Origin of the sequence: Paenibacillus sp. WLX2291 (genome assembly GCF_046603665.1) — a bacterium.
Classification (GTDB): domain Bacteria; phylum Bacillota; class Bacilli; order Paenibacillales; family Paenibacillaceae; genus Saccharibacillus.
Window position 1 is genome coordinate 2,063,255 of record NZ_CP176755.1, and the last position, 57,671, is coordinate 2,120,925.

The 57,671-nt window shown below is 47.1% G+C and carries 48 protein-coding genes (1 of these 48 cut by a window edge); 47 read left to right on the top strand and 1 reads right to left on the bottom strand.

Translation table 11 applies throughout. The features are described 5' to 3' along the window. Window positions 1–25 precede the first annotated feature (25 nt). The 39 genes from ACDE64_RS08965 (at window position 26) to ACDE64_RS09155 (ending at window position 47,416) form a co-directional block, all read left to right on the top strand. The gene (locus tag ACDE64_RS08965; RefSeq protein ID WP_411349738.1) at window positions 26–2,119 is read left to right on the top strand and encodes a chemotaxis protein CheW; all 2,094 of its coding nucleotides are present in this window, start codon (window positions 26–28) and stop codon (window positions 2,117–2,119) included. Between the two features lie 30 nt (window positions 2,120–2,149). Continuing rightward, window positions 2,150–2,608 carry a chemotaxis protein CheW gene (locus ACDE64_RS08970; RefSeq protein WP_411346128.1) on the top strand — a complete coding sequence of 153 codons (459 nt, stop codon included), beginning with the start codon at window positions 2,150–2,152 and terminating at the stop codon, window positions 2,606–2,608. Then, window positions 2,608–3,234: a chemotaxis protein CheC gene (locus ACDE64_RS08975; RefSeq protein ID WP_411346129.1), complete on the top strand. Its 627-nt coding sequence runs from the start codon at window positions 2,608–2,610 to the stop codon at window positions 3,232–3,234. The genes ACDE64_RS08970 and ACDE64_RS08975 overlap by 1 nt, the downstream gene beginning before the upstream one ends. Next, window positions 3,227–3,724, top strand: coding sequence for a chemotaxis protein CheD (locus tag ACDE64_RS08980; protein ID WP_411346130.1), 498 nt, complete (start codon window positions 3,227–3,229; stop codon window positions 3,722–3,724). The genes ACDE64_RS08975 and ACDE64_RS08980 overlap by 8 nt, the downstream gene beginning before the upstream one ends. A gap of 3 nt (window positions 3,725–3,727) precedes the next feature. Beyond that, complete coding sequence (locus ACDE64_RS08985) at window positions 3,728–4,183, top strand: hypothetical protein (protein ID WP_411349739.1); 456 nt, start codon at window positions 3,728–3,730, stop codon at window positions 4,181–4,183. Window positions 4,184–4,198: 15 nt separating this feature from the next. Continuing rightward, the gene (locus ACDE64_RS08990; RefSeq protein ID WP_411346132.1) at window positions 4,199–4,987 is read left to right on the top strand and encodes a FliA/WhiG family RNA polymerase sigma factor; all 789 of its coding nucleotides are present in this window, start codon (window positions 4,199–4,201) and stop codon (window positions 4,985–4,987) included. Window positions 4,988–5,013: 26 nt separating this feature from the next. Further along, a complete protein-coding gene (locus tag ACDE64_RS08995) occupies window positions 5,014–6,420 on the top strand; it encodes a DUF342 domain-containing protein (RefSeq protein ID WP_411346133.1) in 1,407 nt (468 codons plus the stop codon). A gap of 24 nt (window positions 6,421–6,444) precedes the next feature. Further along, window positions 6,445–6,753 (top strand): hypothetical protein, encoded by a 309-nt coding sequence (locus ACDE64_RS09000; protein WP_411349740.1) that lies wholly within the window; start codon window positions 6,445–6,447, stop codon window positions 6,751–6,753. 54 nt (window positions 6,754–6,807) lie between these two features. Then, complete coding sequence (locus ACDE64_RS09005; protein ID WP_411349741.1) at window positions 6,808–7,422, top strand: hypothetical protein; 615 nt, start codon at window positions 6,808–6,810, stop codon at window positions 7,420–7,422. Further along, window positions 7,419–8,159: a hypothetical protein gene (locus ACDE64_RS09010; RefSeq protein ID WP_411349742.1), complete on the top strand. Its 741-nt coding sequence runs from the start codon at window positions 7,419–7,421 to the stop codon at window positions 8,157–8,159. The genes ACDE64_RS09005 and ACDE64_RS09010 overlap by 4 nt, the downstream gene beginning before the upstream one ends. 230 nt (window positions 8,160–8,389) lie before the next feature. Continuing rightward, complete coding sequence (gene rpsB, locus ACDE64_RS09015) at window positions 8,390–9,088, top strand: 30S ribosomal protein S2 (RefSeq protein ID WP_411346137.1); 699 nt, start codon at window positions 8,390–8,392, stop codon at window positions 9,086–9,088. 250 nt (window positions 9,089–9,338) lie between these two features. Then, window positions 9,339–9,989 carry a translation elongation factor Ts gene (gene tsf, locus ACDE64_RS09020; protein ID WP_367056499.1) on the top strand — a complete coding sequence of 217 codons (651 nt, stop codon included), beginning with the start codon at window positions 9,339–9,341 and terminating at the stop codon, window positions 9,987–9,989. A 185-nt stretch (window positions 9,990–10,174) separates the two neighbouring features. After that, entirely contained in the window at window positions 10,175–10,903 is a 729-nt protein-coding gene (pyrH, locus tag ACDE64_RS09025) for a UMP kinase (protein ID WP_411346138.1), read from the top strand. Next, window positions 10,903–11,457, top strand: a complete 555-nt coding sequence (gene frr, locus ACDE64_RS09030; protein WP_411346139.1) for a ribosome recycling factor — start codon at window positions 10,903–10,905, stop codon at window positions 11,455–11,457. Before pyrH ends, frr begins: the two co-directional genes overlap by 1 nt. A 63-nt stretch (window positions 11,458–11,520) precedes the next feature. Beyond that, the gene (locus tag ACDE64_RS09035) at window positions 11,521–12,285 is read left to right on the top strand and encodes an isoprenyl transferase (RefSeq protein WP_411346140.1); all 765 of its coding nucleotides are present in this window, start codon (window positions 11,521–11,523) and stop codon (window positions 12,283–12,285) included. A gap of 47 nt (window positions 12,286–12,332) precedes the next feature. After that, entirely contained in the window at window positions 12,333–13,133 is an 801-nt protein-coding gene (locus ACDE64_RS09040; RefSeq protein ID WP_411349743.1) for a phosphatidate cytidylyltransferase, read from the top strand. Window positions 13,134–13,172: 39 nt separating this feature from the next. Then, a complete protein-coding gene (locus ACDE64_RS09045; RefSeq protein ID WP_411346142.1) occupies window positions 13,173–14,318 on the top strand; it encodes a 1-deoxy-D-xylulose-5-phosphate reductoisomerase in 1,146 nt (381 codons plus the stop codon). A 184-nt stretch (window positions 14,319–14,502) separates the two neighbouring features. Beyond that, window positions 14,503–15,780: an RIP metalloprotease RseP gene (gene rseP, locus ACDE64_RS09050; RefSeq protein ID WP_411346143.1), complete on the top strand. Its 1,278-nt coding sequence runs from the start codon at window positions 14,503–14,505 to the stop codon at window positions 15,778–15,780. 366 nt (window positions 15,781–16,146) lie between these two features. Next, window positions 16,147–17,604, top strand: coding sequence for a proline--tRNA ligase (gene proS, locus ACDE64_RS09055; protein ID WP_411349744.1), 1,458 nt, complete (start codon window positions 16,147–16,149; stop codon window positions 17,602–17,604). A 267-nt stretch (window positions 17,605–17,871) separates the two neighbouring features. Further along, a complete protein-coding gene (locus tag ACDE64_RS09060) occupies window positions 17,872–22,191 on the top strand; it encodes a PolC-type DNA polymerase III (protein WP_411349745.1) in 4,320 nt (1,439 codons plus the stop codon). A 374-nt stretch (window positions 22,192–22,565) separates the two neighbouring features. Further along, complete coding sequence (gene rimP, locus ACDE64_RS09065; protein WP_411346146.1) at window positions 22,566–23,027, top strand: ribosome maturation factor RimP; 462 nt, start codon at window positions 22,566–22,568, stop codon at window positions 23,025–23,027. Window positions 23,028–23,061: 34 nt separating this feature from the next. Continuing rightward, window positions 23,062–24,159, top strand: coding sequence for a transcription termination factor NusA (gene nusA, locus ACDE64_RS09070; protein WP_411349746.1), 1,098 nt, complete (start codon window positions 23,062–23,064; stop codon window positions 24,157–24,159). Window positions 24,160–24,282: 123 nt separating this feature from the next. After that, window positions 24,283–24,591, top strand: coding sequence for an RNase P modulator RnpM (gene rnpM / locus ACDE64_RS09075; RefSeq protein WP_411346148.1), 309 nt, complete (start codon window positions 24,283–24,285; stop codon window positions 24,589–24,591). Then, window positions 24,584–24,925 (top strand): YlxQ family RNA-binding protein, encoded by a 342-nt coding sequence (locus ACDE64_RS09080; protein WP_411346149.1) that lies wholly within the window; start codon window positions 24,584–24,586, stop codon window positions 24,923–24,925. Before rnpM ends, ACDE64_RS09080 begins: the two co-directional genes overlap by 8 nt. Continuing rightward, the gene (gene infB, locus ACDE64_RS09085; protein ID WP_411346150.1) at window positions 24,900–27,407 is read left to right on the top strand and encodes a translation initiation factor IF-2; all 2,508 of its coding nucleotides are present in this window, start codon (window positions 24,900–24,902) and stop codon (window positions 27,405–27,407) included. Before ACDE64_RS09080 ends, infB begins: the two co-directional genes overlap by 26 nt. A gap of 14 nt (window positions 27,408–27,421) precedes the next feature. Next, a complete protein-coding gene (gene rbfA / locus ACDE64_RS09090; RefSeq protein ID WP_411349747.1) occupies window positions 27,422–27,784 on the top strand; it encodes a 30S ribosome-binding factor RbfA in 363 nt (120 codons plus the stop codon). A gap of 18 nt (window positions 27,785–27,802) precedes the next feature. Then, window positions 27,803–28,780: a DHH family phosphoesterase gene (locus ACDE64_RS09095; protein ID WP_411349748.1), complete on the top strand. Its 978-nt coding sequence runs from the start codon at window positions 27,803–27,805 to the stop codon at window positions 28,778–28,780. Further along, window positions 28,777–29,772, top strand: coding sequence for a tRNA pseudouridine(55) synthase TruB (truB, locus tag ACDE64_RS09100; protein ID WP_411349749.1), 996 nt, complete (start codon window positions 28,777–28,779; stop codon window positions 29,770–29,772). The genes ACDE64_RS09095 and truB overlap by 4 nt, the downstream gene beginning before the upstream one ends. A 67-nt stretch (window positions 29,773–29,839) precedes the next feature. Then, window positions 29,840–30,778: a bifunctional riboflavin kinase/FAD synthetase gene (locus ACDE64_RS09105; protein WP_411349750.1), complete on the top strand. Its 939-nt coding sequence runs from the start codon at window positions 29,840–29,842 to the stop codon at window positions 30,776–30,778. Between the two features lie 150 nt (window positions 30,779–30,928). Beyond that, window positions 30,929–31,198 carry a 30S ribosomal protein S15 gene (gene rpsO / locus ACDE64_RS09110; protein WP_367056550.1) on the top strand — a complete coding sequence of 90 codons (270 nt, stop codon included), beginning with the start codon at window positions 30,929–30,931 and terminating at the stop codon, window positions 31,196–31,198. 174 nt (window positions 31,199–31,372) lie between these two features. Further along, window positions 31,373–33,481 carry a polyribonucleotide nucleotidyltransferase gene (gene pnp, locus ACDE64_RS09115; RefSeq protein ID WP_411346155.1) on the top strand — a complete coding sequence of 703 codons (2,109 nt, stop codon included), beginning with the start codon at window positions 31,373–31,375 and terminating at the stop codon, window positions 33,479–33,481. Between the two features lie 419 nt (window positions 33,482–33,900). Further along, entirely contained in the window at window positions 33,901–35,154 is a 1,254-nt protein-coding gene (locus ACDE64_RS09120; RefSeq protein ID WP_411349751.1) for a M16 family metallopeptidase, read from the top strand. Continuing rightward, window positions 35,144–35,602: a dUTP diphosphatase gene (gene dut / locus ACDE64_RS09125; RefSeq protein WP_411346157.1), complete on the top strand. Its 459-nt coding sequence runs from the start codon at window positions 35,144–35,146 to the stop codon at window positions 35,600–35,602. The genes ACDE64_RS09120 and dut overlap by 11 nt, the downstream gene beginning before the upstream one ends. Before the next feature lie 256 nt (window positions 35,603–35,858). After that, entirely contained in the window at window positions 35,859–36,908 is a 1,050-nt protein-coding gene (locus ACDE64_RS09130; RefSeq protein ID WP_411346158.1) for an aspartate-semialdehyde dehydrogenase, read from the top strand. A gap of 14 nt (window positions 36,909–36,922) precedes the next feature. Further along, complete coding sequence (gene dapG, locus ACDE64_RS09135; RefSeq protein WP_411349752.1) at window positions 36,923–38,164, top strand: aspartate kinase; 1,242 nt, start codon at window positions 36,923–36,925, stop codon at window positions 38,162–38,164. Window positions 38,165–38,212: 48 nt separating this feature from the next. Then, complete coding sequence (gene dapA / locus ACDE64_RS09140) at window positions 38,213–39,088, top strand: 4-hydroxy-tetrahydrodipicolinate synthase (protein ID WP_411346160.1); 876 nt, start codon at window positions 38,213–38,215, stop codon at window positions 39,086–39,088. 366 nt (window positions 39,089–39,454) lie between these two features. Further along, window positions 39,455–41,851, top strand: a complete 2,397-nt coding sequence (locus ACDE64_RS09145) for a phosphoketolase (protein ID WP_411349753.1) — start codon at window positions 39,455–39,457, stop codon at window positions 41,849–41,851. A 742-nt stretch (window positions 41,852–42,593) separates the two neighbouring features. After that, window positions 42,594–44,276 carry a ribonuclease J gene (locus ACDE64_RS09150; RefSeq protein WP_411346162.1) on the top strand — a complete coding sequence of 561 codons (1,683 nt, stop codon included), beginning with the start codon at window positions 42,594–42,596 and terminating at the stop codon, window positions 44,274–44,276. A gap of 176 nt (window positions 44,277–44,452) precedes the next feature. Continuing rightward, the gene (locus ACDE64_RS09155; protein ID WP_411349755.1) at window positions 44,453–47,416 is read left to right on the top strand and encodes a DNA translocase FtsK 4TM domain-containing protein; all 2,964 of its coding nucleotides are present in this window, start codon (window positions 44,453–44,455) and stop codon (window positions 47,414–47,416) included. A gap of 226 nt (window positions 47,417–47,642) precedes the next feature. On the opposite strand, the gene ACDE64_RS09160 is transcribed toward ACDE64_RS09155, so the two are convergent. After that, window positions 47,643–48,725 (bottom strand): stalk domain-containing protein, encoded by a 1,083-nt coding sequence (locus ACDE64_RS09160; protein WP_411346164.1) that lies wholly within the window; start codon window positions 48,723–48,725, stop codon window positions 47,643–47,645. A 408-nt stretch (window positions 48,726–49,133) separates the two neighbouring features. Between ACDE64_RS09160 and yfmF the strand changes: the two genes are divergently transcribed. The 8 genes from yfmF to ACDE64_RS09200 all read left to right on the top strand — a co-directional run. Further along, window positions 49,134–50,417, top strand: a complete 1,284-nt coding sequence (gene yfmF, locus ACDE64_RS09165; protein WP_411349756.1) for an EF-P 5-aminopentanol modification-associated protein YfmF — start codon at window positions 49,134–49,136, stop codon at window positions 50,415–50,417. A 3-nt stretch (window positions 50,418–50,420) separates the two neighbouring features. Beyond that, window positions 50,421–51,704: an EF-P 5-aminopentanol modification-associated protein YfmH gene (gene yfmH, locus ACDE64_RS09170; protein ID WP_411349757.1), complete on the top strand. Its 1,284-nt coding sequence runs from the start codon at window positions 50,421–50,423 to the stop codon at window positions 51,702–51,704. Further along, on the top strand, window positions 51,701–52,471 hold the full coding sequence (gene ymfI / locus ACDE64_RS09175) for an elongation factor P 5-aminopentanone reductase (RefSeq protein WP_411346167.1): 771 nt from the start codon (window positions 51,701–51,703) through the stop codon (window positions 52,469–52,471). Before yfmH ends, ymfI begins: the two co-directional genes overlap by 4 nt. Window positions 52,472–52,988: 517 nt before the next feature. Beyond that, window positions 52,989–53,681, top strand: a complete 693-nt coding sequence (locus tag ACDE64_RS09180; RefSeq protein WP_411346744.1) for a DUF3388 domain-containing protein — start codon at window positions 52,989–52,991, stop codon at window positions 53,679–53,681. Between the two features lie 57 nt (window positions 53,682–53,738). Continuing rightward, a complete protein-coding gene (locus tag ACDE64_RS09185; RefSeq protein WP_411349758.1) occupies window positions 53,739–54,848 on the top strand; it encodes a helix-turn-helix domain-containing protein in 1,110 nt (369 codons plus the stop codon). Between the two features lie 223 nt (window positions 54,849–55,071). Beyond that, window positions 55,072–55,563: a YajQ family cyclic di-GMP-binding protein gene (locus tag ACDE64_RS09190; RefSeq protein ID WP_411346169.1), complete on the top strand. Its 492-nt coding sequence runs from the start codon at window positions 55,072–55,074 to the stop codon at window positions 55,561–55,563. A gap of 132 nt (window positions 55,564–55,695) precedes the next feature. Then, window positions 55,696–56,286 carry a CDP-diacylglycerol--glycerol-3-phosphate 3-phosphatidyltransferase gene (gene pgsA, locus ACDE64_RS09195; RefSeq protein WP_411346170.1) on the top strand — a complete coding sequence of 197 codons (591 nt, stop codon included), beginning with the start codon at window positions 55,696–55,698 and terminating at the stop codon, window positions 56,284–56,286. 266 nt (window positions 56,287–56,552) lie between these two features. Then, window positions 56,553–57,671: the 5' portion of a competence/damage-inducible protein A gene (locus ACDE64_RS09200; protein WP_411349759.1), read on the top strand. The gene runs 165 nt beyond the window's last position; the window shows 1,119 of its 1,284 coding nt (coding positions 1–1,119); it begins with the start codon at window positions 56,553–56,555; its stop codon lies off the right edge, out of view.

The window sequence follows — 57,671 nt, forward strand, 5'->3', positions numbered from 1 at the left end:
TATTCTATGGAGGAGGTGTCTCACGATGGACATGAATCAATATTTATCCATGTTTATTGATGAGTCGAACGATCATCTGCAGTCGTTAAATGAAAAAATGCTTGAACTGGAAGGAAACCCGACAGACCTAGGAATCGTGCAAGTCATTTTCCGCTCAGCACATACGCTGAAAGGGATGGCGGCTACGATGGGATTTGAAGATCTAGCGGCGCTCACGCACCAGATGGAAAATGTACTCGATCTCGTCCGCAATGAAAAGCTGGCGATGCAAGAATTTATTTTCGATACCTTGTTCAAAGGTCTGGATGCACTGGAATCAATGGTGCAGGACATTACACAGGGCGGCGAAGGGAAAGCTGATGTCACCGCGATTGTTGAAGCGCTACAAGCGATTGTGCGAGGAGATATTCCGGCCGCTACAACAGCCGCAGCTGCGCCCGCAGCAGCAACACCGGCAACCAGTACACCTGTAGCCATCAAAGACAGTGAAGGCATCGAATTGGATGAATTCCAGCAGTCGGTTATCGAGCAATCGATGGCTGCCGGTCATCAGGCATTGTACATGGAAATATCGATTCGTGAAGATTGTCAGCTGAAAGCGGTTCGTGCCTACATGGTATTTGATCTGCTGGAACGTTATGGCGATGTGATCAAATCTGAGCCTTCCACACAGGATATTGAACAAGACAAGTTTGAACGTAGCTTTTCACTATACTATGTGACACAAAAAGATCCTGCGGAACTGGAACCAATGGTTAGCAGCATTTCCGAGATCGAGAGCGTTAAGGTGACGCAACTGGATGTAGATTCGCTGAAACAGCTCGCCGCTTCCAAAGAAGTTCCAGCTGAGCCTCAAGCAGCACCTGCACCGGAAGCAGCAACACCGACCAGCACGCCTGCACCAGCAGCCAAAGCGGCAGCACCAGCCGCTGCTCCCAAAGCAGCAGCCAAAGCACCTGCACCTGCTCCATCTCGTACCATTCGCGTCGATATCGACCGTCTGGATGTACTGATGAACCTGTTCAGCGAATTGCTGATCGACCGTGTTCGTCTGGAGCAACTGGCAAGCGAAGTGAAAGTACCAGCACTGACCGATACGGTGGAACATATGGGTCGTGTTAGCAGCGATCTGCAAAATATCGTATTGAAACTGCGCATGGTGCCTGTGGATACCGTATTCAACCGGTTCCCGCGTATGGTTCGTGACCTTGCTAAATCACTCGATAAAAAGCTGGATCTGATCATCACTGGTGCAGAAACGGAACTTGATCGTACCGTTATCGACGAAATCGGCGATCCGCTCGTTCACTTGTTGCGTAACTCCGTCGACCATGGTGTTGAGTCTGTGGCGGATCGTGTAGCCGCTGGCAAAGACGAAACCGGTACCGTTAAACTGAGTGCGTTCCATAGTGGGAACCACGTCTTTATCGAGATCGAAGATGATGGACACGGGATCAACCGTGACAGAGTCCTGCAAAAAGCGCTCAAAAACGGCGTCGTGTCTCAAGAGCAAGCGAATAGCATGAAGGATGAAGAAGTATACCAATTGCTGTTTGCACCAGGTTTTAGTACGGCAGAAGTGATTTCCGATATTTCCGGTCGCGGTGTTGGTCTGGATGTTGTGAAATCGAAGATCACATCGCTTGGTGGTCATGTGACTGTATCGTCCGAACTGGGCAAAGGCACCAAGTTCTCGGTACAACTGCCACTGACTCTGTCGATCATTTCCGCGATGATGATTCGCGTCGGTTCGGAAAAATATGCGATTCCGCTGACTTCAATTGTGGAAACCGGTATTATCAAAGCGAAACAGGTACGTGATCTGCATGGCAGCCAGCTGATTCCTTATCGCGATACGCATATTCCGTTACTGTCTCTGAGCCGTGTATTCGAGGTTCCAGACTTTGATGAGCGCGAAGAAGAGGAAACGGAGATCGTTGTTATCCGCAAAGGAGACAAATTGGCAGCAATCGCTGTAGAGAACTTTATTGGTCAGAACGAGATCGTACTGAAAACCCTGGGCAGCTACTTGCCTGATACACAGGGCATCTCTGGTGCGACAATTCTCGGTGACGGCCAGGTCGCTTTGATTATTGACCCGAATGCATTTATTAAATAATGCAGTCCATTTATTGAGGAGGATTTACCCATGGATGAATTGAAAGTAATCGTATTTAAACTGGCAAAAGAAGAGTACGGTATCGAAGTCGATAAAGTACAAACGATCGAGCGCATGTTGCCGATTACCCGCGTTCCCAAAACGCTGGATTTTGTAAAAGGGGTTATTAACCTGCGCGGCGTTGTTATTCCGGTTATCGATCTGCGCGGACGCTTCAATCTGCCAGGAGCCGAATATTCGGATCAAACGCGTATTATCATCGTGGAAGTGGACAAAATGCAGGTCGGCTTTATCGTTGATTCTGCTAACGATGTTGTAGATATCAAACGTAGTAGTATCGAAAAACCGCCTGAAGTGGTTGGCGGCGTAAAAGCAAGATATCTGGATGGTGTAGCAAAGCTCGACGAAGAACGGCTGCTGATCATGCTCAATCTCGCGGAAGTGCTTAACAAAACCGAGGTTGTACAACTGGAAGGTATTGAAGACTGATGGATCTCTTCAAAAAGCTTGAAGGATTCAAAATGGATGTGCTCAAAGAAGTTGGGAATATCGGGGCAGGCAATGCAGCCACTGCCCTTTCCCAGCTTCTGGACAAGCCCATCGATATGGCTGTACCGAAAGTGCAGATTTTGCCGTTTGAGCAAATTGCCAACAAAGTCGGCGGCCCAGAACAAATCGTGCTCGCCATCTTCTTCCGTGTGGAAGGGGATGCGCCGGGCAATCTGTTTTTCATTCTTACTCCGGAAGCAGGCAAAGGTTTGCTACACCGACTTGCGGGTCTAGAAGTAAGCGATGATGAGCAATTCAGCGAAATGGAGCAATCCGCACTCGCCGAAATCGGCAACATTCTGGCAGGTTCCTACCTGTCTTCACTAGCTGATTTTACACGCTTGTCGATGAGCCCTACCGTGCCTGGTCTTGCTTACGATATGGCAGGCGCTATTTTGAATTACGGACTTCTCCAGTTCGGGGAAATGGGTGACGATGCACTGCTGATCGATACTACATTCCTGGAAGGTAAAGAAGAAGTGGAAGGACAATTTTTCCTGATTCCTGATCCCGAATCATTTGAAAAGATCTTCATTTCACTAGGAGTTCCGTTGCAAGATGATTGAGGAACAACATGTCGTTAAAGTGGGTATGGCTGATCTGAATGTCGTGAAAACGGCAGGCATTATCCGTACGACGGGATTAGGTTCATGTGTGGGCCTTACCCTCTACGACAAAAACATTCAGCTGGTTGGTATGGCGCATGTCATGCTTCCGTCTTCGGAAATCGCGCGTGAAGGGCAAGTCAATATTGCCAAATACGCCGATACCGCTCTGCCGGAACTGATCAAGCGCATGCTGGGACTTGGAGCATCGAAGACACGCCTGGTTGCCAAAATGGCAGGCGGCGCGCAGATGTTTTCCTTTTCCAGCGGTGGTGATCACATGCGGATTGGTCCCCGTAATGTGGAGGCATGCAAGTTATTTCTGAAAGAGCAGCATATTCCTTTGCTTGCGGAGGACACAGGCGCCAACTACGGGCGTACGATCGAAATGGACTGTACAACCGGTCTTTTGTCGATTAGAAGTGTACAAATGGGTAAGAAGGAAATATGAGGCATGATAGGGAATATTAAAATAAACTTATGGTTCGGAATCATAGGTTTTGCGATTACCTTTTTTGCCTCTTTCGGAAATAATCCATGGACCACAAGTCTCGTTCGAGGCTGTTTCGGATTCGCTCTATGGTTTATGTTGGCATTTTTGCTGCGTTTCATTCTGGGGATTCTCGCGAGTCCCGCAGGCGCAGCTAAAAAGCCACCATCCCCAGCAGGAACTAGCGGAATGCCAGGAACGGCAGAACAGGCTGTACAAGAAGATCAGGATCGTGGAAACCGCCTGGATATTACTTCTCCTGATCAGGACAATGAATTGAACAATTTGCTTACACCGAAGCCGGTAGATTCCGGAGGACAGGAAGGCTTCTCGCCTCTCGATCCGCCCAAACTGGTTTCAACCAAGCAACAAGATCCGGAGGAACTGGCCAAGGCCGTACGCCACCTAACACAAAAGTAAGGAGGGTGAAAGCAATTGAGCGAGCAAAAAGGAAGCCATTTGAACCATATCGAGTTGTGGATACAGTGGAAAGAGCATGGTAATGTGGAAGCAAAAAAACGCTTGATCGAAAATTATCTTGGCACCGTAGAATATGTATCCAGCCGCCTTGCGATCGGTCTCCCGAAAAATGTTTCCAAAGACGATTTGATGAGTAACGGGGTTATGGGTCTAATTGATGCGATTGAGAAATTTGATTATAAGCGTGGTCTGCAATTTGAAACGTATGCCTCGTGGCGGGTACGCGGAGCAATACTGGACGGATTGAGACAAGGAGATTGGGTTCCCCGCTCTGTACGTGAAAAAGCACGCAAAATCGAAGATGCTTATCAGCAATTGGAACAGAAATATTTGCGTTCGGTATCGGATGCAGAGATTAGCGAATTCCTGGATGTAAGTGAGCGTGAGTTCCAAACCATGTTGCAGGACGTTGCCGTGATGACGATCACCTCGCTGGAAGATCCAATCCGTGAAGAGGAATCAGAAACGCGTATGTCCTTGATTGTGGATGAAAAAGCGAAAAATCCTGATCGCAGCGTGAATGATTTTGTGCTCAAGGAACTGCTGATGAAAGGGATTGAGAAACTTACCGAAAAAGAAAGAACGGTTGTGTCACTGCTTTACTATGAAGACCTTTCACTCAGTGAAATTGCGGAAGTCATGTCACTGTCTCCGTCCCGCATCTCGCAATTGCATTCCAAGGCGATTCTTCGTCTTCGGGGAGCACTGGATAAACAAAGAGGTCTGTTAATGCAGGATATGTAACGCCGTTTGTGAAAGGGGAAAAAGGCGTGACCTCTCAATTAACACTCGACGAATATGTTAAAGTAAGTTTTTCGAATGACAAGTCGGCTGCTTATCTGTCATTTACTACGTTTGATGATGAGTTTGCATGCACGGCTGAACAACTGGAGGGATTTTTGCGTACGCAGGGAATCACATATGGCATTAAGATGGAAGAGCTGATCAAGCTGGTATCGCAGCCAGAATTGTATCAAGCTGAAACCATTGAAGTGGCGCACGGTACCGCACCGGTACCGGGCACCGATGGTTACATTCATCATGCCATAGCGACAGATTCTGAGAATAGAGGACCACGGGAAGCCGAAGACGGCAGCGTGGACTATAAGGAAATTTTACGTTTGAACAATGCGCTCAAAGGACAGCTGATTGCCGAAAGGATCGATCCGCAGCCGGGCGAGCCGGGCATTGATGTATCGGGTGAACCAATCCCTTACAAACCCGGCAAGGAAGCGCGTTTCAAAGTCGGCAAAAACATCGTACTGAATCCCGAGCAAACAGCCATCTATGCTGCCATTGACGGTGTAGTATCGCGTACCGATAACGGTAAGATTAATGTGTTTCCTGTTTATGAAGTGAATGGCGATATCGATTATCATACCGGCAATATCGACTTTGTCGGTACGGTCGTCATTCGTGGTAATGTACTTTCTAACTTCCGCGTACGTGCATCGGGTGATATCCGAGTCGTTGGTGGAGTAGAAGGTGCTGAACTAGAAGCAGGTGGTTCAATTGAAATTACTGGCGGTATTATTGGGTATAACAAAGGATTAGTCAAAGCAGCTGTCAATGTTAAGACTGGGTTTATTCAGGAAGGCAACGTACATGCGGGCGAGTCAGTTATCGTTTCGCAAAGTATTATGCATTCACATATTCAAGCCGGAGAAAGTATCCGCTGTGACGGTCCCAAAGGACTCATCGTCGGCGGACAACTGCAAGCCGGAGAAATCGTCGTTGGACGGACCATCGGCAATACCGCTTTTACCGTGACTGAGATTGAGGTTGGCGTTCTGCCAGAACTGCGCAATCAGCTCGTCGTGCTGCGGAAAGAACTCAAAACACATAACGAGAACCTCGACAAAACCGAAAAAGCACTGACGTTGTTGGATCAATTGGCATCGGTCGGACAATTGGGACCAGACAAGATGGCACTTCGTATCAAATTGTCAGCTACCAAAAAGAGTCAACTGCGCGAGCGGGATGATCTCAAAGATAGCGTACTGGATATTGAACGGCGGTTGGAGGAATCGAGCAAAGCCAAAATCGAAGTCATGCATACGATTTATGGCGGTTCCAAGCTGGTCATTGGACGGTATACGAAGTATATTAAAGATACGGCACAGCGGGTAAGCTTCGTATTCCAAGACGGAGACATTACGATGGTGGCGAATCATTAATTTCAGACAAGGTGGGTGTTACCAATGGGTATGAGAGCTGTGGAATTACAAATTGCAGTACCGCGTACAAGTGAAGCTGGCAAAATTCAACAGGAACATCTGATACGTCCATCCATTGAGCAGTCAATGTTGGCTGACCGCTCCCTTGAACAAGCAGAACGCATGAGAACGCGTAGCGATGGAGTGAAGCAATCGGCAGATGCGTCGATTCACGACGGTCATCCAGGTGAACAGCATGCCCAGCAGCAACACCACCAGCATTCGGAAGAAGAGACACAATCGGCTCCAGCCGAGCATCCATACAAAGGCAAACATATCGACCTGTCCTTTTAAAAAGACAGGTTTTGTTTGTGATATTATGACATATTGACTTAGGGTGAGCTAATTATGGGTGATTTCCCTTCATGGGTATATATCGTTTTATTGGGAGCGCTTGCCGTTGTGTACGGTATGGTGCTTCCTCGCAAAAACAAAAGCCAGCCGGAAGAAACAGTCGCAACCGCTACAGTCGAAAAGGTTGAGGACACGCTGGAGCATTATATGACGGAGATTGAAAAGGAAAATGAGGAGATTATCGATCTCGTCTCCAAAATCAAGCAGGAATCGACTGCAAAGCAAATCGCCTTACAAGAGCAGGTAAGCGAAATGCGTCAGCGTTTGATGGAATTAGAGCAACGTGCGGCTACAGCTGCCGTTCAGCCAGTACCAACAGCTGTACCTGTCGTGCCAGCTGCGATTCCTGCTCCACCGCAGGAGATGAGCGGTTTGAACCGTCAGGGCGAAGAATTGATCAAGTCAGCGGCACGTATGATGCAAGAACAGCAGCAAGCACCAACAGAGCCGGAATTGCCTCCACAAGAGCGTATTCAGGATCGTTATCCAGAGCTGTTCAAGCTGCATGACAATGGCAAGTCTGTGGATACGATTGCCAAAACGGTTGGTTTGCAGCGCGGAGAAGTGCTGCTCATCCTGCAACTTGCCAAACAGGAGGAACAATCGTGATCAAAAATCGTTCATTTATGATCGGCATCGGTGTCGGAATTATTGCAGGTGCCGTTTTGTTGCAGCTTGTTAATATTGGTAAAGGGCAGACGATGCTGAATGGCATGCAGCTGACTCCTGAACAAATTCAACAAGCAGCACAAGCGCAAAATATGCAAGTGTACAGTTCAGACGAGCAGGTATACAGTCGGGATCAATGGCAGGAACTGCAAAAGCAAGAGGCAGCCAAAAAAGCCGAAGCGCAAAAGCAGACAGAGACGACGGAACCAACAAGTACAGATCCCGAAGCACCTACTAGCCCGGAACAGCCTGATGCATCGTCTAGTAATTCGACCAGCTCTACCACAGCTCCTGAACAACCGAAGTCGTCGTCAACGAGTTCGACGACGAATCCGAAGCAACCACAGTCCTCATCAACCGCTTCGACAACGAATACAGAGCAGCCGACTTCAACATCCACCAGCTCCAACAATACGCAATCCCAAGCAGCAACAACACAACCTGCAAAGAGTGCTACACCGTCTACGGTACAATTTAATATCAGTAGCGGCGAGATGCTGAGTGATGTCGCATACAATCTGAAGAAGCAAGGCTTGATTGATAGCCAACGTGATTTTGTGAATCGTGCATCTCAAATGAATGCCAATAAGCATTTGCAGATTGGCGATTTTCAGATTAATGCCGGCGAAAGCTATGACAACATCATCAATGTTATTACCGGACAGCCATCCTCCTGATGTGCAATATGCACAACAGCCGAGGATGGCTGTTTTGTAATATATCGTACATAGTCAGTAAGAAAATATTGATGTTGCAACAGACGATATATTTATGATATATTAACTAATGGTGTTAAAACACACGCATTCCGATTTCGCGCAGAGGTGCTTTTCGTATGAGAAGTTTTGCCGGAAGATGAAGGATGCGGAGGCACACACAAAACCAAACCATTAGGAGGAACACAAACATGGCAGTTATTTCCATGAAACAGCTTCTCGAAGCTGGCGTACATTTCGGTCACCAAACTCGTCGTTGGAACCCGAAAATGGATCGTTACATCTTCACTGAAAGAAACGGTATCTACATCATTGACCTGCAAAAAACGGTTAAAAAAGTTGACGAAGCATACAACTTTGTAAAATCGGTTGCAGCTGACGGCGGTACAATTCTGTTCGTTGGTACAAAAAAGCAAGCTCAAGATTCCGTTAAGGAAGAAGCTGAGCGCGCTGGTCAATTCTACATCAACCAACGTTGGTTGGGTGGTACACTGACTAACTTTGAAACGATCCAAAAACGTATCAACCGTCTGAAAGAACTGGAAAAATGGGAAGAAGACGGTACTTTCGAAGTACTTCCTAAAAAAGAAGTAATCTTGCTTCGCAAAGAAAAAGATCGTCTGCAAAAATTCTTGGGCGGTATCAAAAACATGAAAGGTCTGCCTAGCGCCCTGTTCATCATCGATCCTCGTAAAGAGCGTATCGCTGTTGCAGAAGCACGCAAACTGAATATCCCAATCGTAGGTATCGTTGATACAAACTGCGATCCAGACGAAATCGACTACGTTATTCCAGGTAACGACGACGCGATCCGCGCTGTTAAACTGTTGACTGGAAAAATGGCTGATGCGGTTATCGAAGCAAACCAAGGCGAACAAACAACTGCATAATTGCCGCTTGTGCGTCGATATAGCAATACATGCTTTCTAAAAATAAAAGGGTGGTTGGTAGGTGTAAACCTTTCACTGCCCTTTTTTTAAGGTAATCGGGAATTTTATTTCCCGGTGAAATATGGTAAGCTTCTACTGGATATGGTTGAAGCGGCGGCTGTGATGCCGTCAGCGGCGTGCAATTGGTAACAATTGTAGCGTTCCGCACATGTACTTACATTAAACTTTTGACTATATGGAGGTCACACTAATGGCAGTTAACGCAAGCGCAGTAAAAGAGCTTCGTGAGAAAACAGGCGCAGGTATGCTGGATTGCAAAAAAGCGCTGGAAGAAACAAATGGCGATATCTCGAAAGCAATCGACGTACTTCGTGAAAAAGGTCTGTCCGCAGCAGCAAACAAAGCTGGTCGTGCAGCAACAGAAGGTACAGTTGAATCTTACATCCACGCTGGCGGACGTATCGGCGTACTGGTAGAAATCAACTGTGAAACTGACTTTGTTGGTAAAACAGATCAATTTAAAGACTTTGCTCGCGACATCGCTATGCAAATCGCAGCAGCAAGCCCGCTGTATGTTCGTCGTGAAGAAGTACCTGCTGAAGCGATCGAAAAAGAAAAAGAGATCCTGAAAGCACAAGCACTGAACGAAGGCAAACCAGAGAAAATCGTTGAAAAAATGGTTGAAGGCCGCATCAACAAGTACTATGAAGAGTACTGCCTGATGGAGCAATCGTTCGTTAAAGATCCAGACAAAACAATCAGCCAACTGCTGAACGAAAAAATCAGCACAATCGGTGAAAATATCTCCATCCGTCGCTTCGCTCGTTTTGAGCTGGGTGAAGGTCTGGAGAAAAAAGAAGATAACTTTGTTGAAGAAGTTATGGCACAGGTTAAACGCTAATCTTCCAAGCCGGAAGATGGACATACCGGAAAACGATTCGGAAATACAAACAAGGGAGGGGACACAACATGTGTTCCTTCTTTTGTAAAATCGTTTAATTACGGCAACCTAGAAACGGCGTAGCCGGTAGCAATTGCCGGTATCATCGTGATCATAACCAAATTTACAAAGTGGAGGGTATGCATTTGAATAAGCCTGTATTTAAAAGAGTGGTCTTGAAAGTCAGTGGTGAGTCGTTGTCGGGTACGGCTGGATATGGCATTGAAGCGAGTACGATTGCTTCGATCGCAGACCAGATCAAAGAAGTTGTCGCACTGGGTGTAGAAGTTGCAGTCGTATGCGGCGGCGGTAATATCTGGCGCGGTATTGCAGGAAGCCAGGGCGGTATTGATCGTGCAACGGCTGACTATATGGGCATGCTGGCCACAGTGATGAATTCGCTGGCACTGCAAGATGCACTGGAGCAAATCGAAGTGCCTACGCGTGTACAGACTTCCATCGCAATGCAGCAGATTGCTGAGCCATACATCCGCCGGAGAGCGATCCGTCATTTGGAAAAAGGACGCGTAGTGATCTTCGCGGCAGGAACAGGCAATCCATTCTTCTCCACAGATACAACAGCAGCACTTCGTGCAGCTGAGATCGAAGCAGAAGTGATTTTGATGGCTAAAAACAAAGTGGATGGTGTGTACTCGGCGGATCCGTTCAAAGATCCAACGGCACAAAAATTCGAACAGCTTACATACCTCGAGGTGCTGAACCAGAATCTGGGCGTTATGGATTCAACTGCATCTTCGCTGTGTATGGATAACAATATTCCATTGATTGTATTTGCAATTACCGAACAGGGCAATATTAAACGCGTTGTACTGGGCGAAAAAATCGGAACTACTGTTAAAGGGAGTGTAGACTAATGCCTCAAGGAATTAAGAAAAGCGCCGAAGAACGCATGCAAAAAGCGATCCAGGCACTAGGTCGCGATTTGTCGACACTACGTGCAGGACGTGCAACACCTTCCATTTTGGATCGTGTACAGGTGGAATACTATGGAGCACTGACACCGGTAAACCAGCTGGCAAACATTACAACACCAGATCCGCGCACACTGATCATTCAGCCATGGGATAAAACATCGCTTGGCGATATTGAGCGCTCGATCATGAAATCGGATCTCGGTCTGACACCTGCGAACGACGGTAACATCATTCGCCTGTCCATTCCGGCACTGACAGAAGAACGCCGCGCCGAGCTGGTCAAACTGACTAAAAAATTCGGTGAGGAATCCAAAGTAGCGATCCGTAACATTCGCCGCGATGCGAATGACGATATCAAAAAACTTGAAAAAACAGATATCTCTGAAGATGAATCGCGTGGTCATCAGGAAGATGTACAAAAGCTGACCGACCGTTTCATCAAGGAAGTCGACAACGTACTTGCTGCGAAAGAAAAAGAGATTATGGAAGTGTAAGAGACTTGCGACCCCTCCGAACGGTGGGGTTTGTCTCTTTTCACACTGTATGGAGGAAAAGTGATGTTCAAGCGTGTTCGCTCGTGGTTGGATAAAGACGAACAACAGCATACCAGCGAGCTCTCGCCGGATAATGTTCCCCATCATATCGCCGTTATTATGGACGGAAATGGTCGTTGGGCGAAAAGTCACGGTATGCCTCGTGTCATCGGACACCAGAACGGCATGAAAGCCGTTAAACGGGCCACTATGGCCGCCGACGAACTTGGAGTTAAATATTTGACGATGTATGCCTTTTCTACGGAAAACTGGAAAAGACCGAAAGACGAAGTGGATTTTCTAATGAAGCTGCCTGCTGAATTTGTAGCAACCGAGCTGGATGAGTTGGTTGAACGCAATGTACAGGTACGCCTGATGGGTGATAAAAGTATTCTCCCTTCCTATACACTAGAACCGCTGGAAAAAGCGATGCGTGATACGGAACACAATACCGGTCTTGTACTGACATTTGCCTTGAATTATGGTAGTCGGATCGAGATTACCGAAGGCGTTAAGCAGATGGTGAATGCTGTGCAGGAGGGCAAGCTGTCTGTCGATGACATTACACCGGATACATTCGGTCAAGTACTGCAATCATCCGGGTTGCCTGATCCTGATCTGTTGATTCGTACAAGCGGAGAGCTGCGTCTCAGCAACTTTATGCTGTGGCAGCTGGCTTACAGTGAATTGTGGTTTACACCGATTTACTGGCCGGAATTTGGCAAAGAACATATGATCGAAGCAGTAGCGGAATATCAGCGCAGAATACGCAGATATGGCGGGCTGTAAGCCGTACTAACGGCGATACCCCTGTTGTTTCGGATGGAGGATAAATTGTGAAAGAGCGGATAATCACTGGTATCATAGCCGCAATCGTATATCTGGGACTTTGTCTCTTTGGAGGGTATGCGTATCAAACCCTTTTATTGGTGATGGCGCTTGTCGGATTTTATGAATTTGCAACGATGACAAAGGCGGCTCCATTTGGAGCACCGGCGGTGATCGGTTACATTAGTGTCGCATATATGCTGTTTCCCTGGACACTAATGGATCTGACACCGCCATTGTCGGTTGATCATATGATATGGATCGTCATGCTGTTGCTGCTGTCGATTACGGTGATTACCAAAAACCAGCAGGACATCAAGCTGATGGCGTTGCTGTTTATCGGTGCATTTTATATCGGTACTGGGTTTTCCTATATTGCCGAGACGAGGCAAGCACCGGACGGTCACGGTTTGTTCTGGACCTTTATGCTGCTTTGTTCCATCTGGGCTAGCGATATCGGAGCGTATTTTACAGGGAAGACGCTTGGCAAAAATAAACTCTGGCCTTCGATTAGTCCTAATAAGACGATAGAGGGTGCTGTAGGCGGTATCTTTTTTGCTATGCTGGCAGCGGTCGCTTTCTCGATCATCTCGCCGACGTTATTTCATATTGGCAATGCGTTGTTGATCGGTCTGGCGGCAGCGGTTGTTGGGCAAATGGGCGATTTGATTCAATCTGCGTATAAGCGTGTGTATGGCATCAAAGATTCGGGCAAAATCTTGCCGGGGCATGGCGGTATTTTGGATCGCTGTGATAGTTGGCTGATGGTTTTCCCGTTTGTGCATATTTTGATGCTTATGCCGTTCTGATCATTTGCAACAATACAGGTACTCAAGACGGAGGCTACAATGAAAAAGATCGCGATTCTTGGTTCAACTGGTTCGATTGGTACGCAGACGCTGGATGTGGTTCGTACCCATGCAGATCAATTCAAAGTGGAAAGTCTGGCTGCTGGTAGCAATGTAGAACTGGTTGTGGAGCAAGCGCTGGAATTCCAGCCGAAGATAGTATCCGTTTCAACAAAAGAACTGGCAGAACAGGTACGTGAGCGATTACCACAATCCATGACCGTGCATTACGGAGAGCAAGGGCTGATTGAAGTGGCTGCTCATAATGATGCTGATACTGTAGTTACAGCGGTGATGGGCAGTATGGGTTTGCCATCGACACTGGCAGCGATTGATGCAGGCAAAATGATTGGTCTTGCTAATAAGGAGACACTGGTTACTGCGGGTCATCTCGTGAATGAGCGTGCTCGCAACAAAGGTGTTCAGATTTTGCCAATCGACAGCGAGCATTCAGCACTATTTCAATGTCTGAATGGGGAGCCGCGTGAGCGTATTACTGAGCTGACATTAACAGCATCCGGCGGTTCATTTCGTGATCGTACACGGGATCAACTGCGTGATGTGACCGTAGCGGACGCACTCAAGCATCCGAATTGGTCAATGGGCGCCAAAATCACGATCGATTCCGCCACGATGGCGAATAAAGGATTGGAAGTTATCGAAGCGCATTGGCTGTTTGGGATGACGTATGATCAGATCTCGGTCGTACTGCATCCTGAGAGTATTATTCATTCATTTGTAGAATTTGCCGATACTAGCATTATTGCGCAGCTGGGCAATCCAGATATGAGAGTGCCGATCCAATACGCACTGACATATCCAGATCGTCAGCCGTCTCCTTCGACTCGATTGTCGCTGACAAAGGTCGGTCAGTTGAATTTCCGCGAGATGGATTATGAGCGTTTTCCATGTTTGCGTATGGCGTTTGAAAGTGGACGTGCAGGTGGAACAGCTCCGACGGTATTCAATGCAGCGAATGAAATTGCGGTGTCTCGCTTTTTGAAGGGTGAAATTTCCTTTTTGACCATTGAAGACATTATCGAAGATGCGCTTCAACATCATGTCGTCATATCTTCCCCTGATCTGGAAACGATCCAGCATGTAGATGCAGAGGTTCGTCAGCGTGCTGCTGTCGCATTTGCCTAATGTATTGTTGTCTCTGATTGTCAATAAGATCGTATAGATTATCCCTGTGTATTATGGAAACTATTTCATGTATTCCTCATCCCGCTGCTTGTAAGTAGACGGAGAAAAGTGATAATCTAATGGAGTACGAACGCTCTGATCGTACAGACTTCGGTCGCAAGCATATGAAGGAGGATTTGGCAATTTGGAGACACTTCAAGTAGTTATTATGACGGTACTCATGTTTTTCGTTATCGTTACGGTGCATGAATGGGGACACTATTTTTTCGCCAAACGTGCTGGAGTACTCGTACGCGAATTTGCAATAGGATTCGGTCCCAAGCTGTTTTCATATAAAAAGGACGAAACCGTATTTACACTCAGACTGCTGCCGTTTGGCGGCTATGCACGGATGGCAGGCGAAGACCCGGAGCTGGCGGAAATTCAGCCCGGACAGACCATTGCCGTACGGATGGCAGACAATCAGGTCAAATCGATTTTCGTCGATCAACTGGATAATCGTCGCAACGTAATCCGCGGTGAAGTAGAGTCCATTGATCTAGTGGACGATCTGAAGATTGTCATGAATGTGGATGGCGAAGTGCAGACGTTTGATGTGCATCCGCAAGCGATGATGACGGTAAAAGGGCAAGAGATTCAGATTGCTCCACGTAATCGTCATTTTAATAGCGCTTCGGTTGGACAGCGTGCATTGTCTATCTTTGCAGGTCCAGCGATGAACTTTATTTTGGCGTTTGTGCTTTGTCTGATCTTCGTACGCATGACTGGCGTGCCGGTCGATAATCCGACAGGTGTTGTTCTCGGTCAGGTAACCGAATCATCAGCAGGCGCAGCAGCCGGATTGCAAAAAGGTGATATCGTTGAGGAGATCAACGGTACCGTTATCGGTGGTGACTCCGCCAAAATGATTCAATTGATCGAGCAATCGCCAAACAAAGCGATGGAATGGAAAATTGATCGTGGTGGTCAGGAGCAGACATTGTCTGTGACACCAAAAGCCGATGCTAGTAGCGGTAATGTAGGTAAAGTTGGTGTAGCGGTGTCTCCTCAGACTCGTCCGGCTTCGTTTACCGAAACCTTTACCCAGGCAGGTCATCAATTTGTCGATATGAGTACAGCGATTCTGACTGGACTCAAAAAATTGGTCTTCGGACAATTTGCGATTAACGATCTGGCTGGACCGGTAGGTACGATTGACATGACGGCTCAAGTCGCACGTCAAGGTCTGGCAAGTATGATCTTATGGACAGCACTGATCAGTACAAACCTCGGGATCTTCAACTTGCTGCCGATTCCGGCGCTTGATGGAAGCCGGTTGATCTTTATCTTTGTGGAATGGATTCGTCGGAAACCAATCGAACCGAGCAAGGAAGGTCTGGTGCATGTTATCGGCTTTGCGATGTTGTTCTTGTTAATGATCGCTGTCACGTACAACGATATTTTACGATTGATCAAAGGATAACTGTTTTACAAAAATTCTGCTTTACAAAAATTCATTACATGTAACAAACATTTCAGCCAGACCCGGCATATGCACATATGTCTGTTGGTCTGGCTGTCGTCTGCTATCTGTCTTTTTTACAGAGGTAGAGTGGCTTAGATGCCGCATGTAGTAATGGATTGCGGCGAAGGCGTGACATTTCCAAGATAGCGTTCATGCTTGTTTCTAGGAAAAGATTCAAAAAAAACGTTCAGTCATGCTACAATAGATGAACAGACAGAACCGCATGCAATAGCTTGCAGTCGTTCTGAACCAAGACCAATTTAGCAGCCGTTTTGGCGGGTGCTCATTATCATAATGGTTACTTACGGGAGGATATCCACTTTTATGTCGAACGAAAAGCAGGACAAACAATTTGTAACAGAAATCACGTCACAGAGTGAAGACTTTTCACGCTGGTATATCGACGTGATCAAAAAAGCCGAACTGATGGATTATTCCCCAGTACGCGGCTGTATCGTATTCCGCCCAGACGGATACGAAATTTGGGAACATATTCAGCGTGATCTGGATCGTCGTTTCAAAGAAACTGGTCATCGTAACGCATATTTCCCACTGTTTATCCCAGAAAGCTTTTTTGAAAAAGAAAAAGAACACGTAGAAGGATTCAACCCTGAGTTGCCGTGGGTAACAGAAGCAGGCGGCGATCCGCTGGAAGAACGTCTGGCGATTCGCCCAACTTCCGAAACGATGTTTGGACATATGTACTCTCGTTGGATCCAGTCGTATCGTGATTTGCCAGTACTGATCAATCAGTGGGCAAACGTTGTACGCTGGGAGAAACGTACGCTGCCATTCCTGCGTACGAGTGAATTCTTGTGGCAGGAAGGTCATACTGCGCATGAGACAGCTGAGGAAGCGCTGGAAGAAACGATGAAAATGCTGGATGTATATACGGAGTTTGTTGAAGAATTCTTGGCAATTCCAGTTATCAAAGGTCAAAAGAGTCCATCCGAGAAATTTGCCGGTGCAAAAGCTACATACTCCATCGAAGCGATGATGAAGGACGGACGCGCTGTACAGGCAGGTACTTCCCACTATATGGGCACTAACTTTGCGGAAGCTTTTGATATTCAATTCCTGAGTCGTGAGAATAATCAGGAATTTGCTCACACGACATCTTGGGGCGTAAGTACACGTCTGATCGGTGCTCTCATTATGGTACATGGTGACGATCGCGGTCTGGCATTGCCTCCAAAAGTAGCACCAAAACAAGTGATGATCATTCCAATCGGTCCACCGAAAACACGCGATGTAGTCGTTGGACGTGCAGATGAACTGTTCGCTGAATTGAAACAAGCAGGCGTACGCGTAGGGATCGACGATCGTGCCGATGTGCGTCCAGGTTGGAAATTCAACGAATACGAAATGCGTGGTATTCCAGTACGTCTGGAAGTTGGTCCTCGCGATATTGAAAATGGCGTCTGTGTACTCGTTTCTCGCATTAGCGGTGAGAAAAAACAAGTGCCACTGGAAAATATCGTCGAAGAAGTACAAAACATGCTGGAGCAAGTACAGCAGGAAATGTATCAACGCGCGCTGTCCTTCCGTGAAGACAATATGCACGTTGTCGATACACTGGATGAAATGAAGAGCATTATGGAAGAGAAACGTGGCTTCTTTATTGCTGGCTGGGATGGCACTGACGAAACCGAGCGCAAGGTTAAAGAAGAAACAGGCGCGACGATCCGCAATATTCCATTCCAATTGGATGTGCAAAAAGAGAAATGTCTCGTAACCGGTCAACCGGCTAAGCATACCGTCGTATTTGCACGCGCTTATTAATTTTTTATGTATAGAAACACATTTGTAGTCGTATCGTTAGACAGAGGTACCAGCATGAAGACAATCGAGATCAGTGAATATGTATGATTTGATCGGATTGCACTGGACAGGTGTAACGATATCTATGTAATGAATATACGCCTGATTGAGCTTTCTCATCCGGCAGCAAAGTATAACTCAAGCAGGCAAGCTTCCAGCAAACGGAGTGGACATAGGTCCGTCACCGGTATAGACGGAAGCTTGCTGCTTTTTTCAAAGGGGGACCTCATGAGCGCAAGCGGGGAAAAAAGACAACGTTTTGAGCTGTTGATGCAGCAGGCGCAAGTGCCTGCGGGTCTGATGGAGCCCTATTTTGCGGATGGAATCATCGAGCGGGTGGAGATCAGCCGTAGCAACAAAGAGTGGAAACTGATTATCGCCAAAGATACGATAGTGCCGTCACCGACTTACCGTACGTTTTGCCGTCATATTCAGGACAAGATGAGCCATATCGCCAAAATCCGCTTTTTATTTCAATATAGTGACCAGATTGATCGTGTCCAAGTAGTCGAAGAATATTGGACACTATTTCTGGAATGGGTACAGCGCCAGATTCCGTCAGTGAACGGATGGATGACTCGTGCTAAGTTTGCCCTTAACGACGATGTATTGACGTTGACCATGACCGATCAGATGGCATTGGAATTAGCAAAGAAAAAGCAAATTGATCAGGCTATCGTTACATTTTACAACGAGTACTTTAATGTACAGCTACGGATCAAGATCGAAGTAGGCGAAACATCTAGTGAAGCGGTGCAAGCATTCCATGAACAGCGTCGTCAGGAAGATTTGTTAGAGATTGAGCGTCTGATGACCAGTGTCGAGTCGGAGCTGGAAGAAGAATTGGATGAAGACGGCGAGCCGGTTCGTTTGCAAGTTGGTTACGAGTTGAAGGAACCAGCGATACCGTTACAAGAATTGCAGGATGAAGAGAAGAAAGTCATCGTACAGGGTACGATTTTTGGTCTCGACAGCAAAGAGCTGCGTAACGGCAGTACGCTCTTCACCTTCTTTATTACTGATTTTACAGACTCATTGCAAATGAAGATGTTTGCCAAAACCAAAGAAGATCTCAAGATCATGAGCCTGCTCGCTAATGGCAAATGGGTCAAAGCACGTGGACGGGTAGAGTATGACCGGTTTATGCAAATTCCAGAACTAGCGATGATTCCATCCGACCTGAGTGAGATCAAATCGCCACCAGGACGCAAAGATGATGCGAATGAGAAACGGGTCGAATTCCATCTGCATACAACGATGAGTACGATGGATGGTATTACGACGATTGATAAATATGTAAAAACAGCAGCATATTGGGGACATCCGGCGATTGCCGTTACCGATCATGGTGGGGTGCAGTGTTACCCGGAAGCAGCCAAAGCAGCCAAAAAGCACGGTATCAAGCTTATTTACGGATTGGAAGCCAATGTTATTAACGATGCAACTGCCATCGTATTGGAACCACAACCGCTTGATCTGCGCACATCCACATATATCGTATTCGATATCGAGACTACGGGTCTGTCGATTACACAGAACAAGATTATCGAGATTGCAGCTGTAAAAATGGTAGCAGGCAAAGAAATCGACCGTTATGCCACATTTGTCGATCCACATGAACGCATTCCGTACAATATTCAGCAATTGACTAATATTACTGACGAAATGGTACGCGGCGCACCGGAGATTGATCAGGTCATTCGCGAATTTGTAGAATTTGCTGGTGATAGCATTCTGGTCGCGCACAATGCGCGTTTTGATATCGGTTTTATCCAAGCAACATTGAAAAATCACGATTTACCGGAAATGACGAATCCGGTACTGGATACGCTGGAGCTGGCTCGTTTGCTGTATCCAACGCTGAAGAATCACCGTTTGAATACACTGGCATCCAAATACAAAGTCGCATTGGAAAGTCATCACCGCGCGATTGACGATACGATCGCACTCGGCGGTATTCTGTTCGGCTTGCTAAAAGATGCCGAGCAGGAGCGTCGACTGACGCAATTGGATCGACTGAATGATTTTGTCGGTAAAGATCTGTCCAATGCTCGTCCATTCCATTGCACCATCTATGCACTAAACGAAAAAGGCAAAAAGAATTTGTTCAAACTCGTCTCGCTGTCGCACACCGAATATTTTAAACGGGTACCTCGTATCCCCAAATCGGTATTGACGCAATATCGCGAAGGTCTGCTGGTGATGTCCGGTTGCGAAAAAGGCGAATTTTTCGAAACAGTGTTGAACAAAACGCAGGAAGAAGCGGAAGAAATCGCACAATTCTACGACATACTGGAAGTGCAGCCGATGACGATGTACATGCATCTGGTGGACAAAGGTCTAGTCGGCACACCGCGTGAGCTGGAGATCGCCTTGCAAAAAATTTGCGAGATTGGGGACAAGCTCGATAAGCCGGTAGTAGCAACAGGTAATGTGCATTATTTGGAACCACGCGAGAAAATTTTCCGCGATATTACAATCAACGGAATTACTGGCTTTAGCCCGCTCAAAGATCAGCGCAAGCCGGAAGCTCATTTCCGCACGACGAAGGAAATGCTGGACGAATTCACCTTCCTTGGCGAAGACAAAGCGTATGAACTTGTTGTGACCAATACGCAGGCACTGGCGGAACGTTTTGAAGTGTATCCGCTATTTCCAGAGAAGCTGTTTACACCAGATCTGGAAGGGGCAGACGAAGAGATTCGTAATACGTGCTATAGCACAGCACGTTCGATCTATGGCGAAGATTTGCCGGAAGTGATCATTGCTCGTCTCGAAAAAGAATTAGAGCCGATTATTAAATACGGTTTCTCTGCCAACTATCTCATTTCCGAGAAGCTGGTGAAAAAGTCCAATGAAGACGGGTATCTGGTTGGTTCGCGGGGTTCGGTTGGTTCGTCTATCGTGGCAACTTTCCTCGGTATATCCGAAGTTAACCCGCTACCAGCACACTATATCTGCATCAACAAGGAATGCAAGCATAGCGAATGGTTCCTTGATGGTAGCGTACCGAGTGGATTCGACCTTCCAGAAAAAGAATGCCCGAATTGTGGCGGTCGATTAAAAGGCGAAGGTCAGGATATTCCGTTCGAGACGTTCCTTGGCTTTAAAGGGGATAAAGTCCCCGATATCGACCTTAACTTCTCCGGTGATTACCAGCCGATCGCGCATAACTATACAAAAGTATTGTTTGGCGAGAAAAACGTATTCCGTGCTGGTACAATCGGTACGGTTGCGGAGAAGACAGCATACGGGTTTGCCAAGAAATATGAAGAACTGCATCAGAAGAAATGGCGCGGCGCTGAGCTGAGTCGTCTGGCAGCAGGCTGTACGGGCGTTAAACGTAGTACCGGACAGCATCCCGGCGGTATCGTCGTTGTACCAGATTATATCGATGTGGAAGATGTAACGCCTGTTCAATACCCGGCGGATGATGTGAATGCGGAGTGGAAGACTACGCATTTTGATTATCATGCGTTTGAAGCCAACTTGCTCAAGCTTGATATTCTCGGACATGATGATCCGACCATGATGCGGATGTTGCAGGATTTGACCGGAGTAGATCCGACGACAATTCCGATGAATGATCCCAAAGTTATGAGCATGTTTAACTCCACCGAAGCGCTCGGTATCTCACCGCATCAGTTGCGTAGCCCAGTAGCGACTTACGGTGTACCAGAGATGGGAACCAAATTCGTACGTCAGATGTTGGTAGAATCCCAACCGTCCAGTTTTGCCGATTTGTTGCAAATCTCCGGTCTGTCTCACGGAACTGGTGTATGGCTAGGTAATGCGCAGGAACTGATCAAAAACAATACCTGCACGATCAAGACGGTAATTGGCTGTCGTGACGATATTATGTTGTTCCTGATTTATAAAGCGGGCATGGATGCAAGTCTGGCATTTAAAATTACGGAGAGTGTACGTAAAGGTAAAGGTCTGACGCAAGAATGGATCGACGAGATGAAGAACTGCAAAGTGCCACAATGGTACATTGATTCCTGTCTCAAAATCCAGTATATGTTCCCGAAAGCCCACGCCTCGGCGTATGTCATCTCCGCCGTACGTACGGCTTACTTCAAGCTGTATCATCCGATCGAATATTACGCCACCTACTTTACCGTACGGGCGGAAGATTTTGATATCGATCTATGTTGTCAAGGATACGAAGCAATCTATCGCAAAATCGAAGAGATTGAGCAGCTCGGTTTCCAAGCTTCGCCAAAGGAAAAGGCGATGCTGTCCATTTTGGAGATGGCGCTGGAAATGACGGCACGCGGCTTTACCTTCAAACCGCTAGATCTGTATCGCTCACATGCGACTTCGTTTACCGTAGATGGCAAAAGTCTGGTTCCACCATTCTCTGCGGTGCAGGGGATCGGTGATAACGCAGCACGCAATATTGCAGCATCACGCGACCATGGCGAGTTTCTGTCAATTGAGGATTTCCAACAGAAATCCAAAGCGACCAAAACGATTGTCGAGCTGATGACCCAGATGGGCTGCTTCCGCGGCTTGCCGGAAAGCAATCAGCTGTCGCTGTTCTAAGTGTTGATTGTAAGCTAGCTATAGAATGGAACATTGCAACTGGTAACGGTAGACAAAGCCATGATCACTTGTTCCTTATGATTATGCTGCTACAAAAGGCGTGCAGGTCAAGGCGAATTACTTGTCACCACTGCGGTATTATGGTATAATTTTTGAGAGTGAAGAAAGAAATAACCGTCCTGTAAAGAGTGGGGAAACCCACTCTTTACTGTTTGGTATGAGGCTGTCAGCTTATATTCACATCAGACCGCACTGCAAAAGATCGAACCGAGAGCGCTTTTTCTGGTTCGATTTTCTTTAAGCTGGGACGGTTTGCGGATACGACAGCCTGCAACAACATAACAGGATTCTAAGGTGATGGAGGGTTGGATTGTTTGAGCACACCAAAGATTAAAACGACCGTCGAGGAAATGGTGCAGCCATTTTTGGAGGAACATGGATTTGAGCTGGTCGATGTGGAATACGTAAAAGAAGGCAAAAACTGGTTTCTGCGCGTGTTTGTAGATAAAGAAGGCGGCATCGATATTGATGATTGTGGCCGGATCAGTGAGTACATGAGTGAACAACTGGATAGTCATGATCCGATCAAGGACCCTTATTTTCTGGAAGTATCTTCCCCGGGTGCGGAGCGCCCACTCAAAAAAGAGAGTGACGTTGTCAAAGCGGTCGGAAAAGATGTATTCGTAACGACCTATGAGCCGGTGGATGGTCTGAAGGAGTTTGAAGGACACCTGTTGTCATTTGACGATGGTGAACTGCTAATCGAAGCGGGTAAGAAACGCTTTACGATTTCATATGCAAAAGTAGCCAGCGCCAGACTGGCAATCATTTTTTAAACGGTAGTTTTTTGAAAGGGGGATCTTGAAGGTCATGAGTATGGATTTTATTGAGGCAATGAACGAGCTGGAACGCGAAAAAGGGATTAGCAAGGACGTGCTGTTTGAGGCGATCGAAGCTGCCCTGATTTCCAGCTACAAACGTAATTTTAATACAGCGCAAAACGTACGTGTAGATATGAACCGTAATACCGGCGCCATCAAGGTATTTGCACGCAAAATGGTTGTGGAGGAAGTACTGGATGAGCGTACCGAGATTTCGGTAAGTTCTGCACGCGAGATCAATCCTCACTTCCAACTGGAAGATGTAGCGGAGATCGAAGTAACACCGCGTGACTTTGGACGTATTGCTGCTCAGACAGCAAAGCAGGTCGTAACTCAGCGTATTCGCGAAGCAGAGCGCGGTTTGATCTACAATGCGTTTATCGATAAAGAAGAAGATATCGTTACCGGTATCGTACAGCGTCAAGATGCGCGTAACATCTATGTGGATCTTGGGAAAGTGGAAGCGGTACTGCCGCTGACCGAGCTGATGCCTAACGAGAAGTTCAACATGAACGAGCGTATCAAAGCCTACATCACCAAAGTAGAAAACACGACCAAAGGTCCTCAGATCGTGCTGTCACGCACGCATCCAGGTCTGCTCAAGCGCTTGTTTGAGCTGGAAGTTCCAGAGATCTTTGACGGTGTCGTTGAGATTCGTTCGGTTGCACGCGAAGCGGGTTTCCGCTCCAAGATCGCTGTATACTCCCGTAATACGGAAGTAGATCCAGTCGGTTCTTGCGTAGGTCCACGTGGTTTGCGTGTACAGACTATCGTTAACGAACTGCGCGGTGAGAAAATCGACATCGTGCGCTATTCCGAAAGCGTGGAAGAGTATGTAGCTAATGCACTCAGCCCTTCCAAAGTGCTGGAGGTTCAAGTGTTTGAAGAAGAAAAGATGGCTCGTGTCATCGTGCCGGATTATCAGCTGTCGCTGGCAATCGGTATCAAAGGTCAAAATGCCCGTCTGGCAGCCAAGCTGACCAGCTGGAAAATCGATATCAAGAGCGAGACTCAGGCAGAGGAAGAATTTGGACGTCCGAGAGAATTGGGCGAAGAAATGCATCAGGATTCCGTATCGGTCGACTAAACCTTCCCGTTTGTGCTTGACCGGATGACTGTTGATCCAAGCATCAGATGAACAGCGCATAGCTGCTTTACACTGGTACGGAGCAACAGGGCGATCCGATGCTTGAAAGGGGTTGGTTATCAAATGAAGACAAAGAAGATACCGCTGCGCAAGTGTGTCGCGTGCCAGCAAATGATGCCCAAAAAAAGCCTGGTACGTATCGTTCGTACACCGGAAGATCAGGTAGAGATTGATTTGACCGGTAAAAAATCGGGTCGTGGCGCTTATGTATGTGCCACGCAAGCTTGCTTCCAGCTGGCACAGAAAAGTCGTGCGTTTGATCGTGCGCTCAAAGTGCCGGTAAGCCAAGAAATTTATGAACGGCTTGCCAGCGAATTTAGCAGCGTAGAAAGCCATTTTAGTTCAGTGCAGGAGAGAGACGCTAATGAATAACGAACTATCCCTACTCGGACTTGCCATGCGTGCCGGAAAAGTACTTTCCGGGGATGAGCTGGTGCTGAAGGCCATTCGTTCCCGTGAAGCTGCGCTCGTAATCCTCGCTGGTGATGCTTCCGCCAATACGCAGAAAAAATTCCGCGATAAGTGCAGCAGTTATCAAATCCCGCTGTTGGTCGGTTACGACCGCGACAGTCTGGGAACCAGTATTGGAAAAGAAGGTCGTGTTATTATCGCACTGACCGATCAAGGGTTCGCAGGGCTTCTCCGTAAACGAATAGGGAATTCGTCGGAGGTGGAATATATTGAGTACACAGGAGCAGAAGGATAAACTGAGAGTTTATGAATATGCGAAATCTCTCAATATGAGCAGCAAGGAAATCATTACGATCTTGAAAAAACTGAATGTACCGGTCAACAATCACATGAGCGTTATGGAAGACGGCGCCGTGGGGAAAGTGGAACAATTTTTCAAAAATATCAAATCGAACGCTGCTGCCGATCGGCAGAACAGCGAAACGAATACATCGGCGGACGCTTCGGCGACGCACGAAAAAAATGAAAAGCAGGTAGGTATGGATATAAAAACTCAGAACAACTCATCCAATGGGAATAACAGGTCCCAAAGCGGTTCTAGCAATTCTGCTAATCGCTCTAACTCGTCGTCTAGTCAAAATAACAGTAATCGCAGTGGACAAAGCTCTAACCAATCGGGTAACCGTAGCACGTCGCAAGGCGGCAACCGTCAGCCTAGCGCTGCTTCTCGTCCACAATCCGGTTCTTCTTCGCAAAACCGTCAACCTTCGGGTTCGGTAAGAACATCCCAAGGCGGGAATTCTTCCAGCGACAACCGTAGCGGTGGTGGCAACAGTGGTAACAGCAACCGCGGTGGCAATAGCGGCGGCGGTAATCGCAGCAACAGTAATAACCGTGGCGGTAATGGCGGTGGCAATCGTTATGGTAACAACAACGGTAACCGCAATAACAGTCGTGGTGGCAAAGGTCGCGGTGGCAGAAACTTCAACAACAACCAACCGCCACGCGAGAAAATCGATAATACGCCGAAGAAAATCATCGTTCGCGGTGAGATGACTGTCGGTGAAACAGCTAAATTGCTGCACAAAGATGCTTCTGAAGTAATCAAGAAACTGATCAGCAGCGGTGTAATGGCAACAATCAACCAAGAGCTTGATCTGGAAACGATCCAACTGATCGCTGACGATTATGGCGTTGAAGTAGAGATCAAAATTCCAGTTGAAGACGATCGTTTTGAAACGGTTGAAGAAGTGGATGATGAAGCCGATCTGAAAGCTCGTCCTCCTGTTGTTACAATCATGGGTCACGTCGATCATGGTAAAACAACGTTGCTGGATGCAATCCGTTCCGCTAACGTAACTGGTGGCGAAGCAGGTGGTATCACGCAGCATATCGGTGCATACCAAGTCGAAATCAACAAAAAGAAAATCACATTCCTGGATACACCGGGTCACGAAGCGTTTACCGCTATGCGTGCTCGTGGTGCGCAGGTAACGGATATTACAATCATCGTTGTTGCAGCGGATGACGGCGTTATGCCACAAACCGTAGAGGCGATTAACCACGCCAAAGCGGCAGGTTTGCCAATCATCGTAGCAGTTAACAAAATTGATAAACCAGGTGCAAACCCGGATAAAGTAAAACAAGAACTGACCGAGTATGAACTCGTACCGGAAGAGTGGGGCGGCGATACGATCTTCGTTAACGTATCTGCAAAACAGCGTACTGGTCTGGAAGACCTGCTGGAAATGATCCTGCTCGTGGCTGAAGTTAACGACTACAAAGCCAATCCGAACAAACGTGCTCGCGGTGCGGTTATCGAGGCCGAGCTGGATAAAGGTCGCGGTCCGGTAGCTCGTATTCTAGTACAACACGGTACACTGAAAGTCGGCGATGCATTTGTTGCCGGTAACTGTTTCGGACGTATCCGTGCTATGGTAAATGATAAAGGACGTCGTCTCAAAGAAGCTGGTCCTTCCACACCGGTCGAAATTACTGGTCTGACTGAAGTTCCACAAGCAGGCGATCCGTTCATGGTATTCGAAGACGAGCGCAAAGCCCGTTCGATTGCCGACAAACGTGCAATTACACATCGTCAGTCCGAGCTGGGTGCGAACACCCGTGTAACGCTGGATGATCTGTTCCAGCATATCAAAGACGGCGAAATCAAAGATCTGAACGTCATCATCAAAGGCGACGTGCAGGGTTCGGTCGAAGCCCTCAAAGGCTCACTCGAAAAAATCGAGGTGGAAGGCGTTCGCGTCAAAATTATCCACCGTGGCGTAGGTGCCATCAACGAATCCGATATCATTCTGGCAGCAGCATCCAGTGCTATCATTATCGGTTTCAACGTTCGTCCTGATGTTCAGGCGAAACAAACGGCAGAGCAGGAGCAAGTCGACATTCGTCTGCACCGCGTAATCTACAACGCGATCGAAGAAATCGAGCAAGCGATGAAAGGGATGCTGGATCCAGAGTACAAAGAAGTGGTTATCGGTCACGCCGAAGTGCGTAACACCTTCAAAATCAGCCGCGTAGGTACAATCGCAGGTTGCATGGTTACTTCCGGTAAAATTACCCGTTCTGCGGAAGCACGCTTGATCCGCGACGGCATCGTTATTTTCGAAGGCAAGATCGATTCCCTCAAACGCTTCAAAGATGATGCCAAAGAAGTGGCACAAGGCTACGAGTGTGGTATCACGCTGGACGGCTACAATGATATGAAGGACAACGATACAATCGAAGCCTTTATCATGGAAGCTGTAGAGCGCAAATAACGAGGTGAAAAACAATGGCTAAGATTAGAACAGGACGAGTAGGCGAGCAGATCAAAAAAGAACTGAGCCTGCTGATCCAAAACGAACTCAAAGATCCGCGTATCGGTTTCGTGACCGTTACCGGTGTTGATGTAACCAATGACCTGTCACAAGCTGAGGTATACCTCAGCGTGATGGGCGATGACGAACAAAAAAAAGGTTCACTCAAAGGAATCGAAAAAGCATCCGGTTTCCTGCGCTCCGAACTCGGCAAGCGCATCCGGTTGCGTCATACGCCTGAACTGCTGTTCAAGTTTGACGAATCGATTGCTTACGGTAATCGCATCGACGAACTGATTAATCAGATTCATCGCGATGATTCCGGCAAAGACGAGTAAACCTCAAAGGAGACGGCAATGCAGACCTATGAACAGTCTCTTCTTGATGCCAAAGCATTTGTAGAAGAGCATGACAATTTTCTGGTGGTTTCGCATGTTCAGCCGGACGGAGACGCAGTCAGTTCCACGGTAGTTGTGGGCTGGCTGCTGTCTTGTCTCGGCAAACAATTTACCCTTGTCAATGAAGGTCCGATTCCGAAACGGATGCAATATCTGACCCTTTCCGGCGACATAATTAATTTGCTGGAAGATGGCGGCAAGCGGGAATACCAACATATCATCTGTGTCGATTGCGCAGATTTCAAGCGCGTCGGTCTGGTGAAAGACTGGATGGCAGAATCGGCGTCCATGTTGAACATAGATCATCATCCGACGAATGATCGTTACGGTACTGTCAATGTTGTCAAAGATGACGCTGCGGCGACCGCTGAGGTATTGTTTGATTGGATCAATCTCTTTGATGTCGAGTGGACCAAAGAAGCGGCAGAAGCGATTTATACCGGTCTGCTGACAGATACGGGTGGCTTCCGCTATTCCAGTACATCGCCAAAAGTGATGGAGATTGCATCCAGACTACTAGAGCTGGGCGTCAAAGGGCCAGATCTGGCAGAAACGTTGTTGGAAGAAGTAACGTTGCCGCAGGTAAAAGTGCTTGGTCTGGCATTATCCACACTGGAGCTGGAAGAGGATGGCCGGATTGCGCATGTTTACGTAACACCGGAGCATATGATTCAGGCAGGTGCGGAGAATGAAGATCTGGAAGGGATCGTCAATTATCCGCGGAATATTCAAGGCGTCGAAGTTGGTATTTTCTTCAAAGTCATTGACGATTATGCGGTCAAAGCCAGCCTGCGTTCTGCGGGTAGAATCGATGTGGCAGCAGTCGCTCAGCATTTTGGTGGCGGTGGACATATCAAAGCGGCAGGATGCCGTATGGAAGGCAGCCTGGAACAGGTGAAGCAGCAAGTCGTTTCGTATATAAAGGAGCTTTTATGAACGAGTTTGATGGTGTACTGGCAATACACAAACCGGCAGGCTTTACATCTCATGATGTAGTAGCAAAAGTGCGTCGACTGGTGAGCATGAAGCGCATTGGTCATACCGGCACGCTGGACCCGGCGGTCACTGGGGTATTGCCACTTTGTTTGGGCCGTTCCACCCGCATTGTTGAATATTTGCAGGAAATGCCCAAGGAATACGTCGCGGTGCTGCGTTTTGGCGTAGCAACCGATACCGAGGATATGACTGGCGAGATTATCGAGCAGGTGGCAAAGGTAGAACTGGAAGAAGAACAAGTGTGTGACGTCCTCAAAGGACTAACCGGTATCATTTCACAAGTGCCACCGATGTATTCCGCTGTCAAAGTGGATGGCAAACGCTTGTACGAGCTGGCACGCGAAGGGAAAACCGTTGAGCGAAAAGCGCGCGAAGTGCAGATTCATGAGCTGGAAATGACAGGCTGGGTGCCAGGTGATCATCCGGAAATATCGTTCCGTGTTCTCTGTTCCAAAGGCACGTATATTCGCACACTTTGTGTGGATATCGGTCGCGCACTGGGCGTGCCATCCACGATGGTACAGCTTATACGCACACAGTCGGCAGGCATTACACTGGACAAATGTGTTACATTTGAACAGATTGAACAGCTGATGGAGCAAGGTGCATTGGAACAGTATTTGATTCCACCAGATCAGGCAATGTCGGCATTGCCTGCTTATACGGTAGATGCGGCGGTATACAAGCATACATTGCAAGGCAAGCATATCGCGATGAACCATATTGCACCAAGAGAATCGCAATTTGTACCTAATGAACAGTCGCCACAGGGAGAACAGACTTTGTTCGCGGACGTTTCTGCGGAAAACGGGAGTACTACTACGGCTGAGCAGCTGCTCAAGCTGTATGCGCCAGACGGTACGTTTATCGGTATTTTCGAGCGCGATGATCAGGCAGCCAAGATTGTGCCGGTCAAAGTATTTTTACCCTGATGATTCTGACATCATGAGACCAGCTTGAGTAAACACATTCATTTGTAGAAATGCGGGTGATATCACAGTGAATATAGTAAGGTTGGCTTATCCATGGCCGAAAGACGGCATTCCGCACGCAGCAGGCCCGCAGGTGATGGTCATCGGTCAGTTTGACGGTGTTCATCTCGGACATGCCAGCGTTATCGATTATGGCATCCGTCTGGCGCGGCGTCTAGGCATTACCGCTTCCGTCATGACCTTTGACCCGAATCCGAAGGAAGTGCTTGGCAAAGGCGATTATGAAGGCTATCTGACTCCGCTTGCGATCAAAGAAGAAATTCTGCGTAGCATGGGTGTCGATACGCTTTATATAGCAGAGTTCAATCACGCATTTGCAGCCGTGACACCAGAGCAGTTCTATGAACAAATGCTGGTGCCGTTGCAGGTGCAAACTGCTGTTGTTGGTTTTGATTTTCATTTTGGTCACCGTGGTGCCGGTACACCGGAACTGCTACGTGAACTAGGACAGGATACGCTATCTGTAGAAACGGTTCCTGCCTTTTTACTGGAAGACAGCAAGGTGAGCAGCTCCGCAATCCGTCGTGCACTGCGTGAAGGCGATGCTGCTCATGCAGCATTGCTGCTCGGACGTCCGTATCAGCTTCGCGGTACAGTCGTGGACGGGGACAAGCGCGGTCGTACGATCGGATTCCCGACAGCTAATTTGCAGCTAAATGAGAAATATGTCGTTCCTCGCCCGGGTGTGTATGCAGTGCGGGTCATGGCGGACGGAGCATGGCGTGCAGGCGTGATGAATATCGGCTTCAAGCCGACGTTCCAAACCGGCGAGACACGTCCAAGCTTTGAAGCGCATATTTTGGACTTTCAGGGCGATCTGTACGGTCAGCAATTAGCTGTTGAATTGGTCGATTATATTCGTGATGAACGCAAATTCGGCTCCATTGATGAGCTGGTTACGCAGATTTCTCGAGATGCAGAATCTGCCCGTCAGATTCTTTTATAACGGCATTGCTATTTGCAATTGCGGTATGTTATACTGATCAACGTTGCTGTTTCTGATATCAGCAACATAACCTTGGCTTGGTTATTCGGTCTCACCGCCGATATCGAGGCCAATGGCGATTATTAATGAAATTTTAAGGAGGTGAATAGGATGGCATTAACTCAAGAGCGTAAGCAACAACTGATCGAGGAGTACAGAACTCACGAATCCGATACAGGATCACCGGAGGTACAAGTCGCTATCCTGACGCAAAACATCTTGAACCTGCAGGATCATTTCCGCAGCCACAAAAAGGATCATCATTCCCGTCGTGGTCTGTTGAAAATGGTAGGTCAACGTCGTAAGCTTCTGGCTTACATCAAGAAAAATGATGTTAAACGTTACAGCGCACTGATCGAACGTCTCGGTCTGCGTCGCTAAAACTAAAATGCAATTCCAAAGCAGCCTGGTTGTTCAGCCGTATGGTCTTTTCGGAGCCAACGGCGGCGGCCGGGTTGCTTTTTGTAAGTACACATATTTTTCCGGTTTCGATTTCTGGAAGGGAATCGAGACTTGATTATAGAATAGTAGGATGACCTAAAAAGGAGGAATTTCATGGAACAGCGAGTTGAAATGCAGCTCGGAGGCAGAACCCTCGTACTGGAAACTGGCCGTTTGGCCAAGCAGGCAAACGCAGCAGTAATGGTGCGTTATGGCGATACATCTGTGCTCTGTACGGTTACGGCATCTTCCGAGCCGAAAGATCTGGACTTTTTCCCTCTTACCGTAAACTACGAAGAAAAGCTGTATGCCGTAGGTAAAATTCCCGGCGGATTTATTAAACGTGAAGGCAGACCAAGCGAGAAAGCGATTCTGGCGAGCCGTCTGACTGACCGTCCGATCCGTCCATTGTTCCCGGAAGGTTTCCGGAATGATGTACAGGTTGCCAACTATGTTATGAGTGTGGAGCAGGACTGTGAACCGCAAATTGCTGCGATGATCGGTACATCTGCTGCACTGAGCATCTCCGATGTACCGTTTGATGGTCCAATCGGTGGTGTAGCTGTCGGTCGTGTCGATGGCGAATTCGTAATCAACCCAACGATTGCCCAGCAAGAAGTTAGCGAAATGTACCTCGTTGTTGCGGGTACACGTGATGCGATCATGATGGTCGAAGCGGAAGCAAATGAGCTGCCGGAAGATATCATGCTGGAAGCGATCATGTTTGGTCATGCCGAAATTCAGAACATCATCACCATTATCGAGCAACTGGTACAAAGTGCTGGTAAGCCGAAAATGGCTGTAAAATTGCATACTGTAAACAGTGATGTGAACAGTGCTGTTCGCGCATTTGCTGAAGCACGTCTCGTAGACGCGCTGAAAATTGCCGAGAAGCAAGCACGTCAAGATGCAATCGATGTAGTGAACAACGATGCGGTTGCTCATTTTGAACAACAATATGCGGAAACGCCTGAATATATGGATGATGTCAAAGAAGTGCTGCACGATATTGTCAAAGAAGAAGTGCGTCGTCTGATCACCCATGATAAAGTCCGTCCAGATGGACGTAAACTCGAAGAAATTCGTCCAATCGAATGTGATGCGAAACTGCTGCCAAGAACGCACGGTTCCGGTCTGTTCACACGTGGACAAACACAAGTACTCAGTATTTGTACACTGGGTGCACTTGGTGATGTACAGATTCTGGACGGTATCGCACCGGAAGAATCCAAACGCTTTATGCATCATTACAACTTCCCGCCATTCAGTGTCGGTGAAGCACGTCCGCTGCGTCCTCCGGGTCGTCGCGAAATTGGTCACGGTGCACTCGGCGAGCGCGCAATGTCCAAAGTTATCCCTTCGGAAAAAGAATTCCCGTACACCATCCGTGTCGTTTCCGAAGTACTGGAATCGAACGGTTCGACTTCCCAAGCAAGTATCTGCGCGAGCATCCTGGCAATGATGGATGCAGGTGTACCGATCAAAGCACCGGTAGCTGGTATTGCTATGGGTCTGATCAAAGATGGCGATCATGTATCCATCCTGAGCGATATTCAAGGTATGGAAGATCACCTTGGCGATATGGACTTCAAAGTAGCCGGTACAGCTGAAGGCGTAACAGCTATCCAAATGGATATCAAAATCAACGGTATCGACCGTTTGATTCTGTCTGAAGCGTTGGCTCAAGCACGCGAAGGTCGTCTGCACATCCTCGGCAAAATGAACGCCCTGATGGACAAACCGAGAACAAGCCTGTCTCAATATGCTCCGAAAATCGTGATCATTAACATCAACCCGGACAAAATCCGCGATGTAATCGGTCCCGGCGGTAAAATCATTAACAAAATCATTGATGAAACCGGCGTGAAAATCGATATCGAGCAAGACGGTCGCGTATTTATTGGTTCTTCCGATGAATCGATGATCCAAAAAGCACAAAAAATGATCGAAGATCTTGTACGTGAAGTGCTGGTTGGCGAAACGTATCTGGGTAAAGTAAAACGAATCGAGAAATTTGGCGCATTCGTAGAACTGATTCCAGGGAAAGACGGTCTTGTGCATATTTCTCAGCTGTCTACAGAGCGCGTAGCGAAAGTAGAAGACGTTGTATCCATTGGCGATATGATCACTGTTAAAGTCACAGAGATCGATGGTCAAGGTCGCGTCAATCTGTCCCGCAAAGTGCTGCTGACTGCCGAAGCTGGCGAAAAAGCAAACTCCTAATGATGTTCATGTCCTCATTCCTGTATTCAGGTTTGAAGGACATGAGTATGATTGAACTTCATAGTATGATGAGCAAAAGAGCCAGAGTCTGATTCTGACTCTTTTTTTCATGCCCATTGGTTGCTTGATAGTATCTGGTATAATGAGAGATACGCTGTATTGTTGCACAATATCGTAGTGAAAATGGCGTAATCTACAGCTCTGAAACCCAGCAATAGATGATCAATTTTTTGTATTATAAAAACAAGTTTTTGCAGTGGATGACATTTTCTTTCTATATAAGCAGTGATCGTATGTAGCATCCACATCGGGTAGCAGGCTGCAAAACATACACTGCTCGCAATAAAAAGTGCAACTGTAGAGCAGAAGCGAATATTGTGTTAGGATAGGAATGCATTTATCAAAGAGGGGGCCAGTCAATGGAACGGATACAATTGAATAATGGTCTGCGGATCGTTATGGAAAAAATGCCGACTTTCCGTTCTGTCACATTCGGAATTTGGATCAAAACCGGTTCCCGTAACGAAAGTCTAGTGACGAACGGGATTTCGCATTTTATTGAGCATATGATGTTCAAAGGCACCAAGCGCTTTGATGCCAAAAAAATCGCTGAAATCTTCGATGGTATTGGCGGCAATGTGAACGCCTTTACAAGTAAAGAATATACATGCTTTTATGCCAAAGTGCTGGATGAGCATCTGGAGATCGCATTGGATATTTTATCGGATATGTTTTTCAATTCGCTGCTGGACGCTGATGAACTTGCACGCGAGAAAAATGTTATTCTTGAAGAAATTTCGATGTACGAGGATGACCCGGATGATCTAGTGCATGATCTGATCACCGTTGCTTCGTATGGCAACCATCCGCTTGCGTATCCTATTCTCGGTACAGCTGAGCGTCTCGCACCAATGGGACCAGATCAGTTGCGATTATTTATGAAAGATCGCTATACGATTGAGAATACCGTAATCAGCATCGCTGGTCATATTGACGATAGCGTTGTACCACTGCTTGAAAAGTATTTTGGCGGTTTTGATATTCATGGTAGCGAACAGCAATTGACCGCACCGACATTCAAAGGCGAAGTTGCGTTTCACAAAAAGAAAACGGAACAAAATCATATCTGCCTCAACTTCCCGGGTGGTAAAATAGATGATCCAAGGTACTATGCCATGGTGCTGCTCAACAATGCACTGGGTGGCGGTATGAGTTCGCGTTTATTTCAAGAAATTCGGGAAAAGCGCGGTCTAGCTTATTCCGTCTATTCCTACTACACGGCTCATGCGGATAGCGGTCTGTTTACGATCTATGCAGGTACAGCACCGAAGCAGACACAGGATGTATTCGAGCTGACCCATAACCTGCTGAACGATCTGAAGGTGAACGGTCTGACCGAATATGAATTGGAGCAAGGGAAACAGCAGCTCAAAGGCAGTCTGATCCTTGGATTGGAGAGCACGAGCAGTGTGATGAATCGCCTAGGCAAAAACGAGATTATGCTGCGTGAACACGATACGATCGATGAGACGATCCGCTACATCGAAGAAGTTCAGATGGAGGATATCCGTTCGGTGATCGACGATATGTTTGCGCAGCCGTATGCGCTGGCAATGGTCGGCTCATCAGATAAAAGCATTGCACATGTAAGGAGAGATGAACTTGTCCACTAATACCTTTAACATTGAAATTATGACTCTTGCAAATCACGAAGGTCTGGAGCTACCGCGCAAAATGTCTGAACAAGCTTCCGGCTACGATCTGTATGCAGCGGTTGAGACACCAATAACGCTGCAACCGGGCGAACGTACATTGGTGCCAACGGGTCTGGCGCTGGCGATGCCAGGCGGACTGGAAGCACAGATTCGTCCGCGCAGTGGTCTTGCATTCAAACACGGCATTACTTCGCTCAACACACCGGGTACGATTGACGCGGACTATCGTGGCGAGATCAAAGTATTGCTGATCAACCATGGTCAAGAGCCGTTCGTGATTACACGCGGCGAACGTATTGCGCAGATGGTATTCCAGATCGTACCGGAAACGAATCTGATTCAGGTTCAAGAGCTGTCAGAAACGGTACGCGGTGCTGGCGGATTCGGTCATACTGGCACCAAATAATACAATATACGCGTTGATGCAAAAGGATGGAATAAGCTATCTCATCATCGGCAAAGCGTCAATGCTTTAAAACTTTTCTGCAAAACAGTTGAAAGATACTACAGGGAATGATATCATTTCTACAATTATTGCAGGATACTGAAATTTATTTCCGGCACTATTCGCCGGGCGGTCAGGGTCTGCGGTGGTCGTAACCGACCGCCGTTTCAGTCTTTGTACAGATGCCCTGCAAAATCGAAGGGGAGAGAGATGCTAGATGTCTAATCAATTCTTTAATGTGGCTGTCGTTGGAGCGACAGGAGCAGTAGGACAACAGATTGTAAGATTGCTGGAGGAACGCGATTTTCCGGTGAAAACGCTGAAGCTTCTGTCTTCCGCGCGCTCGGCTGGCAAAAAGGTGCTGTTCAAAGGTCAGGAAGTGACGGTAGAGGAAGCAACGCCGGATAGTTTTGCTGGTGTAGATATCGCACTGTTCAGTGCTGGTGGTGACATCAGTAAGGCACTGGCTCCGCACGCCGTTCGTCATGGAGCTGTCTGTATCGACAATACGAACGCTTACCGTATGGACCCAGATACGCCACTGATTGTACCGGAAGTCAATGCTGATCGTATCGCAGATCACAAGGGCATTATCGCGAATCCAAACTGTTCCACCATTCAGATGGTTGCTGCTCTGAAGCCACTGTATGATCGTTATGGTATTGAACGCATCATCGCCTCGACGTATCAGGCGGTATCCGGTGCGGGTAACCAGGCGATTGAAGAATTGAAACGTCAAAGCCAATCTGCCCTAGCAGGCGAAGAAGTACAACCGGACATTTTGCCGGTCGGCTCACTGCCGGTGAAGCATCAGATCGCTTTTAACGCGATTCCGCAAATCGATAAATTTCAGGACAACGGTTATACACTAGAAGAAATGAAAATGGTTCGGGAAACGAAGAAAATCATGGAAGATGACGAGATCAAAGTCACTACTACATGTGTACGTATCCCGGTTGTATATGGACACTCGGAGTCCGTATACGTTGAATTGAAACAGGACTTTGATCTGGACGAAGTAAAACAGCTTCTTCAATCTGCACCGGGCATAACGCTGGTGGATGATCCGGCGAATCAAGCCTATCCACTTGCAACGGATGCAGCCGGCAAAAACGATGTATTCGTAGGCCGTCTGCGTCGCGATCTGGGCGATTCCCGTGGACTGAACATGTGGATCGTATCCGATAATCTGCTCAAAGGTGCAGCCTGGAATGCGGTTCAAATCGCCGAGATTATTGCCGCAAAAACAGCAGCAGTCAGCAGCTAACGGAGGCTATGGTCATGACGACCTTATTACAAAAAACATCAAACATACTCGTACAAAAATTTGGCGGCACATCACTCTCTACCCCTGAGGCGCGAGAGCATGTGCTGCGGCATATCAAACGCGAGCTTGCCCGGCAGGTCAAGCTCGTTGTTGTGGTATCCGCAATGGGACGCAGCGGCGACCCTTACGCTACCGATACATTACTGGATAGCACCGCCCGCAACGGCAGTGTACCATCCGCCCGTGAACGCGATCTGTTGATGGGCTGTGGAGAGATCATTTCCGCCGTCAATCTGAGCGGTATGCTGCATGCAGAAGGCATTCCGGCTGTCGCGCTAACCGGTGCACAGGCAGGGTTTATTACCGATGATAATTTTGGTAATGCCCGTATTCTGGCGATTCGTCCAGAGCGTGTATTGCAAGAACTGGAAGAAGGCAAAGTTGTGATCGTAACCGGCTTTCAGGGACAAACTGAAAATGGCGATCTGACCACACTTGGACGCGGAGGTAGCGATACGTCAGCAACGGCGCTTGGTGCAGCTCTGCATGCAGGTATGGTTGATATCTATACCGATGTTGAAGGCATTCTGACCGCTGATCCACGTATTGTCGAGGATGCTAAGCCACTTGCTTATGTGAGCTATGCTGAGATTTGCAATATGGCGCATCAAGGGGCAAAAGTTATTCATCCACGTGCTGTTGAGATTGCGATGCAGGCACAAGTGCCCGTCCGTGTTCGTTCCACTTTTGCCGAAAGTGAAGGCACATTGGTGACTCAGCCGGAGCAATTCGTCGATTCGCCAGGTGGAGTTATTGACCGCTTTGTTACCGGTATTACCTACATGAACAATGTAACGCAGATTACAGTTAATCAGCAGGATGGTGTGGAAAACCTCCAGCTTAAAGTATTCCAGTCGATGGCCGAAAACCGCATCAGCGTCGATTTCATTAACGTAACGCCTTACGGGGCGGTCTATACGGTATTGGATCATGAAGCAGAACGAGCAATGGAGTTGCTTCGCGATATGGGGCTGCAACCGAGCAGCGTATCTGGATGTGCAAAAGTGTCTGTCGTTGGTGGCGGCATCAACGGTGTACCGGGCATTATGGCGCGTATTGTCGCTGCATTGACCGGACAAGGCATTCCTATTTTGCAGTCTGCCGATTCCAATACAACTATCTGGGTGCTGGTGAAGAAGGAAGATATGGTACAGGCAGTCCGTGCCCTCCACAACCAGTTTGAACTGCACCTATAATCTGCCCAATTTCTGCGGGAAGCATCCCGTATTGAAGGAGGAAAAACATTGGTAGACTTTGGAAGACTAATTACGGCAATGGTGACTCCCTTTACCGATCAGGACGAGATCGACTGGGATGCCACAGCCCGTTTAATTGACTATCTGATTGAAGAGCAAAAGTCCGAATCCCTTGTCATCTGCGGAACGACTGGTGAATCACCAACGCTAACTGACGAGGAGAAACTGGAAATGTTCCGCTTCTCCGTCAAACATGCCGCCGGCAGATGTAAAATTATCGCTGGTACAGGCAGCAACAATACGAAGCATTCCATCCATCTCACCCGCGAGGCTTCCAAGCTCGGGGTGGATGGTCTGCTACTGGTCGTGCCCTATTACAACAAACCGAATCAGGCAGGTTTGTACGAGCATTTCAAAGCGATTGCAGCAGCAACCGAATTGCCAATCATCGTATACAATGTACCTGGACGTACAGTAACATGTATGTCTGCGGAAACGACGATCAAGCTGGCACAAATCAGCAATATCGTCGCAACCAAAGAGTGTGCATCGATCGATCAGGTGACCGAGATTGCCGCTGGTGCGCCGGAAGGCTTCCGCATCTATTCCGGTGAGGATGCTACAGGCTTTGCTGCGGTAACAGTAGGTGCGTACGGTATTATTAGCGTAGCAAGTCATGTGGTCGGTCAGAAAATGTCTGATATGATCAACCAATATGTAAACGGCAATGTGGAACAAGCGGCGCGTATCAATCAAAAACTGCTGCCATTGTTCAAAGGGCTGTTCGCTTGCCCTGATCCGTTGCCAAACCCGTCTGCGGTTAAATATGCGCTTTCTATACGTGGTTACGGCAATGGCGATGTGCGTCTGCCACTACTGCCACCATCAGATGCGCAGAAAAAGTTTATTGAAGCTCTGCTGTAAATACGAAGCATGAATTGTGAAGCATGTGTACAACTGGCTGAATAGCTGGTGCATAATGATGTATAGGAATACACTGTATCGAAGCATTGCGGCAAAGCGTTATTAGCTGCACAATAATGTATGCTATACAATTCGTATATTCTGTACATAATCTGTTTTCACATTCCATTTTATTTGTATACGCAGACATATGAATAACGCTTATGCAAGCACAGTCCTATTTGCGGACTGTGCTTTTTATTTTATCTAGCGCATATTCGGTAAGCAGTCGTACATAACGGGTAAGAAGAGGCGAGAGCGCATGTCGTAATCAATAGACAGATCGGCATGCAGCAGTGGAGAAATTCATCATAATCTGAGGAGTGAATGTCCATGAAACCGCAAACTGTACCTGTTGATTACTCATCACCTGCTTATTTGGAGAAAATGAACGCCTGCTGGCGGGCTGCTAATTATTTGTCAGTCGGGCAGATTTATCTGAAAGACAACCCGCTGCTGAGACGACCTTTACAAGCAAATGATCTGAAAATTCATCCAATCGGGCATTGGGGAACCGTGCCGGGACAAAATTTTATCTATACGCATCTGAACCGAATTATTAATAAATATGATCTGAATATGTTTTATATCGAAGGCCCTGGACATGGTGGTCAGGTGATGGTGTCTAATGCGTATCTGGAAGGTAGTTATACCGAGATATATCCAGATATTACTTGCGACGAGCAAGGTATGCAGCGCTTGTTCCGGCAGTTCTCATTTCCGGGTGGAGTTGCCTCGCATGCTGCTCCAGAAACACCTGGTTCGATTCATGAAGGTGGTGAATTGGGATATTCGCTATCTCATTCGGTTGGGACAATACTCGACAATCCAGACTTGATTGCTGCTGTAGTGATTGGCGATGGGGAAGCAGAGACTGGTCCGCTGGCAGCTTCGTGGTTTTCCAATCGTTTTATAAATCCGGTGACAGATGGGGCAGTATTACCTATCTTGCATTTGAATGGCTTCAAAATCAGTAACCCGACGATTCTGGCACGTCAAAGTGATAAGGAGTTGCATGCTTATTTTACAGGAATGGGCTGGGAACCGATCTTTGTAGAGGGAGATGATCCACAGCAGATGCACCCGGCGATGGCTGGAGCGCTGGATCATATCGTAGAGCGGATTCAGCATATTCAGCAAAACGCTCGTCACAATGGGGATCTCAAACGTCCACGTTGGCCACTGCTTATTTTCCGTAGTCCCAAAGGTTGGACAGGACCGAAGGAATGGGATGGCAAAGTGATCGAAGGCTCGTTCCGCGCACATCAGGTGCCGTTACCTGCGGATCGTGAACATATGCAGTATGCATCTGCATTGACGGAATGGATGCACAGTTATCGCCCGGAAGAATGCTTTGATGAGCAGGGACGATTGCGTGCTGAGTTGGCAGAGATTTTGCCACAGGGACAAAAGCGTATGAGTATGAATCCAGTAACAAACGGTGGTCAACTGACCAAAGATTTACAATTGCCATTGCTTGCTGAACATCAGCTATCTTTATCCAAGCCGGGAACAGAGCTGGCGCAGGATATGGAGATTTTGGGGCAGTATGTACGAGATCTGATTGTCCTGAACCGGGAAGACCGACATTTTCGCATCTTCGGCCCTGATGAAACGATGTCCAATCGGTTAACGTCTGTATTTGAGGTGACTGATCGCCGCTGGATGGCGCCAATTGATGAGCAGACCGATGAGCATATGGCACATGACGGCTTTGTGATTGATTCGCAGCTGTCCGAGCATCAAGCAGAAGGGATGCTGGAAGGGTATTTGCTGAGTGGTCGGCATGGATTTTTCGCGAGTTATGAGTCCTTTTTGCGGATTGTAGATTCGATGATTACGCAGCATTTTAAATGGTTGCGCAAGTCTAGCGTACTGGATTGGCGTGCAGACATTCCATCGCTCAATCTCATCGCATCGTCAACTGTTTTTCAGCAGGATCATAACGGGTATACGCATCAGGACCCTGGTATTCTAGGACATCTGGCAGATAAACGACATGATCTAGTGCGCGAATATTTGCCTGCGGATGCCAATACATTGCTAGCTGTATTTGAAAAAGTCGCCAATGATCGCGGCAAAATCAATCTGATCATCTCGTCCAAGCATCCACGTCTGCAATGGTTCACGCCAACAGAGGCAGCTGAATTAGTAGAACGTGGAATGAGTATCGTGCCGTGGGCAAGTACGAGTTCAGCACACGATGCCGAGCCGGATCTTGTAATTGCCGCTGCGGGTACAGAGCCGATGACCGAAGCGCTGGCGGCAGTGTCCATCTTGCATGAGCGTTTGCCGAATTTGCGTATCCGTTTTGTCAGTGTCGTCGATCTGCTGCGTTTGCGAATACAAGATCGTGATCCGCGCGGGTTGTCTGAGCAAGAATGCGTAGCTTACTTTACAAAAGATACACCGGTTCTGTTCGCATTTCACGGGTATGAGGGATTGATTCGTGATCTGTTCTTCGACCATCCTAACCGCAATATTCATATTCATGGGTATCGAGAGAATGGTGATATTACAACGCCGTTTGATATGAGAGTGCGCAATGAACTTGACCGCTTCAGTCTGGTAAAAGCCGCGCTGCGCAGTTTGCCAGCTTCTCACGATCATACAGAGATCATTCAGAACATGGACGATTTGTTAGAGAAACATCATCAATATATTCGCTCGGAAGGCACCGATCTGCCGGAAGTAGAGCAGTGGCGCTGGTCTGGATTACAATAAATAGCATTTCCACGGTTCCAAACGGAATTGTCACGGTTCCATTGGAAGATGGGTCTGCGTCAGAGCATGTACAAGAAACCGAATGGATGCTAATGAAGATCCATTCGGTACATCGAGATTGAAGCAGCGCTTGTCTATGACGTTTAAAAAGCAAGTTATTTGGGTATTAAGCATGGATGTGCTACCAACAGAATCGGATGCAAGGCATAACAATCCAATATACCTATAAGCAGAGACGATGAGCTAAACGTTGACGATTAGCATTCATTAGAATGAATATTTATACATAGAATTGCAAAATGATCATGATTTATCTGTTGCTTTCGTAATCGAAGGCGTAATTACAGGCAACCGATAGCGTTTATACATAACCGGTTTTCCTTGCTATGAGAGGGGTTTATTGCTTATGTTGCCGCGGGTTTCAAACATGACTTGTTTTTTTGTTTTTTTATCATGTATAATATTCTCAAGTGACTGGGTGCGGTATAAAAAAGTAATACAAGTTTACGAGTAGAATTCTTTGTCAGGCAGAGTGTTCGTGACATTCGTAAACGATGCAAGAATATGAAATTTCCGGATGGTGGTTTCTTGCATACTTTAACTGGTACAGGACCGGTTTGTATTGTTATAGCCAACATTTGCAGTTGATTTTGTAAATTATTGCCATGTTATTGTAGAACACAATTGTTTTTTGTTTATAAATATTATAACGGCGTCCAACATCATAGGAGGTATAGTTCCATTGTCTAAAAAAAACACAAATAACGAAAAACTGACGATCTTTGCTTTGGGCGGCGTCGGTGAAATTGGTAAAAACATGTATGTCATCCAATACGGTAATGACATTGTCGTTGTAGACTCAGGACTCAAGTTCCCTGAGGAAGATATGTTGGGGATCGATATGGTCATTCCAGATATCTCTTACCTGACAGAAAATCGCGATAAAGTACGCGGCATTCTGCTGACACACGGCCATGAAGACCACATCGGCGGCCTGCCTTACGTTTTGAAACATCTGAATGTGCCAATCTATGGTACTCGCCTGACTATGGGTCTGGTAGAGAACAAGCTAAAAGAAGCAAATCTGCTCGGCGAAACGAAACGAATCATCATTCACGAAGATTCCGAAGTGAAACTGGGTAACACGATTACAGCAACATTTTTCCGAACCAATCACAGTATTCCCGATTCCGTAGGTGTCTGCCTGGCTACCCCGGAAGGAAACGTTGTTCACACAGGTGACTTCAAATTTGACCACACACCGGTCAACAATGAATTTGCCAACCTGCAACGTATGGCTGAGATCGGTGCCAAAGGCGTACTGGCTCTGTTATCGGACAGTACGAATGCGGATCGCCCAGGTTATACACCTTCCGAGAAAACCGTTGGTATCGTGATGGAAGATATTTTCCGCAAAGCGACGCAACGCGTAGTCGTAGCAACATTTGCATCCAACGTTCACCGTATTCAGCAAGTCGTTAATGCTGCTGCTGCAACAGGTCGTAAGATCACTGTTATCGGTCGCAGTATGGTCAACGTAGTAGGGATTGCTAGCGATCTGGGTTATCTGGATATTCCAGATGGTATGCTGATCGAGCCAGAAGAAGTGAACAAAATGTCTGCGGACCGTGTCGTTATCCTGTCGACCGGTAGCCAAGGCGAGCCAATGTCTGCATTGACGCGCATGGCACGCTCTACACACCGCAAAGTGGATATTCTGCCAGGTGATAGTGTTATCATCGCAGCAACTCCAGTACCGGGTAACGAGAAATACATCGGTCGTACGATCGACGAACTGTTCCGCCTCGGCGCTAACGTTTATTACAGCGGTGCAAACCCTGGCGTACACGTTTCCGGTCACGGTTCTCAAGAAGAACTGAAACTGATGCTGAACCTGATGAAACCGAAATACTTTATTCCGATTCACGGTGAATACCGGATGCAGCGCAGACATGCGATGCTGGGTGAAGCAACAGGCGTAGATCCGAACAACATCTTTATCGTAGATATCGGAGATACAGTCGAAATCGTCAACGGTGCTGCACGCAAAGCCGGTAAAGTCACTTCCGGTAACGTACTGATTGATGGTCTGGGTGTTGGTGATGTAGGTAACATCGTACTGCGTGACCGCAAACTGCTGTCTCAAGACGGTATTATGGTGGTTGTCGTAACGTTGAGCAAGCAAAATGGTCAGATCGTATCTGGTCCGGACATCATCTCTCGCGGTTTTGTCTATGTGCGTGAATCCGAAGGTCTGTTAGATGAAGCAAACCGTATCGTGACAAGCACATTGCAACGTTTGATGAGTGAAAATGTCAATGAGTGGGCTTCGCTGAAAACTAGCGTCAAAGACTCGCTTGGACGTTTCCTGTATGAGCAGACACGTCGCAGACCGATGATCTTGCCGATCATTATGGAAGTATAAGCACGTTATGTGCTTTTTGTATAAAAAGTAAGGGCAACCAGTCGCCCCTGCTTCTCCGCATGGTATATTGGACGGTCCCATGCGGGGAGCAGGGGTTTTGTCGTTTCAAAACGCAAACAAATGTACGGCATCGACCGACGGAGTATGCTATAATAACACATCGGAGGTGGTAAGAAGTGGCTAAGCCGAAAACAGCCCAGAAGCCAAGAACAACAACCAAAACAACGCGGAAATCCACGCCATCTACCGCGCGGAAACCGGCGCAAACTGCTAAGCGCAAATCGTCTTCGTCCACGGGACGCAAGCGTAAAAACAATAAAGCTCCTGCTCTAAGCATGTTAAAATATGAAATTTATGGAATTATCCTCATTACCTTATCGGTGATAGCATTGTCACGACAGGCAGCTGTTGGACAATTTCTGTATTACATAACTGCGTTTATTCTCGGCAAGTCGTACTTTGTATTGCCACTGGTTGGCATGTACATCGGTTTAATGACTATGCTGCGTCAACGCTGGAACAACGGTTGGAATAGTCGGATGAGCGGATTGGTTCTGCTCGTCTTTACGATGACATTATTCAGTGTATTGATCTATGTACCATCAGATCAGCTTAGTTCACTGCCTGCCAGACAAGCAGCAGGTGGTTATATCGGTGCTGTTCAAATGTGGATGCTGATGATGTTATTTGGTGTAACGGGCACAAAGTTAATTGCTGGTGTCATGCTGATTATCAGTCTGATGCTTATTACGCAAAAGTCCGTCGTGGAAGTTGCGGAGTATGGACGCAATATCGTTTCGGGCGCTGGAGCAGCGGTTGGACGTAAGTGGCAGTCTTCACGCGAAGCGATGGCAGAACGTCGACAAGAGCGAGAGCTGGAATTGGCTGAAGCAGAGAAACTGGCTGCGCAAGAGCCAGACACCTATGAGGAAGACGAAGATAAAGAGCACGAGCAACGTCAAGGATTGCTTAATTGGCTGCGCAAACAGCGTGCAAATCACGAGTCAGATGAAGAAGCCGAATATGATAATGAGACGGTTTACGCAGCTCTGCCAGAGCGTTCTAACTCGACTTCACGGCGACGTGCCCAATCCAAACCTAATCAGTCTGCTGGTGAATCTGCTGTCGCTACGTCAGCGGATACCAAGCCTCGCTCCATGTATATTGCAGACGAAGATGACTTATGGGATAACGCACCGACAATAGGTGCAGTGGCAGTTGAGCATGATGTCAATGATCTTTCAGCTGAGGCTACCGCTGCTTCCATCGGAGCTGCTGGTAGTTCTGCATTGCCAGATCGTACACCGATCATCCGTGACTTCTTCGAGCAAATCCGTTCTGAACGTTCGGATCAGACGGGGGATGAAGATTGGCAGTCTGATCATTTGCATACCGGAGCAAACAATGGACATTCTGCATTTACAAGTAACGATACATTGCAAGATACAGCGATGATGGGGCATGCTGAATCACCTCATTCCATCACCCATGTTGATGATGGGAATAGTACCTATGGGGCTGACGGTCAGCCTGTTACCACAGACGATATTTTATCGAATGAAGGCAATGAAGCTTCTGCATCATCGGATTCACCTCATTCCATGTCTGCCACAGGCGATGCCAATACGGAATCGGTGCCAAATGGCGATGCTACTAGTACAGATGCAAGTGGGGATGGGGCACAGACGCCCGCTACGCCGCCTCCACCGCCGCCGAAGCCGTATCGTCTGCCACCGTATAGTTTGCTTGCTAAACCGAAAATAAACAGCAGTGCAGCCGATCAGAATGACTATATGCAGATCGCTCGTAAGCTGGAAACGACACTGGAAAGCTTCGGCGTGCGTGCGAAAGTGCTGGAAGTTGTACGTGGTCCAGCAGTCACCCGTTATGAAATCCAGCCGGATGTTGGTGTTAAAGTAAGCCGGATTGTTGGCTTGACCGATGATATTGCACTTGCACTTGCTGCCAAAGATATCCGTATGGAAGCACCGATCCCGGGCAAATCAGCGATCGGTATCGAAGTGCCTAATAACGAAGTGGCTATGGTTACGATGCGTGAAGTAATGGAGACACAAATTTTTGATGATTCCGAAGCCAAGTTGTCGATCGCCTTTGGGCGCGATATTGCCGGGCAGACGATTATCGGGAATCTGGCGAAAATGCCCCATTTACTTGTAGCTGGTGCGACCGGTTCCGGTAAATCAGTATGTATTAACGGCATCATTACGAGCATCCTTTACAAAGCCAAGCCGGATGAAGTGAAATTCTTGATGGTCGATCCGAAAATGGTCGAACTGAATATTTATAACGGTATTCCGCATCTGCTGGCTCCAGTAGTAACCGATCCGCGTCGTGCCTCGCTGGCACTGAAGAAGATCGTTGTCGAGATGGAAAAACGATACGATCTATTTTCCAAATCAGGTACGCGCAATATGGAAGGCTACAACAATCTGATGAAAGACAATCCCGATGCGATTCTGCCGTATATTGTCGTGATCGTCGATGAGTTAGCAGATCTGATGATGGTTGCGGCTGGCGATGTGGAAGACGCAATTGCACGATTGGCACAAATGGCGCGTGCAGCGGGGATTCACCTGATTATTGCAACTCAGCGTCCATCCGTAGATGTCATTACCGGTGTCATCAAAGCAAATATCCCGTCACGTATCGCCTTTGGCGTATCGTCCCAGATTGATTCGCGTACGATTCTTGATATGGGTGGTGCGGAGAAATTGCTCGGTCGCGGCGATATGTTATTTATGCCGATGGGTGCATCCAAGCCAGTACGTGTGCAAGGTGCATTTATGTCTGATCAGGAAGTGGAAACGATTGTCGACTACTGCCGTAGTCAGGGCGAAGCTCAGTACAATGACGATATTGTGCCGGAAATCGACGATTCCGCTACTGCCATGGATGAGCAAAAAGACGAGCTGTTTGATCAGGCAGTACAAATTGTAGTTGAAGCCAAGCAAGCATCCGTTTCGTTATTACAGCGCCGGATGAGAGTTGGTTATACACGAGCTGCTCGATTGATTGATTCGCTCGAAGCCCACGGTATTGTAGGTCCATATGAAGGCAGTAAACCGCGCGAAGTACTCGTTTCTCCAGAGCAGTATCACCAGATCAGCACAGGTAGTTAAGAGAACCAAGCTCAATCAAAGCCAAACCAAGGCAAGCCCAAACTAAAGCAAGTCGAGCATACACTATCAGCTATTACGAAATCGCAACAACAGCAAAATGATAACTATCTCGTCAACCAAGTAAAAACCAAGTACAAAAAAGCGGATTCGCTCATCATGAGCCAATCCGCTTTTTGTTTTACGTACATACATTATTTACAAGATTGCACTATCAACGTATAAAGAATTAGTTGTAACGTTTCAGGATGCTGGATTTGTTGCTGCTATCATAAACAAAACCGTAGATCGTTTTGCCAAGGTTATTGTAAGCTGCATCAATATCAGCAGCGATACTGCTCAGCAGGCTAGTTGTTTGATAATCAGTCAGCGTATTCCAGTCGCTTTTGTTAGCATAGACGCGGAACACGATAGACTCGTCGTTATCATTGCTCAGCTCGATGCTAAGTTTGATATTACGATACGTGCCATAGTTAGTGTTCAGGTCTTTTTGGACGTTAGTCAGATCGACATTGGCGCTCAATACAACAGTGTCGCTGCTGTTCACAGTGAAACCAACCAGTTTTACCGAGTTTTTGTTGTACACAGTACCAGTGATCGTTGCATCTTCAAACGTACTATTGTCCAGAATATCGTTTACTACATTTTGCAGCAGGTTTTTACGGTTCGTAGTAGACAGATCGTTCCAAGTAGACTCGGTTACACGAATCGCTACTTTAACCGATGATTTGCTGCCAGTCAGCTCGATTGCTGCGCCAGTACCTTTGTAATCACCATAGCTGTTGTTCAGCGTTTTTTGCAGTTTGGTCATCGCTGTGCTCACGCTTGTACTTGTATCCGAGTTATCCGCCAGTTGGTTTTTCAAGGTGGTGATTTGAGAGTTCAGATCTGTTACCTGTGCTTGCAGCTGAGTGATCGTCGAATCTTTGGTTGTGCTTTGTGTTGTTGCATTGTTCAGCTGCAATTGCAGACTTTGAATTTGCGCATTCAAGGAATCAACTGTCGATTGTGGAACTTGAGCAGTTGTGTCCGCGATCGTTACCGTTTTATCTGTATTGTTCCAGGTTACTTTTTTGCCTACTGCATCACCCAGCACACGCAGTGGTACATACGTTGTACCGTTAATCATAAACGGTTCCTGCGCGTCAGCTACAGTCACTTGCTGATTGTTATACAGCACCTTGATATTGGCATACACCGCTTTGAGCTGCTTGGTGGCATCCGAAGCGTATGTACTGTTGGCAAAAATAGTTCCAGACAAAGCCAGAGCGGACACGGCAGTAATGATGACAGGTTTTTTGTTTAGTTTCATGTTCGTTCATCAGACTCCTTTTAATAAATTTGGATAGCGGATGACCCGTCTGATTATCCTATGTATTTAGACGTGTCCCGAGCAGAAATGTTTCGCCCCATTTTCCCGCGGGTACCAATTTTGTGATAATGAAGACCTAATTGACCCCGGAGATTCGATTCTAACATAAAAGTCAGCGCGAAAAAAATCAGCTTTGTCATCAGTTGCTTCTATTTGCTTCGCAATCCAAGCGTATTTTTTGTGCAAAAAGAAGCAGGACCATATTCGGATGAGGCGTTTTGATGCTGTCACATTGCTTGTGCGGATTGTGATGTTATACAATGATACGTAAAGCATCTTTGATATCCATGTATGTCCATGTACATGATTCGATATACACAAATTGATCTGGATAAAGGAGTTTTGACATTGAACAGTACTGGTTTTGAGCACGGCGAAATCAATGGAATCCGCGTCCATGTCTTGCCGACAACGCGTTTTAAAACATTTGCGATCTCTCTCTATCTGGGAGTGCCGCTGGCTGAAGATACCGTTACACCGACCGCACTTATTCCCTTTATCCTGCGTCGGGGCAGTGAAACGTACCCCGAAACGACACAATTCCGCGAAGCATTAGAAGATATGTATGGCGCCGGATTTGGTATTGATGTATACAAAAAAGGCGATTACCAGATGGTGCAGCTGCGGATGGATACGATCAACGATTCGTTTGTCAGCAGCAATGAACCGCTGCTGTCACGCAGTTTGACCTTTATTGGAGATACACTGACCCGTCCAGCATTGGAAAATGGGGTGTTTCGCAATAAATATGTACAGGCAGAACGCGAAAATGTGCGGAAGCGACTGGAATCCGTTATCGATGATAAAATTCGCTATGCAGCAGAGCGCTGTATTCAAGAAATGTGTAAAGATGAGCCGTATCGTCTGAATCCGCTTGGTCGTCTGGATGCGCTGGATGAATGGGATAGCAGCGGCTTGTATGAGTGGTATCGTCAATGGTTGTCTTCATGCAATCTAGATCTGTATGTGGTAGGCGATACTTCGTTAAGTGAAGTGATGGAGCTAGTCGGACGTACATTCCACATTCATCGGAGCGAAGCGACTACTCTCTATACACCGGCGGTTACCCGTCCGGCTGTAGCTGAGGTTCGTCAGATTACCGAACGAATGGAAATTAGTCAGGGCAAGCTGAATATGGGACTTCGTACCCCGGTTACGTATAGCGATGACCGTTATGCATCAGCATTAGTAGCAAACGGCATTCTCGGCGGGTTCCCGCATTCCAAACTATTTATGAATGTACGTGAGAAAGAAAGTCTTGCGTATTATGTCGGTTCGCGCTTTGATCCGTACAAAGGCATTACTACAATCCAATCGGGGATCGAACTGGAAAACTTCAACAAAGCACTGGATATTATCCGTGAGCAATTGTCCGTATTACAGGATGGACAGATTACCGAATCCGAGATTGCTCAGACGAAGGCGTTGCTGCGTAATGATTTCTTGGAATCACGTGATTCTGCGTATCAGATGATCGGACACGATTTTAACGGACGATTCGCTGACAAGGAGCGTCCTGTGGAAGAACTGCTGGAGCAAGTAGAAGCTGTAACCGCAGACCAAATCCAAGCAGCAGCACAATTGCTGGAACTGGATACAATCTATTTCCTAACTGGGCATAAGGAGGCTTAATTGATGGAAAGCATACGTTACGACGATTTGCAGGAAACGCTATATCATGAAAAGCTGGATAATGGATTGGAAGTATATGTACTACCCAAAGAAGGCTTTCAAAAGACCTATGCCACATTTGCAACACGTTACGGCTCGGTAGACAATCATTTTCAAGTAGAAGGCGAGAACGAAGTAAAAGTGCCGGACGGCATCGCCCATTTCTTGGAACATAAAATGTTTGAAGAGCCAGATGGAGTGGACGTATTTTCCAAATTCTCTGCCAAAGGTGCGTCAGCGAATGCCTTTACCAGCTTTGATCAGACGGTATATCTATTCTCGGCAACGGAGCAGATTGAAGACAATGTGGAGACGCTGCTAAACTATGTGCAGAATCCGTATTTCACTGAGGAAAATGTGAATAAGGAAAAAGGCATTATCGGTCAAGAAATCCAGATGTACAGCGATAACCCGGACTGGCGTGTATACTTCGGGCTGATCGAAGCGATGTATCAGAACAATCCGGTTCGCATTGATATTGCGGGTACGATTGAATCGATTAGTGAGATTACGAAGGATACCCTGTATACGTGCTACAACACCTTTTACCATCCGTCGAATATGATGCTGTTCGTAGTGGGCGGAGTGAATCCAGAAGCGATCATCGAACAGGTGCGTCGCAATCAGGATGCCAAAAATATTCAGCCACAAGGACCGATCAGTCGTTACTTTGAAACTGAGCCAAATGCAGTAGGCGAAACTTGGCATGAGGTGAAATTGCCTGTATCCCAACCGAAGTTCCTGATGGGCTTCAAAGAGAAAGAGATCGGTTTGGATGGCGAACAATTACAGCGCCGCAACCTGACGACCAAGCTGGCATTGGATTTGTTGCTTGGCACAAGTACTGCCCTGTATCAAAAGCTATATGATGAAGATCTGATCTCGGATGATTTTGGGTATGATTATAGCAATACAGCAGAATATGCGTATTCTATGATCGGTGGCGATACGAAAGACCCAGAATTGCTTGTGAAACGGCTAAAAGAAGAGATCAATGCGATCGTACAAACTGGTTTTAGCCAGGATGCATTTGACCGTGCGATTCGGAAACGGATCGGTAACTATTTGCGCGCACTCAATTCGCCGGAAAGTATTGCACATGAATTTACACGTAGCCGGTTCAAAAATAGTGACTTCTTCGCGGTATTGCCAGTCTACGAATCTCTGACGCTGGAAGAGATCAATCAGCGTTTGCGTGACCATATTGATTGGGATCAACTGGCTGTATCCGTTGTTGTTAATCCATGAGTTCATCGACTCCAGGCGGTAGCAAACCATTTGCAGAGATGAATGTGTTAATTACCGGCGGTAGCCGTGGAATTGGCGCAGCTATTGCAAGGCGGTTTGCGATGGCGGGTATGAATGTAATTATTCATTATCGCCAGTCGCATGAACAAGCCAACGAAGTAGCGCGTACGTGTCTTGAGTATGGGGTGCGTGTGCTAACCGTATCTGCCGATTTGCGGGAAGTAGAGCAGATTCGCCGGATGCGTGACAAGCTGGAGCAACATGGGCTGGAGCCTGATATTCTGGTAAACAATGCCGGAATGTCGCACTATGGAATGCTAGCGGATTTGACGGAGAACGATTTTGACGATATTATGACAACCAATCTGAAAGCTGTCTTTTTCTGTTCGCAAGTGTTTATGCCGTATATGGTTCGGCAGCAATACGGACGCATTATTAATGTATCCAGCGTATGGGGAATTACCGGTGCCTCTTGCGAAGTACTGTATTCTGCCAGCAAAGGTGGCGTGAATGCTTTTACCAAAGCACTCGCCAAAGAATTAGCGCCTTCCGGTGTAACGGTAAATGCCATTGCGCCGGGCGCTGTGCGTACAGAGATGATTTCTCATTTGCAGCAGGATGAGATTCGGATGCTGGAAGATGATATTCCCGCCGGACGTATTGCCGAACCGGATGAGATTGCATCGATGGTGTACTTTTTATCGTTACCGGAATCAGGCTATATGACAGGGCAGGTGGTTAGCCCGAACGGTGGCTGGGTAACGTAACGGAGAGTCACTGTATGTTCATTCCCAAACGATAGAAGCTTCGGTACCGTCGTGTACAATGAAGCTTCTATTCCTTGTTAGCGCATGGATATCTAATCATTATCAGCTCATTGTTATCCAATGATTATCTTTTAACCGGATAGGCTATGCTGAATATGAGCTGTCAATGTCAATGATGACATCCCGGTTAAAAAGTTGTTTCCTTTCGCTTCTTGCCTTTCTATATCATTTTATATATCATTAACATGTTAAAGACGTGAAGTTCGCAGCCGGCTGAAGTCATGTACATGATCAGCCGCTTTTTATTATATGGCTGCTAGTCAGCCCTTCATGCAATACAGTCTATGATGATTCAATCACATATGAAATGCCCGTGCGGAATGATCCGCGTTATGAATGGGAAGAAAGGTTCGAGGTGAACGTGGAAGCAAAACAGACGAATCCGGAAGCGAAACAATGGTACTTGGAGTACAGGATACATAAAAACCGTCCTGGCTTACTTGGGGATGTGGCTTCACTGCTTGGTATGCTCAATGTCAACATCCGTACGATTAACGGGGTTGAAGGCAAAACGCGTGGTATGTTGCTGGAATCCGACGATGATGAGAAAATCGTGCTGCTTGGCGATATGCTGGCAAAAGTGACCAACATTACGATCACTGCGCTGCGTCAACCGAAGCTGGTCGATATTCTGGCTGTGCGTCATGGTCGTTATATCGAACGCGATTCCGATGACAAAAAGACATTCCGGTTTACACGCGATGAACTCGGTTTGCTGGTTGATTTTCTCGGTGAAGTGTTCAAGCGAGAAGGGAATCAAATTATCGGTCTGCGCGGGATGCCGCGTGTCGGTAAAACCGAATCCATTATCGCGGGTAGTGTATGCGCGATGAAGCGCTGGACGTTTGTCTCGTCGACACTGTTGCGCCAGACGGTGCGCAGTCAATTGTCCGAAGAGGAAATGAACCATGGCAATGTATTTATTATTGACGGGATCGTGAGTACCATTCGGTCAAATGAACGTCATTACCAGCTTTTGCAAGATATTATGCAGATGCCAAGTACGAAAGTAATTGAGCATCCCGATATCTTTGTACGGGAATCGGATTATGAATACAGCGATTTCGACATTATTATCGAATTGCGCAACAATCCGGATGAAGAGATCGTCTATGATACATTCACGGAAACGTACACAGATGATATCTAAATGACCAATAAAGCTCAGTCTTTATGTGATAAAACAATCTAATCAGGAGGTAATCGTATGTCAGATCTGGGTCGCCAGTTACGGGACGCCCGCCTTGCACGGGGTTTATCGCTCGATGACGTGCAAGAAATGACCAAAATACGCAAGCGCTACTTGGAGGCCATCGAAGCGGGTGATTTCAAGGTGCTTCCCGGAAGTTTTTATGTTCGGGCATTTATCAAAACTTATGCAGAGGCTGTCGGTATTAGTCCGGACGAGCTGCTGCAAGAACATCAGGATGTTGTACCGGAGCCAGAGCCGGAAGCGGTGATGGAACCTGTTGCGCAACCGCGCAGAGCTGCACGGCGTAACGCCGCCGCTTCGGGACGTAGTGGCAAGTTGCTATCAACCATTTTAATGTGGGTGTTCCCAATTCTGATCATTGCACTGGTATGGATTTTTGTAATCAGCAAAAATTCTTCCCCGCAAATTGAAGAAACTGCAAGTAGTCAACAACAAGAACAGAATAATACACCGAATACTACCACTACCCCGCCTGCAACAGGTGGCAATGGCGGTACGACTCAAACTCCATCTGGTGCAGGTTCTGGACAGAATGGTGAATCTGCGGGTACAGGCACAACGGAGAACCCAGAAGGCACGGGTACGACGGAAGGTACTGATCCAGAAGCGACTAACGGCGAAACGCCATCGACTGAAACGGGGACAACGGATGCTTCATCCACTCCGGTAGTCAGCGAAAGTGGCAAAGAAGGTCGCAATACTTTGTTCAATGTGAACTATACCGGTTCCGATACGTTGAAAGTAGACATTGCAGCTACTGGTCAAAGCTGGTTGGAAGTGTACAAATCTGCTGATTCCAGTGGTGAGCGTCTGTTCTTCAACAACACCGAGAGTGGACAAAACCTGTCTTACGATCTGACCGATTCCGGTCTATATATTAAATCCGGTAATTCGCCAGCTACGAAGATTACGATCAATGGTCAGCCGATCACAGATGGCAAAGCGACTTCTCGTATCGTGCTGAAGCTGGTAAAAGAAGCACCAACTACGGATGCAACTTCCACTTCCGGTACAACTGATGCGACAGGGACAACGGACGGTACGTCTACCTCTACCGACAGCACTGAAGGTACAACAACAGATTCCACATCCAGCAGTAACTGATAAACAATCACAAAGGACATCCCTTACTTCCGTTCTGCGGAACCGGATGTCCTTTTGCGAGTTTAGTTTATGTATGTAATGCATACGAACGCATTCTTGTCTGAAGATGATCTTGAGTATTAGCTAGGAGCGCATCATTAGCGTTTACACATCTGGATCACCGTTATCGTATTAGACTTGCACACCAATATCACCTATAATTTGACTAAAGGGGGAGACTTCTGTGGCTTCTGAAAATTCATTTGATATCGTATCCAAAATGGACATGCAAGAAATGACCAACGCAATTACTCAAACGGAAAAGGAAATCGCCAGCCGTTTTGATTTTAAAGGCAGCAAAAGTACACTGACATTGGAGAAAGAAACACTTGTGTTAGTATCCGATGACGATTACAAACTCGGTGCATTAATCGACGTTTTGCAATCGAAAATGGTAAAACGCGGTCTGCCGATCAAAAATATTGAATACGAAAAGGTCGAACCTGCTTCGATGGGAACCGTACGTCAACGTCTCAAATTGAAGCAAGGCATTGATCAGGAAAATGCGAAAAAGATCAATATTCTCATTCGCGATTCCAAGCTAAAAGTGAAAAGTCAGATCCAAGGTGATCAAATCCGCGTAACGGGTAAAAACCGCGATGATCTGCAATCTATTATTCAACTGCTCCGCAAAGCGGATCTGCCGCTCGATCTTCAATTTACAAACCTGAAATAACAATTGCATGTAACGGTTTTGTTACAGGGCGGATGGAGGCTGCACGTTGATGTTGATAAACAAAATACGGTCGCATGCAGGTACATATAAGCGGCTATACCATAATGCTGGACTCAGCGTAGGAGGTACACTGTGAACCTGCCAAACCAAATCACGATGGCCCGCATTGCGCTTGTGCCGGTCATGATGCTGTTTTTGCTGGTTGATTTTCCTTTTGGCGAGCAGTTGTTGCATATCGGCAGTTCCTTTCAAGTAAGTTACAACGATCTGATTGCGGCATTTATTTTCATTGTTGCGGCAAGTACAGACGGAATTGACGGTCATATCGCACGTAGTCGCAATCTCGTTACGAACTTGGGCAAGTTGCTTGACCCACTAGCGGATAAGCTACTCGTATCCGCAGCGCTGATCTCGCTTGTATCCTTGGGCAAATGTGCAGCATGGATGGCGATTATTATCATCTTCCGCGAGTTTGCGATTACAGGTCTACGTCAGATCGCCTTATTGGAAGGCTCTGTCGTTGCAGCAAGCAACTGGGGCAAAGCGAAAACGATCACTCAAATCGTGGCGATCATTGCATTAATGATTAACAATTTCCCATTTGCCTTAATCGGTTTTCCATTTGCCGAAATTGCCATTTGGATTGCCACATTGATTACCCTATATTCGGGTGTCGATTATTTCATCAAAAATAAAAATTTGCTTCATTTTCATAATTCCTGATTAATGGTGAGCATGAGCTTCCATCCGACGATGCAATAGTTATTTATAAGATCGTTGTAATCGGTAGTATGAACATGAAGCGGCAGTAAAGGCAATAGGGATCGCTCTATTGTCTTTTTCTGTGAGGATTCTTCGCTTTACAATGCTGCTTGTTTAAATCATACAAATGTAATAGCAGAACAGCATAAGCATCCTCACATCCGCGTATGGAAGTAGATACACTATCAACCTTAATCATGCACTGTTTCAAAAGGGAGGATACAATCATGAAAGCCGTCAAAGCAGAAATTATCGCTGTTGGAACCGAGTTACTGCTCGGTCAAATTACGAATACGAATGCGCAATACCTATCTCAACAACTGTCTTATCTGGGCATTGATGTGTATTACCAGACCGTGGTTGGAGATAATCTAAACCGTTTGAAACAGGCAATTGAACTAGCAAGTAGCCGGGCAGATGTAGTCGTATTTTCCGGCGGGATCGGGCCAACGCAAGATGATCTGACCAAAGATGCTCTTGGTGAAGTGCTGGGACGCTCATTGCACATCTATCCAGAAGCGATGCAAAAGATCGAAACGTTCTTTGAAGGTCGCGATAAGCCGATGACTGAAAATAACCGTCGTCAGGCAATTATTCTGGAACATAGTCATCCGCTTGATAACGAAGTCGGTCTCGCAGTCGGAATCGCCATTAGTCAGAACGACAAGCATTATGTCGTGCTACCAGGACCACCGAAAGAACTCAAACCGATGTTTGAGCAGCAAGCAGTTCCGTGGTTATTGAGTAATGTGCTGTCCGGTGAGTATCCAATCTATTCCAAAATGTTGAAATTTGCCGGTATCGGTGAGTCCGCATTGGAAGACGCATTGCTAGATCTGATCAGCGCACAGACCGATCCGACGATTGCACCTTATGCCAAAGAAGCGGAAGTCACGATCCGCCTGACTACCAAAGCACCGGATGAAAAACAAGCGATGGAGAAACTGAAAGCGATGGAAGCGGTCATTCGCGATCGTCTGCCAGATCATATGTATGCAGATCAGGATATCCGAATTGAGCAGCAGATTTTACAGATGATGACGGGTATGAAATTGACGCTTGCGGCGGCAGAGAGCTGTACCGGCGGTCTGATTATGGAAAATCTGACCAAAGTGCCTGGCAGTGCACTCGTATTCATGGGCGGAATCGTATCGTATTCCAACGAAATGAAAGAAAAGCTCCTTCAAATCCCGCATGATCTACTGGAAGGCGAAGATGCACCGGGAGCCGTGAGTGAAGAGGTCGCACAATTGATGGCACATGAAGCGCGCCAAATTCTAGATACTGACTTTGCCGTTGCAGTGACGGGAGTGGCAGGTCCGGGATCATCGGAACGCAAACCTGTC

Coding starts and splice junctions, on each gene's coding strand:
- ACDE64_RS08965 (WP_411349738.1), top strand. CDS start 26: ATGGACATGAATCAATATTTATCCATGTTTATTGATGAGTCGAACGAT.
- ACDE64_RS08970 (WP_411346128.1), top strand. CDS start 2,150: ATGGATGAATTGAAAGTAATCGTATTTAAACTGGCAAAAGAAGAGTAC.
- ACDE64_RS08975 (WP_411346129.1), top strand. CDS start 2,608: ATGGATCTCTTCAAAAAGCTTGAAGGATTCAAAATGGATGTGCTCAAA.
- ACDE64_RS08980 (WP_411346130.1), top strand. CDS start 3,227: ATGATTGAGGAACAACATGTCGTTAAAGTGGGTATGGCTGATCTGAAT.
- ACDE64_RS08985 (WP_411349739.1), top strand. CDS start 3,728: ATGATAGGGAATATTAAAATAAACTTATGGTTCGGAATCATAGGTTTT.
- ACDE64_RS09000 (WP_411349740.1), top strand. CDS start 6,445: ATGGGTATGAGAGCTGTGGAATTACAAATTGCAGTACCGCGTACAAGT.
- ACDE64_RS09005 (WP_411349741.1), top strand. CDS start 6,808: ATGGGTGATTTCCCTTCATGGGTATATATCGTTTTATTGGGAGCGCTT.
- rpsB (WP_411346137.1), top strand. CDS start 8,390: ATGGCAGTTATTTCCATGAAACAGCTTCTCGAAGCTGGCGTACATTTC.
- tsf (WP_367056499.1), top strand. CDS start 9,339: ATGGCAGTTAACGCAAGCGCAGTAAAAGAGCTTCGTGAGAAAACAGGC.
- frr (WP_411346139.1), top strand. CDS start 10,903: ATGCCTCAAGGAATTAAGAAAAGCGCCGAAGAACGCATGCAAAAAGCG.
- ACDE64_RS09035 (WP_411346140.1), top strand. CDS start 11,521: ATGTTCAAGCGTGTTCGCTCGTGGTTGGATAAAGACGAACAACAGCAT.
- ACDE64_RS09045 (WP_411346142.1), top strand. CDS start 13,173: ATGAAAAAGATCGCGATTCTTGGTTCAACTGGTTCGATTGGTACGCAG.
- proS (WP_411349744.1), top strand. CDS start 16,147: ATGTCGAACGAAAAGCAGGACAAACAATTTGTAACAGAAATCACGTCA.
- ACDE64_RS09060 (WP_411349745.1), top strand. CDS start 17,872: ATGAGCGCAAGCGGGGAAAAAAGACAACGTTTTGAGCTGTTGATGCAG.
- nusA (WP_411349746.1), top strand. CDS start 23,062: ATGAGTATGGATTTTATTGAGGCAATGAACGAGCTGGAACGCGAAAAA.
- rnpM (WP_411346148.1), top strand. CDS start 24,283: ATGAAGACAAAGAAGATACCGCTGCGCAAGTGTGTCGCGTGCCAGCAA.
- ACDE64_RS09080 (WP_411346149.1), top strand. CDS start 24,584: ATGAATAACGAACTATCCCTACTCGGACTTGCCATGCGTGCCGGAAAA.
- rbfA (WP_411349747.1), top strand. CDS start 27,422: ATGGCTAAGATTAGAACAGGACGAGTAGGCGAGCAGATCAAAAAAGAA.
- ACDE64_RS09095 (WP_411349748.1), top strand. CDS start 27,803: ATGCAGACCTATGAACAGTCTCTTCTTGATGCCAAAGCATTTGTAGAA.
- truB (WP_411349749.1), top strand. CDS start 28,777: ATGAACGAGTTTGATGGTGTACTGGCAATACACAAACCGGCAGGCTTT.
- rpsO (WP_367056550.1), top strand. CDS start 30,929: ATGGCATTAACTCAAGAGCGTAAGCAACAACTGATCGAGGAGTACAGA.
- pnp (WP_411346155.1), top strand. CDS start 31,373: ATGGAACAGCGAGTTGAAATGCAGCTCGGAGGCAGAACCCTCGTACTG.
- ACDE64_RS09120 (WP_411349751.1), top strand. CDS start 33,901: ATGGAACGGATACAATTGAATAATGGTCTGCGGATCGTTATGGAAAAA.
- ACDE64_RS09130 (WP_411346158.1), top strand. CDS start 35,859: ATGTCTAATCAATTCTTTAATGTGGCTGTCGTTGGAGCGACAGGAGCA.
- dapG (WP_411349752.1), top strand. CDS start 36,923: ATGACGACCTTATTACAAAAAACATCAAACATACTCGTACAAAAATTT.
- ACDE64_RS09145 (WP_411349753.1), top strand. CDS start 39,455: ATGTCCATGAAACCGCAAACTGTACCTGTTGATTACTCATCACCTGCT.
- ACDE64_RS09160 (WP_411346164.1), bottom strand. CDS start 48,725: ATGAAACTAAACAAAAAACCTGTCATCATTACTGCCGTGTCCGCTCTG.
- yfmH (WP_411349757.1), top strand. CDS start 50,421: ATGGAAAGCATACGTTACGACGATTTGCAGGAAACGCTATATCATGAA.
- ymfI (WP_411346167.1), top strand. CDS start 51,701: ATGAGTTCATCGACTCCAGGCGGTAGCAAACCATTTGCAGAGATGAAT.
- ACDE64_RS09185 (WP_411349758.1), top strand. CDS start 53,739: ATGTCAGATCTGGGTCGCCAGTTACGGGACGCCCGCCTTGCACGGGGT.